This window comes from Streptococcus jiangjianxini, assembly GCF_040225085.1.
In the GTDB taxonomy this organism is placed as follows: Bacteria; Bacillota; Bacilli; order Lactobacillales; family Streptococcaceae; genus Streptococcus; species Streptococcus jiangjianxini.
In genome coordinates this window covers 1-57,671 of sequence record NZ_JBEHGL010000016.1, presented here as the reverse complement: position 1 = coordinate 57,671, position 57,671 = coordinate 1, and the positions used below count along the sequence as shown (strand labels likewise).

Annotated in this window: 51 protein-coding genes, 1 other RNA gene and 2 pseudogenes (1 of these 54 running past the window's edge); 44 read left to right on the top strand and 10 right to left on the bottom strand. The window is 39.1% G+C overall.

The genetic code is table 11. The features are described 5' to 3' along the window. Nucleotides 1–1,219 carry the 3' portion of an ABC transporter ATP-binding protein gene (locus ABP870_RS07830; RefSeq protein WP_350014896.1) on the top strand. It extends 452 nt beyond the left edge of the window, so only the last 1,219 of its 1,671 coding nucleotides appear in the window; its start codon lies off the left edge, out of view; the stop codon is at nucleotides 1,217–1,219. 1 nt (nucleotide 1,220) lies between these two features. After that, nucleotides 1,221–2,048: an energy-coupling factor transporter transmembrane component T family protein gene (locus ABP870_RS07825; protein ID WP_350014895.1), complete on the top strand. Its 828-nt coding sequence runs from the start codon at nucleotides 1,221–1,223 to the stop codon at nucleotides 2,046–2,048. Nucleotides 2,049–2,083: 35 nt separating this feature from the next. Here ABP870_RS07825 and ABP870_RS07820 read toward each other — a convergent pair whose 3' ends face one another. Next, nucleotides 2,084–3,130, bottom strand: coding sequence for an aldose epimerase family protein (locus ABP870_RS07820; protein WP_350014894.1), 1,047 nt, complete (start codon nucleotides 3,128–3,130; stop codon nucleotides 2,084–2,086). Beyond that, nucleotides 3,099–4,058: an ArsR family transcriptional regulator gene (locus ABP870_RS07815; RefSeq protein ID WP_350014893.1), complete on the bottom strand. Its 960-nt coding sequence runs from the start codon at nucleotides 4,056–4,058 to the stop codon at nucleotides 3,099–3,101. Before ABP870_RS07815 ends, ABP870_RS07820 begins: the two co-directional genes overlap by 32 nt. Before the next feature lie 205 nt (nucleotides 4,059–4,263). On the opposite strand from ABP870_RS07815, the gene ABP870_RS07810 reads away from it, so the two are divergent. The 8 genes from ABP870_RS07810 to dexB all read left to right on the top strand — a co-directional run bounded on the left by ABP870_RS07810 (nucleotide 4,264) and on the right by dexB (nucleotide 14,998). Further along, nucleotides 4,264–5,532 (top strand): extracellular solute-binding protein, encoded by a 1,269-nt coding sequence (locus ABP870_RS07810; protein ID WP_350014892.1) that lies wholly within the window; start codon nucleotides 4,264–4,266, stop codon nucleotides 5,530–5,532. Nucleotides 5,533–5,632: 100 nt separating this feature from the next. Continuing rightward, nucleotides 5,633–6,520 (top strand): carbohydrate ABC transporter permease, encoded by an 888-nt coding sequence (locus ABP870_RS07805; RefSeq protein WP_242258666.1) that lies wholly within the window; start codon nucleotides 5,633–5,635, stop codon nucleotides 6,518–6,520. Nucleotides 6,521–6,531: 11 nt separating this feature from the next. After that, nucleotides 6,532–7,365 (top strand): carbohydrate ABC transporter permease, encoded by an 834-nt coding sequence (locus tag ABP870_RS07800; protein ID WP_350014891.1) that lies wholly within the window; start codon nucleotides 6,532–6,534, stop codon nucleotides 7,363–7,365. A gap of 19 nt (nucleotides 7,366–7,384) precedes the next feature. After that, a complete protein-coding gene (locus tag ABP870_RS07795; protein ID WP_350014890.1) occupies nucleotides 7,385–9,187 on the top strand; it encodes a glycoside hydrolase family 2 protein in 1,803 nt (600 codons plus the stop codon). A 14-nt stretch (nucleotides 9,188–9,201) separates the two neighbouring features. Continuing rightward, nucleotides 9,202–10,602 carry a family 43 glycosylhydrolase gene (locus ABP870_RS07790; RefSeq protein WP_350014889.1) on the top strand — a complete coding sequence of 467 codons (1,401 nt, stop codon included), beginning with the start codon at nucleotides 9,202–9,204 and terminating at the stop codon, nucleotides 10,600–10,602. Between the two features lie 79 nt (nucleotides 10,603–10,681). After that, nucleotides 10,682–11,521: a helix-turn-helix domain-containing protein gene (locus ABP870_RS07785; RefSeq protein WP_350014888.1), complete on the top strand. Its 840-nt coding sequence runs from the start codon at nucleotides 10,682–10,684 to the stop codon at nucleotides 11,519–11,521. A gap of 505 nt (nucleotides 11,522–12,026) precedes the next feature. Further along, on the top strand, nucleotides 12,027–13,160 hold the full coding sequence (locus tag ABP870_RS07780) for an ABC transporter ATP-binding protein (RefSeq protein WP_350014887.1): 1,134 nt from the start codon (nucleotides 12,027–12,029) through the stop codon (nucleotides 13,158–13,160). 221 nt (nucleotides 13,161–13,381) lie between these two features. Further along, nucleotides 13,382–14,998: a glucan 1,6-alpha-glucosidase DexB gene (gene dexB / locus ABP870_RS07775; RefSeq protein ID WP_350014886.1), complete on the top strand. Its 1,617-nt coding sequence runs from the start codon at nucleotides 13,382–13,384 to the stop codon at nucleotides 14,996–14,998. A gap of 692 nt (nucleotides 14,999–15,690) precedes the next feature. Here the strand turns inward: dexB and ABP870_RS10665 are convergent. After that, nucleotides 15,691–16,036, bottom strand: a pseudogene (locus ABP870_RS10665) (hypothetical protein); the annotation flags it as partial. Nucleotides 16,037–16,383: 347 nt separating this feature from the next. Here ABP870_RS10665 and ABP870_RS07770 point away from each other — a divergent pair. From ABP870_RS07770 to ABP870_RS07740, 7 genes are all read left to right on the top strand, one after another. Further along, nucleotides 16,384–18,693 (top strand): family 16 glycosylhydrolase, encoded by a 2,310-nt coding sequence (locus tag ABP870_RS07770; RefSeq protein ID WP_350014885.1) that lies wholly within the window; start codon nucleotides 16,384–16,386, stop codon nucleotides 18,691–18,693. A 26-nt stretch (nucleotides 18,694–18,719) separates the two neighbouring features. After that, the gene (locus ABP870_RS07765; protein ID WP_350014884.1) at nucleotides 18,720–20,048 is read left to right on the top strand and encodes a PTS sugar transporter subunit IIC; all 1,329 of its coding nucleotides are present in this window, start codon (nucleotides 18,720–18,722) and stop codon (nucleotides 20,046–20,048) included. Between the two features lie 46 nt (nucleotides 20,049–20,094). Beyond that, complete coding sequence (locus ABP870_RS07760; protein WP_350014883.1) at nucleotides 20,095–21,033, top strand: DUF7916 family protein; 939 nt, start codon at nucleotides 20,095–20,097, stop codon at nucleotides 21,031–21,033. Between the two features lie 12 nt (nucleotides 21,034–21,045). Continuing rightward, nucleotides 21,046–21,357 (top strand): PTS sugar transporter subunit IIB, encoded by a 312-nt coding sequence (locus ABP870_RS07755; RefSeq protein ID WP_242258656.1) that lies wholly within the window; start codon nucleotides 21,046–21,048, stop codon nucleotides 21,355–21,357. 9 nt (nucleotides 21,358–21,366) lie between these two features. Further along, complete coding sequence (locus ABP870_RS07750) at nucleotides 21,367–21,675, top strand: PTS lactose/cellobiose transporter subunit IIA (RefSeq protein ID WP_277952229.1); 309 nt, start codon at nucleotides 21,367–21,369, stop codon at nucleotides 21,673–21,675. A gap of 76 nt (nucleotides 21,676–21,751) precedes the next feature. Beyond that, complete coding sequence (locus tag ABP870_RS07745; RefSeq protein ID WP_350014882.1) at nucleotides 21,752–22,945, top strand: ROK family transcriptional regulator; 1,194 nt, start codon at nucleotides 21,752–21,754, stop codon at nucleotides 22,943–22,945. A 265-nt stretch (nucleotides 22,946–23,210) separates the two neighbouring features. Further along, nucleotides 23,211–23,381, top strand: coding sequence for a CAT RNA binding domain-containing protein (locus ABP870_RS07740; protein ID WP_350014881.1), 171 nt, complete (start codon nucleotides 23,211–23,213; stop codon nucleotides 23,379–23,381). A 92-nt stretch (nucleotides 23,382–23,473) separates the two neighbouring features. On the opposite strand, the gene ABP870_RS07735 is transcribed toward ABP870_RS07740, so the two are convergent. Beyond that, nucleotides 23,474–24,472, bottom strand: coding sequence for a LacI family DNA-binding transcriptional regulator (locus ABP870_RS07735; RefSeq protein WP_350014880.1), 999 nt, complete (start codon nucleotides 24,470–24,472; stop codon nucleotides 23,474–23,476). Nucleotides 24,473–24,610: 138 nt separating this feature from the next. Between ABP870_RS07735 and ABP870_RS07730 the strand changes: the two genes are divergently transcribed. The 15 genes from ABP870_RS07730 (at nucleotide 24,611) to ffs (ending at nucleotide 37,465) form a co-directional block, all read left to right on the top strand. Then, nucleotides 24,611–25,783, top strand: coding sequence for a galactokinase (locus tag ABP870_RS07730; RefSeq protein ID WP_350014879.1), 1,173 nt, complete (start codon nucleotides 24,611–24,613; stop codon nucleotides 25,781–25,783). Nucleotides 25,784–25,786: 3 nt separating this feature from the next. Then, nucleotides 25,787–27,253 (top strand): UDP-glucose--hexose-1-phosphate uridylyltransferase, encoded by a 1,467-nt coding sequence (gene galT / locus ABP870_RS07725; RefSeq protein WP_405054536.1) that lies wholly within the window; start codon nucleotides 25,787–25,789, stop codon nucleotides 27,251–27,253. A 15-nt stretch (nucleotides 27,254–27,268) separates the two neighbouring features. Beyond that, a complete protein-coding gene (gene galE / locus ABP870_RS07720) occupies nucleotides 27,269–28,264 on the top strand; it encodes a UDP-glucose 4-epimerase GalE (RefSeq protein ID WP_350014878.1) in 996 nt (331 codons plus the stop codon). Between the two features lie 57 nt (nucleotides 28,265–28,321). Further along, nucleotides 28,322–28,915 (top strand): hypothetical protein, encoded by a 594-nt coding sequence (locus tag ABP870_RS07715; protein WP_350014877.1) that lies wholly within the window; start codon nucleotides 28,322–28,324, stop codon nucleotides 28,913–28,915. Nucleotides 28,916–28,971: 56 nt separating this feature from the next. Then, the gene (locus tag ABP870_RS07710; protein WP_350014876.1) at nucleotides 28,972–29,307 is read left to right on the top strand and encodes a thioredoxin fold domain-containing protein; all 336 of its coding nucleotides are present in this window, start codon (nucleotides 28,972–28,974) and stop codon (nucleotides 29,305–29,307) included. Between the two features lie 100 nt (nucleotides 29,308–29,407). After that, nucleotides 29,408–29,752 carry a preprotein translocase subunit YajC gene (gene yajC / locus ABP870_RS07705; RefSeq protein ID WP_350014875.1) on the top strand — a complete coding sequence of 115 codons (345 nt, stop codon included), beginning with the start codon at nucleotides 29,408–29,410 and terminating at the stop codon, nucleotides 29,750–29,752. A gap of 463 nt (nucleotides 29,753–30,215) precedes the next feature. After that, the gene (locus tag ABP870_RS07700) at nucleotides 30,216–30,965 is read left to right on the top strand and encodes an isoprenyl transferase (protein ID WP_350014874.1); all 750 of its coding nucleotides are present in this window, start codon (nucleotides 30,216–30,218) and stop codon (nucleotides 30,963–30,965) included. A gap of 18 nt (nucleotides 30,966–30,983) precedes the next feature. Beyond that, the gene (locus ABP870_RS07695) at nucleotides 30,984–31,778 is read left to right on the top strand and encodes a phosphatidate cytidylyltransferase (RefSeq protein ID WP_350014873.1); all 795 of its coding nucleotides are present in this window, start codon (nucleotides 30,984–30,986) and stop codon (nucleotides 31,776–31,778) included. A 20-nt stretch (nucleotides 31,779–31,798) separates the two neighbouring features. Then, nucleotides 31,799–33,061, top strand: a complete 1,263-nt coding sequence (gene rseP / locus ABP870_RS07690) for an RIP metalloprotease RseP (protein ID WP_350014872.1) — start codon at nucleotides 31,799–31,801, stop codon at nucleotides 33,059–33,061. Nucleotides 33,062–33,220: 159 nt separating this feature from the next. Further along, nucleotides 33,221–35,077, top strand: a complete 1,857-nt coding sequence (locus ABP870_RS07685) for a proline--tRNA ligase (protein ID WP_350014871.1) — start codon at nucleotides 33,221–33,223, stop codon at nucleotides 35,075–35,077. A 50-nt stretch (nucleotides 35,078–35,127) separates the two neighbouring features. After that, nucleotides 35,128–35,685, top strand: a complete 558-nt coding sequence (locus ABP870_RS07680; protein ID WP_350014870.1) for a nucleotidyltransferase family protein — start codon at nucleotides 35,128–35,130, stop codon at nucleotides 35,683–35,685. A gap of 16 nt (nucleotides 35,686–35,701) precedes the next feature. Next, complete coding sequence (locus tag ABP870_RS07675) at nucleotides 35,702–35,965, top strand: hypothetical protein (protein ID WP_350014869.1); 264 nt, start codon at nucleotides 35,702–35,704, stop codon at nucleotides 35,963–35,965. A gap of 85 nt (nucleotides 35,966–36,050) precedes the next feature. After that, nucleotides 36,051–36,827 carry an MBL fold metallo-hydrolase gene (locus tag ABP870_RS07670; protein ID WP_350014868.1) on the top strand — a complete coding sequence of 259 codons (777 nt, stop codon included), beginning with the start codon at nucleotides 36,051–36,053 and terminating at the stop codon, nucleotides 36,825–36,827. Beyond that, nucleotides 36,827–37,351, top strand: coding sequence for a tRNA adenosine(34) deaminase TadA (gene tadA, locus ABP870_RS07665; protein ID WP_350014867.1), 525 nt, complete (start codon nucleotides 36,827–36,829; stop codon nucleotides 37,349–37,351). Before ABP870_RS07670 ends, tadA begins: the two co-directional genes overlap by 1 nt. 16 nt (nucleotides 37,352–37,367) lie before the next feature. Then, an RNA gene (ffs, locus tag ABP870_RS07660) (signal recognition particle sRNA small type) lies at nucleotides 37,368–37,465 on the top strand. A gap of 127 nt (nucleotides 37,466–37,592) precedes the next feature. Here ffs and galU read toward each other — a convergent pair. The 4 genes from galU to zapA all read right to left on the bottom strand — a co-directional run bounded on the left by galU (nucleotide 37,593) and on the right by zapA (nucleotide 40,889). After that, nucleotides 37,593–38,498: a UTP--glucose-1-phosphate uridylyltransferase GalU gene (gene galU / locus ABP870_RS07655; RefSeq protein ID WP_350014866.1), complete on the bottom strand. Its 906-nt coding sequence runs from the start codon at nucleotides 38,496–38,498 to the stop codon at nucleotides 37,593–37,595. A gap of 18 nt (nucleotides 38,499–38,516) precedes the next feature. Next, nucleotides 38,517–39,536, bottom strand: a complete 1,020-nt coding sequence (locus tag ABP870_RS07650; RefSeq protein WP_350014865.1) for an NAD(P)H-dependent glycerol-3-phosphate dehydrogenase — start codon at nucleotides 39,534–39,536, stop codon at nucleotides 38,517–38,519. Between the two features lie 499 nt (nucleotides 39,537–40,035). Further along, on the bottom strand, nucleotides 40,036–40,584 hold the full coding sequence (locus ABP870_RS07645; RefSeq protein ID WP_350014864.1) for a CvpA family protein: 549 nt from the start codon (nucleotides 40,582–40,584) through the stop codon (nucleotides 40,036–40,038). After that, complete coding sequence (gene zapA, locus ABP870_RS07640; RefSeq protein ID WP_350014863.1) at nucleotides 40,581–40,889, bottom strand: cell division protein ZapA; 309 nt, start codon at nucleotides 40,887–40,889, stop codon at nucleotides 40,581–40,583. Before zapA ends, ABP870_RS07645 begins: the two co-directional genes overlap by 4 nt. 111 nt (nucleotides 40,890–41,000) lie before the next feature. Between zapA and ABP870_RS07635 the strand changes: the two genes are divergently transcribed. Then, nucleotides 41,001–43,340, top strand: coding sequence for an endonuclease MutS2 (locus ABP870_RS07635; RefSeq protein ID WP_350014862.1), 2,340 nt, complete (start codon nucleotides 41,001–41,003; stop codon nucleotides 43,338–43,340). Between the two features lie 360 nt (nucleotides 43,341–43,700). Here the strand turns inward: ABP870_RS07635 and ABP870_RS07630 are convergent, their stop codons facing one another. Next, on the bottom strand, nucleotides 43,701–45,185 hold the full coding sequence (locus tag ABP870_RS07630; RefSeq protein WP_350014861.1) for a DUF1846 domain-containing protein: 1,485 nt from the start codon (nucleotides 45,183–45,185) through the stop codon (nucleotides 43,701–43,703). 886 nt (nucleotides 45,186–46,071) lie between these two features. Between ABP870_RS07630 and ABP870_RS07625 the strand changes: the two genes are divergently transcribed. The 11 genes from ABP870_RS07625 (at nucleotide 46,072) to sufB (ending at nucleotide 56,301) form a co-directional block, all read left to right on the top strand. After that, nucleotides 46,072–46,428, top strand: a complete 357-nt coding sequence (locus tag ABP870_RS07625) for a DUF2200 domain-containing protein (protein ID WP_350014860.1) — start codon at nucleotides 46,072–46,074, stop codon at nucleotides 46,426–46,428. Nucleotides 46,429–46,437: 9 nt separating this feature from the next. After that, nucleotides 46,438–46,659, top strand: a complete 222-nt coding sequence (locus ABP870_RS07620; RefSeq protein ID WP_350014859.1) for a DUF4649 family protein — start codon at nucleotides 46,438–46,440, stop codon at nucleotides 46,657–46,659. Nucleotides 46,660–47,239: 580 nt separating this feature from the next. Beyond that, entirely contained in the window at nucleotides 47,240–47,737 is a 498-nt protein-coding gene (locus ABP870_RS07615; RefSeq protein WP_350014858.1) for a phosphatase PAP2 family protein, read from the top strand. Between the two features lie 78 nt (nucleotides 47,738–47,815). After that, nucleotides 47,816–48,580, top strand: coding sequence for an adaptor protein MecA (gene mecA, locus ABP870_RS07610; protein WP_350014857.1), 765 nt, complete (start codon nucleotides 47,816–47,818; stop codon nucleotides 48,578–48,580). Beyond that, complete coding sequence (locus ABP870_RS07605) at nucleotides 48,581–49,741, top strand: glycosyltransferase family 4 protein (protein WP_350014856.1); 1,161 nt, start codon at nucleotides 48,581–48,583, stop codon at nucleotides 49,739–49,741. It abuts the gene before it with no gap. Between the two features lie 211 nt (nucleotides 49,742–49,952). Further along, nucleotides 49,953–50,729, top strand: a complete 777-nt coding sequence (gene sufC, locus ABP870_RS07600; RefSeq protein ID WP_350014854.1) for a Fe-S cluster assembly ATPase SufC — start codon at nucleotides 49,953–49,955, stop codon at nucleotides 50,727–50,729. Between the two features lie 25 nt (nucleotides 50,730–50,754). Beyond that, the gene (locus ABP870_RS07595; RefSeq protein ID WP_350014853.1) at nucleotides 50,755–51,255 is read left to right on the top strand and encodes a GNAT family N-acetyltransferase; all 501 of its coding nucleotides are present in this window, start codon (nucleotides 50,755–50,757) and stop codon (nucleotides 51,253–51,255) included. Next, a complete protein-coding gene (gene sufD, locus ABP870_RS07590) occupies nucleotides 51,256–52,518 on the top strand; it encodes a Fe-S cluster assembly protein SufD (RefSeq protein ID WP_350014852.1) in 1,263 nt (420 codons plus the stop codon). Between the two features lie 485 nt (nucleotides 52,519–53,003). After that, nucleotides 53,004–54,224, top strand: a complete 1,221-nt coding sequence (locus ABP870_RS07585; protein WP_350014851.1) for a cysteine desulfurase — start codon at nucleotides 53,004–53,006, stop codon at nucleotides 54,222–54,224. Beyond that, entirely contained in the window at nucleotides 54,211–54,645 is a 435-nt protein-coding gene (sufU, locus tag ABP870_RS07580; RefSeq protein WP_350014850.1) for a Fe-S cluster assembly sulfur transfer protein SufU, read from the top strand. Before ABP870_RS07585 ends, sufU begins: the two co-directional genes overlap by 14 nt. Nucleotides 54,646–54,891: 246 nt before the next feature. Next, entirely contained in the window at nucleotides 54,892–56,301 is a 1,410-nt protein-coding gene (gene sufB, locus ABP870_RS07575) for a Fe-S cluster assembly protein SufB (protein WP_350014849.1), read from the top strand. Nucleotides 56,302–56,398: 97 nt separating this feature from the next. Here the strand turns inward: sufB and ABP870_RS07570 are convergent. Beyond that, a pseudogene (locus tag ABP870_RS07570) lies at nucleotides 56,399–57,549 on the bottom strand (tyrosine-type recombinase/integrase). Nucleotides 57,550–57,671 lie beyond the last annotated feature (122 nt).

The window sequence follows — 57,671 nt, the reverse complement described above, 5'->3', positions numbered from 1 at the left end:
AAGGGTGAGCCTAGCTGGTGTCTTGATAGATGAGAGTCCTATTTTACTGTTTGATGAGCCATTGGCAAACTTAGATCCCAAGGCAGGTCAAGAAACCATGCAGTTAATTGATCGCATGCATCAGGAAGTTGGTGCAACAACCATTATTATTGAGCATCGTTTAGAAGATGTTCTGGAGGTTTCTATTGACCGTGTTGTGTTGATGGCTAATGGGGAAATTCTTTATAATGGGAACCCTACTGACTTGTTGGCTAGTAGATTATTAGTTGAAAATGGAATTAGAGAACCGCTCTATCTGACGGTTTTAAAATCATTAGGACTTGATATGAGTTCTTATGACAATTTAGCAGATTTACAGAAAATGACGTTGCCGGCATTGAAACTGCCGGTAATCCAAACTGAAGTCGCCTCTCAATCAGGAGCAGCTTTATTTGAAGTTAGACAGCTAAGCACTGGGTATGACTCTGAAAATCCTGTTTTAGAGGACCTATCTTTTTCAGTTTTGAAAGGGGAACTTTTGGCTGTGGTTGGCAAGAATGGTACTGGAAAGTCAACGCTGGCCAAGGCGCTATGTGCTTATCTGCCTATAAAAGGTGACTTGATATATGAGGGTCATTCTATCATTGGTGATTCCATTAAAGAAAGAGCTGAGCGGATTGGTTATGTTTTACAAAATCCTAATCAAATGATCAGCCAAACCATGATTTGGGATGAAGTAGCATTGGGACTTCGCTTACGTGGACTCAAAGAAACTGAGATAACCAGGCGTGTCGAGGAAGTCTTGAAAGTTTGTGGACTTTATCCTTACCGCAAGTGGCCGATTGCAGCTTTGTCATTTGGTCAGAAGAAACGCGTGACTATTGCAGCTATTTTAGTTTTAAACCCTCAAATGATCATTTTAGATGAACCCACGGCAGGTCAAGATCAGCGAACTTATCAAGAAATCATGTCATTTCTTAAAGAGTTAGGTGCAGCTGGTCACACTATTGTCATGATTACGCATGATATGCAGTTGATGCTAGACTATGCTGATCGCTGTCTGGTTGTGAGTGATCGTACCATTATTGCTGATGACAAACCGCAGATGATTTTATCTAATCAAGCCCTAATCAAAAAAGCCCATCTCAAGAGGACTTCTCTCTATGATTTAGCTCAAAAAATCGGGCAGGCTCCTGAGACAGTCACTGCTTACTACCAATCCTTAAAAGGAGGTGTCTGACATGGCTAATCGCTTGCTAGGTTATCGACCGGGCCCAGGCTTTTTATACCAGTTGTCTGGAACAAGTAAATTACTTTTTTTCATTTTGGTTTCAGTAGCTGTGATGACTAGCTATGATACTCGATTTCTAGTCATTATAGGTTTGGCATCGCTTGCTTTGTTTAAAAAAGCCGGTATCCAGTGGAAAGAGGTTTCCTTCGTTTTTGCTTTTGTTGGCTTCTTTGCCCTCTTAAACGTCGTTATGATTTATCTTTTTGCGCCACAGTATGGGGTGAGCTTGTATGATTCTAAAACGCTTCTCATAGATGGTCCTGGGTCTTATGATGTGACTTTAGAAGAGCTTTTTTATCTCTTTAACGTGGCTGTCAAGTATGTATCAACACTTCCTTTAGCTGTTATTTTTCTACTCACCACACACCCTAGCCAGTTTGCCTCCAGCCTCAATCAATTAGGACTTCCTTATCGTTTTGCTTATGCCGTTAGCTTGACGATGCGTTACATTCCGGATTTACAAGAAGATTTTGGGACTATCCGAAAAGCTCAAGAGGCTAGGGGCTTAGAGTTGTCTAAGAAAGCATCGTTGTTGACCAGAATTAAAGGTAATATCCAAATGATGACACCACTGATTTTTTCATCTTTAGAACGCATCGAAACTATCTCTACTGCTATGGAATTGCGTCGCTTTGGCCGCTATCGCAAAAGGAGCTGGTATCAAGCTAAAGCGTGGACCAGGAAAGATACGCTCCTAATTATTATCAGTCTCATTATAGTTGCGATAGCTATCTCGTTGTTCTATGCGAATGGAGGGAGATTTTATAATCCGTTTTGAGAAAAGCCCGCTTGTATTGCTACAAGTGGACTTTTTTAGTCTATACTTACTTTATAGATTGTTTGATAGCTGTTAGTCTCGTTAGCTTTCAAAACTGGAGAAGGGAAATTGGGGATGTTAATAGCATTTGGGAAAAATTGTGTTTCGAGGCAGAAGCCATGACGTTTGCCATAGGTTGCTTGATTTTTTCCGGGGTGGTTATTGAGAAAATTACCTGTATAGAACTGGACTCCTGGCAAATCAGTAAAAGCTTCCAGTTTGATGCCAGTTTTATCCCCAACAACTGTCGCAAAAGCCGTTTGTAAATTTGGATTATCTAGGACAAGATTATGATCGTATCCGCCGGCAAATTGTAATTGGTCAAAAGCTTGATTGATATCCTGTCCGATGGTTTTAGGCTTTCTAAAATCAAACGGTGTACCTTCGACATTGACAATCTGTCCCGTAGGAATGGATGTCGAATCTTTAATTGGAGTATAGGCGCTAGCATTTAATTGAAGAAGATGATTCTCGATACTACCAGAAGCGTGGCCATTTAAGTTGAAGTAAGAGTGGTTAGTCGGGCTTAATGGGGTATCTTTATCAGATAATGCTTGATAAGTTATTCTTAGCTGGTTATCATCAGTAAGCTGGTAGGTGATTTTTAAAATCAAATGTCCTGGATAACCTTGATCGCCATCAGGACTATCTAGTTTGAAAGTGACTTGATTATTTGATTCATCTAAGGCTTCGACTTCCCAAATACGTGTTTGATAGCCCTTGGGGCCACTGTGCAGGTTGTTGTTTCCTTCGTTTTTATCAATTTGGAACGTTTCCCCATCGAGTGAAAAACTGGCTGTTTCTGTCCGATTGGCAACACGTCCAACACTGGCTCCAAAGTAGGTGTCGGTATTATCAAAGTATTCTTCGATAGTGTCAAAACCCAAAACAATGTCTCGTTGTTTTCCATTTTTATCTTGAGTATTGAAGTTGAGAAGCGTTGCCCCTAGATTGGAAACAATAACAGAAGTTTCTTTATTATTCGACAAAATAATGTTGGTAATAGTGCCCTTAGTAGTTTCGATGTCTTGTGTTTGTAGCATTTGTGGTTCCTTTCTGTGATACGTAAAAATCAAAATTGATGTCTTGAGGATGGTTGCCCCAATTTTCACCAAAAATAGTTAATCCACCATATCGGTTTTCAATTTGTCCCACTTCGAGTCTAAAAGTGATAAAATCTTCGTTTTCAATTTTAGTTTCTGTCAAATTGTGGTCAGAAACTTTGACACCATCGATGGAAGTGTCGGAATGGTTGATGCGAATATGTTTTAAAAGACCATACTGGCTGAATTCATCTGCCCACCAAGATGGTGTGTAGACACCTCGCACATCTGAAAAATTACCAGGGATGGTCATAGTACCAATTGGGATACTGTTTAAGATAAGTTTTAAACTGGTTGGCCAAGTATTATTGGAAATGGGAAATTCTGAGGCGACTTCTAAACTGATGTCGAGCATTTCTATTTTGTCACCATTTTTTAAAGGTTTGGGAATTTTGTACTCCAAAAATCCTTGACTAAGCCAGATAAGACTGGCATCAACTCTGTTTTGATTGAGAAAAGATTTCGAATCATCAATGCGTCCAATTACTTTTTGGGATGTGGCTAAACCACAAGAGGGAGCAGCTGAAAAGTCTAAGAAATGTCCAATTCGGACACTTTCTCGGATTTTAAAGAGTTCGGGGAAAACGCATTGCGGAAAATGTATGTTAATAGTATCAGTATTCAAACTGACAAATTTTTGCTTCCAGAATTCATTTTTTCCATAAGTCAAGGAAATCAAATCAGCGTTTTCTAAAATTTTGAGATGTTTACTAAGACTCGAAGAGCTGATTTGCAACTTCTTTTTTAAGCGATTGATAGGAATGTTTTGAAATTCAATCAGTTCAATAATTTTTAAGCGATCAACGTGTGATAAAGCTTGGAAGATAGATAATGCTTTTTCATTTTGCTGTTTAATATCTATATCCATATGGATCTCCTTTAAGCAGTATAACATTATTATAAAACGCTTTCTTTCAAAAGTCAATTTCCAAAAAAAGAAATCTAGAAAGGGTGTTTTTACATTGACAGCGCTTACTTTCGGGAATATAATAAGAGTATACAAAAAACGTTTTTTGAATACCAAAAAATACATTACATCATTTTCTTTAAATAGAAAACGAAAGGGAAACAAAATGAAGAAAAAAGCATGGTTAATGACAGGTGTGGCCTTATCAAGCGCATTCTTACTGGCTGCATGTGGTAATGGTGGTGATAAAGGGAGCAATACCAAACAAACCACAGGTGATAAAACGGGGACTATTACAGTTTGGTCTGCTTTTTCAGGACCTGATTTAGAAAATTATCAAAAGACTATTAGTCGTTACAACGATACAAATCCAGCTTACAAAGTAAAAATGGTTCCAATGAAAGCTGATACCTTGAAACAAAAATTAACAACGGCTGGAAAATCAGGAAAGGGCTTGCCAGATATTGCAGAATTAGCTTCGGAACAGTTGCCTTACTATAAAGATTTAGGTGTTTTGGATAGCTGGGATTCTCTTATCAAGGATTCCGATATTAATGCCAAACAATACGTGCCCGCAGCTTGGGAAATTGGGACGTTAGATGGAAAGCAATATGGTGTTCCAGACAAGATGGATACTTGGGTAATGTATTACAACAAGGATCTTGTCGATAAATACGCTTCGGGAGCTTTGGATGATGGCATTGTTACCTATGCAGAGGTTGAAAAGGCTGGAGAAGCTGCTAAAAAAGATGGCATTTATGCAACAAGTAATGACTGGGCATCCCAAAACTTCATGAATATTTACCTTCAAATGGGCGGTAAATGGCGTGATGGTGACGGCAAATTCAACATTGATAACAAAACAGCTAAGAAAGCTTGGGGAGAATGGAAAAACCTTTATTCCAAAGGTTATGTCGTACCGAGTGGAAAAGATGCTGTTAAAGCCTTCATGAACGGAAAAGTTATCTTTAATCCAGAAGGAACTTGGATGTTGAGTCAGTATCAAGAAATTAAAGATTTTGAATGGGGCGAAACGCTAACGTTACAATGGGACGAAAACAAAGTGGTCAATGCTTCGGGAGCTGGACAATTTGCTATTTTCAAAACAAATGATGGTCGTTCTAAAAATCTCGAAAAAGGGATGGTTGACTTCCTCACTTGGTTACAATCCAATCAAGATGAAATTGTAAAATCAGGAGCTAATCCAACCTCACTTGCCATGCAAGATAATGAAGCCTACACCAAACTTCCGCAATCATTCCTTGTAACTGACGAGAAAGCACAAAAAGCTATCACAATCAATACAGATCCAGGGATGTCGCCATTTATGACAGCCTTTGATCCAAAAGGTATGGATATGTTGGATGGCAAGGCAGACATCGATGATACCTTTACCAAAATTCAACAAACCGTTGCATCTCAAATTGCTAAATAATTAATATTAGAAAGTTTTCCTTCTAATAGAAAGACAAGTTGTTGGAAATCTATGATCTGCAATAACTTGTCTTTTAATTTATAAATGAGGAAATAAAGTTATGAAAAAAAATAAACTTCAGAAAAAATGGAGTTGGTGGACCTTGTTGTTTGTCTCACCTTTCCTAGTCTTATTTATTACTTTTTTCTTACTGCCAGCAGTAATGGGGTTATATGTTTCGTTTACTAATTGGGATATCTATTCAACTCCCATCTGGGTAGGGTTAGAAAATTTTAAGACAATCTTGTTTGATAAGACATCGATTTGGCATACTCAGTTTGTAGAAGGCTTTCGACACACCTTCTTATTCGCTTTGATAACCGTGCCATTTTGTATCATTGTACCACTATTTTTAGCAGTGTTATTGATGAATAAACCTAGATTTATGGGATTCTTCCAAGCCGTTTTATATATGCCCAGTCTGTTTGCTATCTCTGCCGTTATGATTATCTGGGCTTTCTTACTCAGCATTTCTTACGGACCGCAAAGTTTATTTGGACTAGATATTTTCTTTACTGGTGAGCAACCTTGGGCTTGGTTTTCTCTAGCTTTGGTGACGGTTTGGTGGACTATGGGGAGCAATCTTATCATTTACGTTGCCTCTCTCAATGGTGTTAACTCAGAAATGATTGAAGCCGCTCAAATTGATGGTGCCAGTCGCAAGCGCATTTTTTTCAGTATCCAGTTACCAAGTATCCGAGATCAATTATTGTTTACTACCGTCATGACATCAATCGCTCAATTGAATGTTTACGGTCAACCGCTGATGTTGACTAATGGTGGCCCTAACGGCTCAACTAGTGTGTTACTCATGTACATTCAACAAGCAGCCTTTAGTTCAGGTATTCCACAAGCTGGTATGGCGTCTGCAATGTCAATTTTGCTAGGTTTGGGAATTATGCTCGTATCTGTATTCCAATTCATAGCTGTACGTAAAATGAATAAATAGGAGAAAGAATAATGAAACAATCAAAATTAGCTAAAAACGTATCCTTCATCATTCTATCTGTTGTTTGCCTATTTTGGATATTACCTCTTATCTGGGCAGTGTTTACTTCTTTCAAATCACAAAATGAAATTGCCTCTTCTGGATTTAGCTTTCTTCCAAAGGCATGGACCTTTGAAAATTACGCTACGCTGATGAATAACAGCGAAGCTTCACCTGTGTTTCAATGGTTTATGAACTCATTGATTATTTCCACCGCCTTTATGGTTTTAACTGTTTTTATAACTGCTTTTGCAGCCTATGGCTTTACTCGGGTTCAATGGCCGGGAAGAGATTTTGTTTTTTCAGTGCTGCTGGGAAGCATGATGTTTCCGACGGTCATTAACCTTATTCCGAATTTCAAAATTATCAGTAGTTTAGGCTGGGCGAATACTTTTTTAGCCATCATTGTACCAGGTCTGGCAAGTGTTTACAATGTGTTTTTAGTAAGGCAATTTATGAGAGCTATTCCGGTGGAATTGGACGAATCAGCCTATATTGATGGAGCAAATGAATTTCAGATTTTCTGGCATATTATTTTACCCTTAATTAAGCCTATCTTGTTAGTTGTTGCTTTGTTTAGCTTTACAGCATCATGGAATGACTTTTTGTGGCCATCAATCGTAATGACAGATGTTAGCCGCATGCCAATCACACCAGGTTTGCAATTGTTGCAAGGACAGTACCAAACCTTCCCAGGTTTATCAACTGCTGGAGCTATTTTAGCGCTAGTTCCTACGTTTTTACTATACTTAGTAGCTCAAAAGTACTTTATGCAATCGATGTCTTTACAAAGCGGAATGAAGTAATGGTAAGGAGTTTTTAGAAATGAAAAGAAAAGAATACCCACGTCCACAATTTCAAAGGGACAATTGGACAAATCTAAACGGACAATGGGATTTTGAATTTGATGATAATGATTTAGGGATTCGCGAAAAATGGTTTGTATCGGAAAATGATTTCTTTACTCGTACAATCGAAGTTCCTTTTGTATATCAATCGCAAGCGAGTGGTATTAATGATCGCAAAGTTCATGATATTGTGTGGTACCGTCGCTGTTTTGACTATGTCAAAAAAGATGATAAGCGGTTGATTGTACATTTTGGGGCAGTTGATTATGAAGCGCAGATTTTCCTAAATGGTCAACTTGTCGCAAGCCATTTAGGTGGGAACACACCATTTGAAGTGGATGTGACAGACGCCTTAGTGGAAGGGGTAAGTCAACTTTTGGTTGTTCGTGCTAAGGATCAACATGATGATGAAGAAATGCCTCGTGGGAAACAATTTTGGGAAAAAGAATCACGTGGGATTTGGTATACCAACTCTACTGGTATTTGGCAGACCGTTTGGTTGGAAGAAGTATCGGAGAACTATATTGACCGAGCTTACTATCATATTGATTACGATGCAGGAAAAGTGGAGATTGAAGCATATTTAATAGGGAAAAAACTTCTAGGAAAAACCTTTCAGTATCGTGTTCAATATGGAGATACCTTGATAAGCGAGGGTCACCAGAAGGTTTTGTCTCATAAAGTTGATGTTGATGTCGATGTTCTTCAAAATCATATTTTTGCTACCAACTTCCATGACGATGGTAGGAGTTGGACACCGGAAAATCCAAATCTTTTTGATGTTAAACTGTCGTTATTTGATGAAAATGATGAGGTATTAGACAAGGTATCGTCCTATTTTGGTTTTAGAAAAATTCATACGCAAAACGGCATGATTTACCTCAATAATAAACCTTTCTATCAGAAATTAGTCTTAGATCAAGGCTACTGGCCAAGTGGTTTGTTGACTGCTCCAGATGATCGTGACTTTGTGAAAGACATTGAGCTATCCAAAAAAATGGGTTTCAATGGTTGCCGGAAACACCAAAAAACAGAAGATCCACGATTTTTGTATTGGGCAGATGTGCTAGGCTTTGTCGTTTGGGGAGAATGTGCTGCGCCACCACTTTACACAAGGACATCGGTCAATCGTTTGATGAGAGAATGGTCAGAGATTGTTGAGAGAGATTACAATCACCCATCGCTCCTCACTTGGGTACCTATCAATGAGAGTTGGGGAGTGCCAAACATTTCTCACGATCGTCAAGAACAACATTTCTCTCAAGCCATTTATCACTATCTTCGCTCTATTGACAAATCACGTCTTGTTATTTCAAACGACGGCTGGGCTGCGACAGAGACAGACATTGTTGCCATTCATAATTACATGCACGGTCAAAAAGGCGAAAAAGCTAAGTATGACTACTATAAAGAAACCCTATCTAGTCGCGAAAACTTGCTTGGTCGTCCCTCAACTGCTTGGCCGATTTTTGCAGATGGCTTCTCATATCAAAATCAGCCGATATTACTAACAGAATTTGGCGGCATTGCCTACGAGGTCTCTAATCAAGAAGGTTGGGGATATACCAAAGTAAATAGTGAGGCTGAATTCTTGGAGGATTACGAGCGAATTATGGAGGCTCTCTACGCTTCTAAAGGTCTTTGGGGGTACTGCTATACTCAAATTACCGATGTTGAACAAGAAATCAATGGATTATTAACCTACGATCGCAAAGCTAAATGCGATTTGTCTAAAATAAAAGAAATTAATGACCGCTTCCATGTGCCAAATGTAGAATAAGGTAGGGCGAGCTTATGAAAAAAGTTATCTGTTTGCTTATTTTTCTCATGGCCGTAGTTGCAGGATGCTCCAAAGAGAAAGAAAGAACTCAAAAAAGTTCAGGACTATCTCCTCTAATTGATAGCAATGGTGCTGATCCTTGGGTATGTAAAAAAGACGACACCTACTACTACACCAAAACAACGGGGAATAATGTGATGCTTTGGAAATCTAATCAACTGAGTACCGTAGCTTTGGGTCAAGAAAAAGTGATTTGGGACATGCCCAGTGAGTTTGAAAGTGCCTGGGCTCCAGAGCTACATTATATTGATGGGCAATGGGTTATTTATGTAGCCCTTAATAAATTGGGTGAAACCCATCGTATGTATGCTATTACCAACCCTTCTAAAGATCCCTATCAAGGAAGTTGGGATTTGAAGCCCATAGCTGGCATGGATGATAAATTTGCTATCGATGGTACAGTCTTGAGCCTAAATAGTGGTCTTTATTTTATCTGGTCTGGCTGGGAAGGCTATGAAAATGTGGCACAGAACCTTTATATTGCAAAAATGTCCAGTCCAACAGCGATTGCAGGCAAGCGTCAACTCATTTCTAAACCAGAATTCGATTGGGAAACCAAGCAGAACCCCCTCATCAACGAAGCCCCCGAAATCTTAGTAATTGGTGATAAGGTCAATCTGACTTATTCTGCCAGTGGAAGTTGGGATGATGATTATAGTATTGGTTTAATGACTTTATCTGCTTCTGATGATCCTATGAAATCAAGCAATTGGTCAAAATCGAAAGCCCCCATTTTTACTAAAACAAACGAGACGTTTGGTCCGGGGCACAACTCTTTTGTAAAAGATGATAAGGGAAGAGATTGGTTAATCTATCATGCTGCCAGGTGGTCCCATTCAGGTTGGTCTAGGTCAATTCGCATGCAACCCCTGGAAGTCAAAAATGGTGTTATCCAGAAAATGATACCACTCAAAGATACAGATAAGATAAGTCTTCCTGCAGGTGATACGAAAAGAAATGTTTACCTTGCTAAAGACGCCCAATTAAGTAAAGGGTTAAAATTAGAAAAAGACGGGTCTTTACCTGAAAAAACAAGTGTGACCGGTTTTTCGGATACCAAAGAAAAAGCTTTTTTTGATATTTCAGTCAAAGAAGCTGGAGAGTACACCGTTTTAGCTTATGTGAAAACTGTGGATATATATACAGACGATAATCCTGTCTCTATAGTTTTCATGGTTAATGGTAACGAAGAACAGATGACATTATTGCCTTCTGATTATTATCAGCCAATTGGACAAACAGTTGCGCTGAAAGAAGGGGAAAATCCTCTTAGTTTTTCTCTTGAGGTCGGGATTGATGATGTGAGGTTGAATCGTGTTGAGGTGATAAAAGTTAAAAATAAGGTAAAATACTAAGGTACCTTATTTTCTTTTTTGATTGACCATTTTCTATGCTATAATCATACTAAACCTCAATAGGAAAGGGAATTTTATAGTGCTTAGTGATTTGTTTCCTGGAGCGATGTTGTCTGATGTTGCCACTGCTGATCAGGATGTTCTTGTCTTACCGCTAGATCAGGGCTTTCTTCATTTGCCTAAAGCCGACCTGACTGAGAGAGAACTGGCCCTCATTCAGCTCTTGTCCTTGGGTGAAGAAGGAGCAAACTCTGATAACAGTTGGCTGTCTTTTTTGCAAGGTGAGACTCCTTTGCCGATTGCTGAAAAGGATTTGCAAATCATTTATTGGCACCATCCTTCGCCTTTGTCTTCTGAATTGCAATGTCTCTTGAAAGATATTTTTCCAAATAGTCTACTTGTAACAGAATTATCGGATCATCAATCTCTTTTGGTTCTGGCTGCCAGTGACTTACAGGATTCTTCAGACATCATCAAGGATTTGCTTCCAACGATTGAAGGTGATTTTGGCCTTTCTTTAAAGGCATCTATTGGGAATGCTTGGACGGGATTTTCAGAGCAGGATTTACAGAGCATTCTGAGCATGGAATATGCCATGTTTCAAGAATCTCGTGAAGAGAACGCCCAGCAGTTGATAACAACATTTGCGCAAGCTCTTCTCTGGTCTTTGGCTAAGAAAAAGGATATTGCCTTGCTTAACCAGAAGTTGCTAGCGCTTATGGATAGGCTAAAAGACGGTCGTGATTTGGTTATTGCTATGTGGCAGGAGCATGGCAATCTAGTGCAAACAGCCCAACGACTTTTTATTCATCGGAATTCTCTTCAATATCGCTTGGACAAATTTTATCAAACGACCGGACTAAATCTTAAGAATTTAGATGATTTAGCCTTAGCCTATTTATTGATTCTGAAAAACTAGGGTTGGTCCAGTTTCAAGTTGAAGAAAAACTCGCAAAAGGCTTATTAATTTTCTTTAACAATCATATTCAGCGCTTGTTGACTTGATTCGCTGAACGTCAGTTCTACCACTATCGGTATCGCCTCGTCTGATGTGATTTCTTGTTGAGTCTGAAACAACTATAGTACAACCAAACATATAAAATTGGGTGGTAGGTTCACTATAATTTTGTGAAATATCTCAGAAAAGTACTGCCCAGTAACGATATTTTTCTTGAGGTATTGATGTCCTATTATTATTTGATTGGATTGTAGTTTTAAGAGTTTATTTTTAGCTCGGATCAATACAGTATTTCGATTGCTTTATCGATTGAGAATTAGATTTTGTCTAGTTCTTTTCTTTTTGGTCATCTTGCACAAATCGTTTTGGAAAGTATGACTATATCTTGAAAGCGCTAACTTTGTTATACTTAAAGCACCAATAAATAGTCTAACTATAAGTTTAGAAGGATATCAAAGGAGAAAACATGGTTGAATTAAATTTAAATCATATTCATAAAAAATACCCAAATACAGATCACTATGCGGTTGAAGACTTCAATTTGGACATTAAGGACAAAGAGTTTATCGTTTTTGTTGGGCCATCAGGATGTGGGAAATCAACGACACTTCGTATGATTGCTGGTCTTGAAGATATTTCTGAAGGAGAATTCAAAATTGATGGTGAGGTTGTCAATGATAAGTCTCCTAAAGATCGTGATATTGCGATGGTTTTCCAAAACTATGCTCTTTACCCACACATGAGTGTTTATGATAATATGGCTTTTGGGCTTAAATTACGTAAATACAAAAAAGCCGACATCGATACACGTGTTAAAGAAGCAGCTCAAATTCTTGGTTTGACAGAATTCCTAGATCGCAAGCCTGCTGATTTGTCTGGTGGTCAGCGTCAACGTGTGGCTATGGGACGTGCTATCGTTCGTGATGCCAAAGTTTTCCTTATGGATGAACCATTGTCAAACTTGGATGCTAAACTTCGCGTGTCAATGCGTGCTGAAATTGCTAAAATCCACCAACGTATCGGATCAACAACGATCTATGTTACCCATGACCAGACGGAAGCGATGACGCTTGCTGACCGTATCGTTATTATGAGCGCTACCAAAAATCCTCAAGGCAATGGTACTATTGGTAGAATTGAGCAAGTTGGTACACCTCAAGAACTTTACAATACACCTGCTAACAAGTTTGTCGCAGGCTTTATCGGTAGCCCAGCTATGAACTTCTTTGAAGTAGTCGTTAAAGATGGCTTTATTGTCAGTGATGACGGGCTTAACATTGCTATACCAGAGGGACAAGAAAAACTGTTAGAAGCTAAAGGCTATAAAGGTAAAAAAGTCGTTTTCGGTATTCGTCCCGAGGATATTTCAGGAGATCTGCTAGTCAAAGATACCTATCCAAATGCACAAGTAAATGCTGAAGTTTTGGTGTCAGAGTTACTAGGTTCCGAAACAATGCTTTATGTGAAGTTAGGTCAAACAGAATTTGCTTCTCGAGTTGATGCGCGTGATTTCCACAATCCAGGCGAACAAGTTAGTCTAACCTTTAACGTTGCCAAAGGGCATTTCTTTGACATTGAAACAGAGAAAGCCATTCGTTAATTTGGTTAATGAATAGAGCAACGCTTAAGAAAACAGAATCTTCAGTGCTGATCACTGAGGATTTTGCTATCTTAGTGATCTAATAATCTGATTTTTTAAATAACACTCTTTGAACATCAAAATAGCACCTTATGGATCTTGCCTTGCTGCACGTCAGCACTGTCGGCAGGTCATAGCCTGGCCTCATTTTGATTGTCTTCGAGCATAAGAAAGGTTTTTTTATGAAAAAACATTGGTGGCATTCGGCTACAATTTATCAAATTTACCCTAAATCTTTCATGGATTCTAATGGAGATGGGATTGGTGATCTTCAAGGGATTATTTCAAAGCTTGATTACCTTGAAAAACTTGGTATCACGGCTATTTGGCTGTCTCCAGTTTATCAGAGTCCTATGGATGACAATGGCTATGATATTTCTGATTATGAAGCCATTGCAGACATTTTTGGCGACATGAGTGATATGGAAGAACTTCTTAATCAAGCTAATCAGCGTGGGATTAAGATTATCATGGATTTGGTGGTCAATCATACGTCTGACGAACATGCTTGGTTTATTGAAGCGCGTGACAACGCAGATAGCCCTGAGAGGGACTATTATATCTGGCGTGATCAGCCTAATGATCTAGTCTCTACTTTCTCCGGTTCTGCTTGGGAATACGATGATAAGTCGGGTCAGTATTATTTACATCTTTTTAGTAAAAAACAACCTGATCTCAACTGGGAAAATGAAGAATTGCGCCATAAAATCTATGATATGATGAATTTTTGGATTGATAAGGGCATTGGTGGTTTTCGGATGGATGTCATTGATCTTCTCGGAAAACTCCCTGATCAGAAGATTCGTGAAAATGGGCCAAAATTGCATGATTACCTAAAAGAAATGAATCAGGCCAGCTTTGGTAAGTATGATTTATTGACAGTCGGAGAGACTTGGGGAGCAACGCCTGAAATTGCCAAACAGTACTCTAATCCGGATAATCAGGAATTATCTATGGTCTTTCAATTTGAGCATATTGGCTTACAGCACAAGCCGGATCGACCAAAATGGGATTATGCAGAAGGCTTAGATGTGCCGGCACTCAAGCGTATCTTCAACAAGTGGCAAACCCAATTAGAATTAGGACAAGGCTGGAATTCCCTCTTTTGGAACAATCATGATTTACCTCGCGTCTTGTCTATCTGGGGTGATACTGGGATTTATCGTGAAAAGTCAGCTAAGGCTTTAGCAATTTTACTACATTTGATGCGCGGAACGCCTTATATCTATCAGGGTGAAGAAATTGGCATGACCAACTATCCTTTTGAAGATTTAGAGCAATTAGAAGATATTGAGTCTTTAAACTATGCCAAAGAAGCCTTGGAAGATGGGAAGGACTTATCACAAATCATGGACAGTATCCGAGTGATCGGTCGTGATAACGCTCGGACACCAATGCAGTGGAGTAACGCAGCACAAGCCGGCTTTTCGGAGACCGAAAAGACTTGGTTACCTGTCAATCCAAACTATCAAACGATTAATGTAGCAGCTGCTTTGGAAGATCCTGACTCAATCTTTTATACTTATCAAGCACTGGTTGCCTTACGCAAGGAAGCAGAATGGCTAGTGGATGCTGATTTCGAATTGCTCGATACAGAAGATAAAGTGTTTGCCTATAAACGCTATACTGAAGCTGAAACCTACTTGGTGGTGGTTAATCTCTCTGACCAAGAGCAAGCTATCAAACTAACCTGCCCTGTTCAGGAGACCATTATCTCAAATACTGATATTAAGCAAGTGGTTAATACTCAAACCTTGAAACCTTGGGATGGCTTTTGTGTGAAGGTTGCTAGACCTTAATAAGGGTTGATGTCCCTTGATACAGATGAGAAATAGGATGCTAGAGAAAAGGTAGAACAGGGTTTCTGTCTCATACTCTTCGAAAATCAAAAGTTGACTTTGTTGACTTGATGTGACGACCTTCAATTCTATCTGCTATCTGTGTCGCCTAGTCTGCTTTTGATTTTTATTGAGTATCAGAACGTAGACAAACCCTCTCGAACATGAAAATATCGAGGAATTGACCTTTATATCATTAAATAATAAACCTCTTAGAAATATTGATATGATAGTGTTTCTAAGAGGTTTTTTGTTTTTTAACATAAAGAAAAAAGAAGAAACTTGTCCGAAATAGGCTTTTTCTTCAAGCAGATGCAAAAGTGAAATTCTAATTTTATTTCAGTGATTTTTGCCTTATCGATAGCTAGTAGTTGTGTTGTTCAATAAAACAAAAACGCATACTCGCCTAATAAGATAATTTATAATATGAATGAAATTTCTCAAATAAAATAAATGCTAGAGAGGTAATCTATGATTCCTTACTTAAGGATTGTTGAATTTCTAAGGGAATTAAAGAATCTATTTATCAGAGATTGCTTATATCAGTGACTGAATCAACAGTTGTAGTTAAGAGATATAACTAAAAATAAAACAGAGTTGCTAATTCTGAACTGCTCCCAGTTAAGTGGACAATGGAATAATAAAAGAAACACAACTGCCTTGTTCCTCATTTCAAGAGGAGTGAGGCAGTTGTGTTTCTTTTTGAAACGCTGGTTATTGTAAAAATAAATACAGGTATCGCTAGATCTCCGAAGGTCTTGTAAGTTTTATAGTCAAAAAATAAATTACCTTTCAGACAAGGAACAGAAAGATGCGGACAGTGCTTGATTTTCTTTGAGTATGAGTAGGGCAAGTCGAAAGTGACGATGTATCAAAGTTAATTTATTTGACTATAAACTCATAGCAGTCCGTTTTAAAACGACCAAAGAAGCTCTCAATCAGCGCATTGTTGATGCACTTCCCATCACGAGAGATTGAGCGTGTTATCTGGTGTAGTGTCACTGATACCATAAGTTTGAATCAGTTACCCCATTGATTTCTTATCTTTTAGATAGAGGTCTATAATCATCTGTTTTCCCTTTACTGATTTCAGACTTTTTGACATATGAAAACTCCCCTCATAGTTTCTAGTGAACTGTTTGTTTGTTCACTGTTCACTCTAAGGGGAGTATATCAAAGTGGATAGACCTTTTGGTATTTTCTCTTAACGATCAGAGTTTTTTCCAACATTTGAAATTGCAATCAAGTGCTTATAAATATTATTTTATAAAAAAAACGTTTACAACTAACAAAAAAAGTTATAAAATATAATTAAAACATCCCCGTTTTTAAAAGGAGATTTAGTTATGAAAGAACAACTAAATTCACAAAACATTTTTTCTATTAGGAAATATACAATTGGTGTTTGTTCGGTTGCAATTGGAATATTCTTTTTGTGTTCAGGAACTATTGCTAGCGCAGAAGCGTATAGTAGTAAATCGGAAGTAACAACAGTTAGAGAAGTTCATGAAAATATGCTGTCAGCCGAAACATCACAGTCGGAGAATGCAGCAAAAAAAGAGGTTCTAGATGCCAATGAATTTTCTGTTTCGGATGGTAATTTTGTTCAAAATGCTGCTATACAGGATTTACATATTCTTAGTAATCCATCAGTTGGAGAAGCTCATGAAAATATGAGGTCAGCTGAAACATCCCCGTCAGAGAATGCAGCAAAAGAAGAGGTTCTAGATGCTAATGAATATTCTGTTTCGGATGGTGATTTTGTTCAAAACGCTGAGATACAAGATTTAAATCTTGTTAATAATCCATCATTTGAATCAGGAGATTTCGTGTCTAATAAACCAACTTCTGTGATATATAGAGATAAAGACTATAAAGATTATAAAATAAACGAAAATGGAAATACCATATATAAAACCAAAATAAATTCGACGAATGATTTTATACTATTCGAAGTAAATACCATACCAGGGAAAACTTATAGAGCAATTGCTGACCTAAAAATTGATGTTTTGGGAAATAGTAAAGCAAACGGAGCATTTTTTGATATAAAATCTATTTCTGCTGATGGAACTCAAAAAACTTTAGAGGGAGGAAAGGGTGTTAATCAAATGCAAGACTCCCTAGAGGACTGGTCATTGCAAGAAATAACATTTACAGCAGAAAGTTATAAAACGCACATAGGATTAGTAAAATGGCATGAAAACAGTAATGATTTAGAGACTATAAATACTACCATTAAAATGAATAGTTTAAAAATTTTTGAAGATACCAAATATGATGAAATATGGAAAGATACATTTTCAGAGAGTAAGTTAAATGATAATATTTGGGGTTATGAATTAGGTAATATTCGTGGCAATGAACAACAACATTATAGTAGTAGTGCGGAAAATGTCACTGTAAAAGATGGGAAGTTGGTTCTCACAGTAACAGATCGTCCAATTGAAGATCAATATTATAATAAAGATAAACATGGAGACAGAGCAAGATTAGTCAAATATAATTCAGGAAGTATTAGAACCTCTGGGAAACAAGAATTTCTGTATGGCAGAATTGAAGCAAGGATGAAATTACCTAAAGGAAAGGGTGTTTTTCCTGCTTTCTGGACACTAGGAGCAGATTTTAATTTAGATGGAAGAATTGAAAGTGGCCAAGGATACAATTGGCCGTCGACTGGTGAAATTGATATTATGGAATTAACGGGAACAGAAAATGGTAGTGGTAATAAAACGGTATACGGAACACCCCACTTCTTTTTCCCAGGGGCAGATGCAGATAATGATGGAAATGTAGGGTCTGGCTATAGTGGTAACTTATCATTAAATGAAGATTTTTCAGAGGACTATCATATTTTTGGAATTAATTGGTCTGAGGATCGTATTGAGTGGTATGTAGATGATGTCATTTATAATACACTCGTGTATGATAAATCTGAGCGTTCTCAAGCTTTAAAGAAAGCTTTTAATCGTCCACAATTTATCCAATTTAATTTAGCCACTGGTGGTAATTGGCCTGGAGATGCTGGAAATAACCTTGCTGGTCAAACTGTTGAAGTTGATTGGGTAAGATGGTTGCAGAATGAAGAACAAAAACAGTCGATGTTAAACTATTACGCTGATAAGCCAATTATTTCTGGTGTTAGGAATGTCACAGTGATTCAAGGCACAATTCCTGATTTATTAGAGGGGATTTCAATTAACAATTCCGATTATAAAGTTGACTATTCTATTGACAATGAATACATGTTTATAAACCAAGGCGCAGAAGCTGGTCGCAATGAAGTAACAAATGTTGTGGAAAACTCAAGTAAAGCAGAAAAAATTGCACAGTTAGAGCCAGGTGTTTATAACATATATTACACTTCCATTCCATTGAAGTCTGATTATGATAGTAAAGGATTTCCAATTTATAAGATGACACGAGAATCAAGTCAGCTTATTGTTTTGCCTCATCAACTAGAAGCAAGAGTAGGACAAGAACTATCAACAATCAAGTTACCCTCAGGATGGAGATGGCAAAATCCTACAGAAATTATTGATAAGAATACAGATTATGGAATTGTATTTGCAAACCCTAACGATACTATAAAATTATCCAATCGAAGAAAAGTCTATACTCAAATCAATAGTGATAGTTTCTTATTTGTTGATTAACTCAATACAAAAAATGGAGAATGAAAATGGATTTTTTTAACACATTTATTGAACAAAAACTTATGCCAATCGCTGCAAAACTAAGTTCTAATAAGGCTTTGGTAGCTATTCGCGATGGAATTACACTTTCTATGCCTTTGTTAATTATCGGTTCAATCTTTATGATTGTGGCTTCTTTTCCGGTACCTGGTTGGGAAAATTGGCTCAACGATATTGGAATCGCCGGTTACCTTTGGAAAGGGGTTGATGGCAGTTTTAGTTTATTAGGCTTGGTTTCAGCCTTTGGAATTGCTTACAGTTATTCTAACCAAGAAAAAGTAGATGGGGTTGCTTCAGGGTTAATTTCTTTAGCCTCCTTCATTACAGTGACACCATATGTGAATGGAGAAACTGTTGCTCAAGCTAATCCAGGTATCACTTTACCTGAGGGTTTGGTTATTCCTGGCGGTATTACAGCATCATATATGGCAGCTAAAGGTGTTTTTATAGCGATTATTTTGGGATTGATAAGTGCTGCTATCTATGATTGGTTTATCAAACGTAATATTCAAATTAAATTGCCACCTGCAGTACCGCCTGCAGTCTCTCGTAGCTTTTCAGCAATCATTCCTGGGGCTGCGATTATTACAATGTGGTTAACAGTCTATGGGATTTTAGATGCGAACAACCTTCCTAACTTACATGAATTGGCTCAATCGCTTGTTGGAGGTCCGTTAAGACTGATTGGCGGTAATGTATTTGGAGTGATGTTATTAGCTGGACTCAATTCATTATTTTGGTTTGTAGGAATTCATGGTGGAAATACTGTCAATGCTATTATGAAACCAACTTGGATTGATAATTTAGCCGCTAATGTTGAAGCTTACCAAGCAGGTGAACCACTAAAAGAAATCTTTACGACACCGTTTATGGATAACTTTGTCTATATTGGCGGTGGTGGTGCGACTATCGGTCTTGTTTTAGCAATTGGATGGTATGCACGAAAGAAAAATGGTAGCAAACAAACCAAAGCTTTGGCACCATTAACGGTAGTTCCAGGACTATTTAATATCAATGAGCCAACGATGTTTGGTTTGCCAGTTGTGATGAATGTTGCTTTATTAGTGCCATTTATCATAGCTCCAATCGTAAATACATTTGTAGCTTGGTTAGCAATGTCTTCAGGACTCGTTCCACTAACTCGGGCAGAAGCATCATGGACAATGCCTCCTATTCTTTCAGGTTTTTTGACAACAGGAAGTATAATGGGTTCGCTTTTACAGATTTTATTAATTATTATTGATATAGCTCTATACTTACCTTTCTTTATAGCGGTTGAGAAACAATTTAAGAAACAAGAAGTAGAAAAGCAGTAACGTTTTTTAGATAGGACATAGATATTGAAAAAGAAGGTGTGATATTGTGGTCAAGAGATTTTTAAGTTGCGACGCGTCAGAGATTCTGACCATGTCTGCGTCTGAATTGAAACAAAGTCTAAAAGCTTCTGAAGGGCGCATTATTCTTTCAGAAAATGTTGCCCCTCGTGAACCTTACATAGCTGAATGTACTAATGCTGAAATGGCAAGAGCCTTTGGAGCAGACTTGATTTTGCTCAATGGTATTGATGTTTTTGAGCCTATTGTATCTGGTTTAGATACCATTAAAGGTGATTTTTTAGAACAAAAGGATAAAGCAAGGAACCGTCGGGACTTTGTTCGACGACTTCATCATTTGGTAGGTCGACCGATTGGCATAAATTTAGAACCAGTCGATTTATCTGCAGAAATGATGGATGAAAAATTAGAAATATCAATCGGTCGTCAGGCTAGACAAGAAACCATTGCAGAACTTGATAAACTTGGTTTTAATTTCGTCTGCTTTACTGGAAATCCAGGAACTGGAGTCACTAATCAGGCTATCATTGAAAGCGTGAGATTAGCTAAGAAGGAATTTTCGGGATTGATTTTCGCAGGGAAAATGCATGCTGCGGGGGTTGATGAGCCTGTTGCTGATCTTGAAGTCGTGAAAGAATTAATTGATGCTGGTGCTGATGTCATCTTAGCTCCATCAGTCGGAAGTGTCCCAGGCTTTCAAGCAAACGAATTGACAGAGATGGTTAAGATTTCTCATAAACATGGAGCCTTAGTGATGACAGCTATTGGAACGAGCCAAGAGAGTTCAGAACCAGAGACTATCCGCTATATGGCATTACAAAATAAAATTTGCGGTGTAGATATTCAACATATTGGGGATGCAGGATATGGTGGTTTAGCACCGGTTGAAAATATTTTCACCATGAGTAAAGCAATCCGCGGCCAAAGACATACATTGGCGATGATTGGTCGCTCTATTAACCGATAGGAAGGAAAAGTTATGAAAACAATTTTATTAGCTTGTGCTGCTGGGATGTCAACTAGCTTACTAGTTACAAAAATGCAAGAGGCTGCTAAAGAACAGGGGATTGAATCTAAGATTTATGCGGTATCAGTTGCTGAAGTGGATAAAGAAATTGCTGAAAATCTTATTGATGTTGTCCTTTTGGGACCTCAGGTTCGCTATGAAGAAAGTAATATGGCTAAAAAACTAGCGCCCTATAACATTCCTTTAGCGGTTATTAATATGCAAGATTATGGTATGATGAACGGTAGCAAAGTCTTGCAGACAGCTTTAGAGCTTTTGGATTAGGAGAAAACTGTGACAGAAATTAATTTAGAGTCCATTATGGGATTGATTATGAATAGTGGTGAGGCTAAAAGTAATGCAATGGAAGCTATTGCTGCTGCTAAAAAGAAAGATTTTAATCTTGCTAGTACTCAATTAGATAGGGCTCAAACATCACTTATTGAGGCACATAAGGCACAGACAAATTTATTAACCCAAGAAGCTCAGGGTGAGAAGTTGGAATTGACTTTATTAACCGTTCACAGTCAAGACCACCTTATGACTGCTATTACTTTTGTTGATTTGGCGAAAGAGATTGTAGAGCTGTATCAATCGAGATAATATTAGCCGACTTCTTTATGGAAGCGGCTTTTTTAGATAATATAAATAAAAAAAAGATTACTTAAGAGGAGAACAGATGAGCTTATCTAAGAAACAAAAGTTACAACGTAATCAAATTTTAGAGAGTCTGTACACGAGAGGTCCTTTATCCAGAGCAGAATTATCACGTCTATTAGGTATTACACCAGCAACGATGACTGAAGTGACAGCTTATTTGATAAAAGAAGGTGTCATAAAAGAGTTAGGAGAAGCTGGGCTTCACACTGGTTCAGGACGTAAGAAAGTTTTGCTTGAGGTGGCACCGAATTATTCTCATTATATAGGAGTAGAGCTAAGTGAACATAAGATGACCATTTGTCTAACTGATAACTTAGGGACAAGCGTACTAGAAGAAGGAGTTTCACTTAGATTTGATCCAACTTTTCCCTTGACGGTTAATAATGTTCGAGAAGCAATATCTACCTTCTTAACGTCTCATGCTCATTTTTCTATTCAAGCTATTGGGATTGCTATCCCGGGTCATTTTGAAAAAGATAGTCAGACAATTGCATCGAATAATCCGCTATGGAGTCAATTTGACATTGCCTTGTTGTTATCCAGTTTTTCAATACCAGTTTTTGTAAAAAATAATGTTAAATGCATGGCATTGACTGAGTTATATTTGAGTTCAAAATTGGAAGGTCATAACTTTTTATTTCTGAATTTGCGTAGAGGAATTTTTGCGGCTTATGTTTATGAAGGAAAGCTCTATGGGGATCGAAACTATCTAGTTGGAGAGGTTGGACACATTACTGTAAACCCAGAAGGTCAACAATGTGAATGTGGAAAAACAGGTTGTTTACAAACTTATGCGAGCATTACTTGGATTTTAAAAAAATCCCGAATTGCTTATGAGTCAGGAAGGGCGTTTTACTTACAATTGTTAGTCGATTCAGCTTCACAATTGACAATTAATCATGTTTTATCAGCATACATGATGGGTGATGAAATAATACATCGGATTATTGAACAGGCTGTTGACTATTTAGCATTGCAGATTAATAATGCGACGATGATGTTAAATCTTGATGCTGTTTATGTTCATGGTAAGTTATTTGAAGAATCCTTGATTGCTACTCAGCTACAAACTAAGCTAGAACAATCCATTCGTATTGTTGAACAAAATCATGACATTCACTACCAAGTTTTAGAATATGATTCCTTTAAGGGAGCCATGGGAGCATGTGCTTTAGCGATAAAGAATCATTTTATAAACAATTATTTAGATTGATATCTCTAATATTTATAAGGAAGTACCTTTATTTGACCATAAGAGTTACTAATAGGTACTCCTTATAAAACAGAAAATAATTATAAAAAATAAAAAAAATAATTTACAATTAGATATTATTTGATAATATAACATTGAAATAAGTGGTTCGTAACTGGTTAGACTAGGCGAGACTATGAATAAATTTGGGTTAATGCTGTTATTAGCTTAGGTTTATTTGTAGTCTCTTTTGTATTGCAGTTGAAAAAAGGAGGTTTTTTAGATTATGTATGAATTGATAAGATCCCTTAACACGAATGTTGCATTAGTAAAAGATACCAATAATCAGCAAGCTGTGGTTATGGGATTAAGAGTGGGCTTCATCTGGTCATTGATGGATGTTTTCTCATGGTCAAATGGGTATAAAGACGTCGCTAACAGTCACAAAATAATCTAGGGGTTAAAATAAGATAAAATCAAAACGAACAAGTCGGTCATCTAATGATGAGAAGGCTTGTCCGTTTTTTTTTGTTTTCCTAGACTGTTTAGTTATAGACTACTTTCTCTCAAAGTTAATTGTGTTCCCAATTTGGTCACCGTAGCAACTGGTCTAGGGTTGATGGCTTGTCGATTAAGAACGTCGACAGCTGTCTGCCCCATCTCGTTTGTAAAGACCGTAACGCTCGATAAGGTTGGGTACACCTGTTTGGTAATGGCTGTATCATTGAAAGAAATCAATTGAACATCACTAGGAACCTTAACGTTATTTTCTTGCAGCGCCCGTAAAGCTCCAACGGCTAGCGTATCATTTGCGATGAAAAAGGCTGTGGGTAAGTCTTCGTCAAGGGTTTGAATGGCCTGTGTCATTAGTTGATAGCCGGATTCAGCTGAGAATTGCCCCACAAAGATACTAGTGGGGTCGTAGATTCCTTGCTCGATAGTGTAATTACGGAAAGTGCGAAAGCGTGGATCTATCAAACTCTCCAGTCCATCGTTGGTTTTTTCTTCGCCGGCAATCATGCCAATCTTAGTCAAGCCCTTGCTCATAAAATGATCAACCACAGCAATAACGGCATTTTCAAAATCAGTAGTGATGCAATGATAGCCTTTTGTGAGTGTGTCACTATCGACAAAGACCAAATTATCATGATAGGTCTCAAATCGTTTGATTTGTTGGCTACTAAATTTGCCAATAGCAATCATTCCAATGGTTTCTTCTGGTAACTTTTCAGGTTCTTGATTGAAAAAACGGATAATATCATACTGTAAGTCTTGTGAGCGCTTCTCAATACCTAGACGGATAGCGTGATAATAGAGGTCATTAAGTTCTTCTTGCTCAGTATACCATTGTATAATAGCAATCTTATGGCGCACTTTTGGTGCATTTAGTGTTTTTAAATGCTTTTGATAGCCTAAGTCGTCTGCTATCGTTAAAATGCGGTGTCTCGTTTTTTCTCCAACAGAAAGTGTCGGATCTTGATTTAAAACACGAGATACTGTTGCTTGAGACACGTTAGCTAGGCCTGCAATATCCTTCAAAGTTGCCATTTTTATTCTCCAAGTTAGTTATTGTATCTCTATTGTATCAAATTAGCGATTAAATTAGTAAAAATTTAGTAAAAATATTGTCAAGCTAGCTTACTCAGCTTACAATAAAACTAAGAAATGATAAAAGGAGATATTCTCATGACATCACAGGCATTAAAACAATCTTTTACTGACATTTTTGGTACGAAAGCAGACGCGACCTTCTTTTCACCTGGGCGCATCAACTTGATAGGTGAGCACACAGACTACAATGGAGGCCATGTTTTCCCTGCCGCCATTACCTTGGGAACCTATGGGGCTGCTCGTAAGCGTAACGATAAGACTTTACGCTTTTATTCAGCTAATTTCGACGAGTTAGGAATTATTGACATTGATTTAGATCACTTGGTTTTTGACAAGGCAGATAATTGGACTAACTATCCTAAAGGTGTCATCAAATTCTTGCAAGAAGCAGGACATACCATTGATACTGGTTTTGAATTGTATGTTAAGGGAAATATTCCTAATGGTTCTGGTCTTTCCTCCTCAGCCTCCTTGGAGCTGTTGACAGGGATTGTCGCAGAAGAACTCTTTGACTTGAATTTAGACCGTCTCGATTTAGTAAAAATTGGTAAACAAACAGAAAACGACTTTATCGGTGTCAATTCTGGTATCATGGATCAGTTTGCGATTGGTATGGGGGCAAATAAACAAGCGATTTATCTTGATACCAATACACTTGAATATGATTTGGTACCTCTTGACTTGGGAGACAATGTCATTGTCATCATGAACACCAACAAACGCCGTGAATTAGCGGATTCTAAGTACAACGAACGACGCTCTGAATGCGAAAAAGCGGTTGAAGAGTTAAATAAAGAATTGGATATTCAAACTCTGGGCGAATTGGATGCTGACACCTTTGATCAGTATGCTTATCTCATCAAAGATGACAATCGTCTTAAACGTGCCCGCCACGCTGTTTTTGAAAACCAACGCACACTTAACGCTAAAGAAGCCCTAGTTTCAGGTGATTTGCAAAGTTTTGGACGTCTCATCAATGCTTCACACGTTTCACTCGAACACGACTACCAAGTGACAGGTCTCGAATTAGATACTTTGGCGCATACAGCTTGGGAACAAGAAGGTGTTTTAGGAGCACGCATGACAGGAGCAGGTTTTGGGGGCTGTGGCATTGCCATTGTTGCCAAAGACAAAGTAGATGAATTTAAAGAAAATGTTGGTAAAGTCTACACCGAGGTCGTTGGTTATGCCCCTGAATTTTACATCGCTGAGATTGCTGGTGGCTCCCATGTTTTAGAAAGAAAGTAAATCATGACAGTTATTGATGCATTTGTCACTAAGGTCATTGAACTTGGTGATTATACTGAACAAGACGCTTTTTATCTTTTTAACCGGGTTTTAGCCCTCGTTGGTGAGGTTAGTGGAAATCCTAACAGCCAGTCAAAGCCCTTGATTGATTTGAAGGAAGACTTGCTTGACGCGGCTGTGGCAAACGGCAAAGTAGGTACCCTGCTTGAAGAAAGAGACTCTCTGGGTGCTGAATTGATGAATTTTATCACACCTATTCCAAGCAAGGTCAACGAAAACTTTTGGGAAACGTATGAACAATCACCAGAAAAAGCTATCGCTGACTTTTACGCCCTTTCTCAAAGAAATGACTACATCAAGTTGGCAGCTATTTCCAAAAATATCGCCTTTAAAACCTCATCTAAATACGGCGATTTAGAAATCACCATCAATTTGTCAAAGCCAGAGAAAGATCCCAAAGCTATTGCTGCGGCAAAACTTATGAAAGCTTCCAGCTATCCCAAGTGTCAACTCTGTATGGAAAATGAAGGCTATCAGGGACGATTGGATCATCCCGCCCGAGCCAATCACCGTGTTATTCGTTTACCCTTAGGCGACGAAGAATGGGGCTTTCAGTATTCACCTTATGCCTACTTTAATGAGCATAGCATCGTTTTAAATACGCAACATGTCCCCATGGTCATTAGTCAAAAAACCTTTGAACAACTTTTGGATATTGTGGATTTGCTACCGGGGTATTTTGTTGGATCAAACGCAGACTTGCCTATTGTTGGTGGTTCTATCTTGACGCACAATCACTATCAAGCAGGCCGTCACGTTTTTCCGATGGAAGTGGCAGAAATCATCAAACCCTTCACCTTTAAAGGATTTGAAAGGGTTGAAGCTGGTATTGTTAATTGGCCTATGTCTGTGTTACGTTTAACTGCAGATAGCAAAGAAGACTTAGTAGCCTTGGCAGAGCAAATCCGGTTAGCTTGGCGTGATTATAGCGATAGTCAGGCAGATATTGTTGCCTACACAGGCGATACCCCGCACCACACGATTACGCCTATTGCTCGTCGTCAAAATGGTCGTTTCCAGTTGGACTTAGTCTTGCGTGATAATCATACGTCACCAGAACATCCAGACGGTGTCTATCATCCTCATGCTGATGTTCAGCATATCAAAAAAGAAAACATTGGATTGATCGAAGTGATGGGCTTGGCTATTTTGCCACCGCGACTCAAAGACGAACTTTTAGAAGTTGAAAAATACCTTCTCAACCAGTACAATGAAATAGCAGACTATCATAAAGACTGGGCGGATCGATTGAAAAAGACTCATCCAGAAGTCAGTCTAGAAAACGTGTCAGAAATTGTCCATCAAGCAGTGGGACAAACCTTTGCACGAGTTTTAGAAGATGCAGGTGTCTATAAAAATCTAGCAGACTTTATGCGTTTTGTAGAAAGTATTGGCATTGTCAATGTTTAGAAAGATAGGAAAACTATGGGAGTATTAGTGTTAGGTGGAGCTGGTTACATTGGCTCTCACATGGTCGATCGATTAGTCGAAACAACAGCTGAAAAAGTTGTTGTGGTCGATAACTTGGTGACAGGGCATCGTGCAGCTGTTCATCCAGAAGCAACGTTTTATGAAGGTGATTTGGCAGACCAAGACTTTATGCGTCAGGTCTTTAAGGAAAATCCTGACATTGATGCTGTTATCCACTTTGCTGCTTTTTCTCTAGTGGCAGAATCCATGACAGACCCTTTGAAATACTTTGATAATAACACAGTTGGCATGGTCAAACTGTTAGAAGTGATGAATGACTGTGATGTAAAATACATCGTCTTTTCTTCAACAGCGGCTACCTACGGTATCCCAGAAGAATTGCCAATCAAAGAAACCACACCACAAAGGCCTATTAACCCATACGGTGAAAGTAAACTCATGATGGAAACTATCATGAAGTGGGCAGATCAGGCTTATGGAATCAAGTTTGTGCCTCTTCGCTACTTCAATGTTGCTGGTGACAAGCCAGACGGTTCTATCGGTGAAGACCATCGTCCAGAAACTCATCTCTTGCCTATTGTGCTTCAAGTCGCTCTTGGTCAACGGGAGAAAATTTCAATCTTCGGATCGGATTATGACACTAAAGATGGGACCAATGTCCGCGATTATGTTCACCCATTTGACTTGGCTGATGCCCACCTTTTGGCGGTGAGGTATCTCCGAGAGGGCAATGAATCTACTGCTTTTAACCTCGGGTCATCAACAGGATTTTCAAATCTAGAAATTGTGGAAGCAGCTCGCCGCGTGACAGGTAAGGAGATTCCACTTGAAATGGCAGAACGTCGTCCAGGTGATCCAGACAGTCTTATTGCAGAATCAAGCAAGGCACGCGAGGTACTCGGTTGGGAACCGCGATTTGATAATATCGACAAAATCATCGAAACAGCGTGGGCATGGCATTCAAGTCACCCTCATGGTTATGATGATTGATTTAAGATTTAACAGTGGGGTAGCTTAGTCACCCCTATTTTGCTAGAAAGAATTGAAATGATTATTTCCTTACAGGGTTCTATGGCTGTTGGAAAAACAAGTGTTTTAAAGGCTATCACAAAGAGACTTCCGGGTGTGACGATCAGCTATGAAGATGTTATAGGAGTCATTACCAAAATAAAACAGGATCAATTGGACAAGGATAATTATGATGATTATCAAATCATACAAGGGTTATGGATTGATCATGAAATTTCTCGTTACGAAAAGGTAGCGGATAAGAAACTTGTTTTGATGGATTTTGGTGCGGAAGAAATTGATTTTTATACGCGATTTTATCCTAAAGCATGTGGGAAAGATTGGCAACTAAGTCCGCAACTGATAAACAAACTAAATGACTTAGAACCTTGTCTGCCTGACCTTGTGATATACCTTGATGCGAGTGATTTAGAGTTACGACAGCGGAAAAAACGGGATAAAACGAGAAGCCGTTCCTTTTTTGAGTTTCAACTTGAAAATCTCTTGCCAATAAAAAGAGCATGGTTCTTATCGAAGGATAATACCACAGTGATAGATACGAATGATAAAACACTCGAAGAAGTTTGCCAAGAAGTTTACATGATCATATCCAACTACGTTTCAGATAATTGAATCTCTTCTTTTTTAGGTGTAAAATATAAGAAAACAACGTAAAGTGAGGATTTAATATGTCAGCATTTGCATCAGCTTTTAACCCTATTTCAGCAGTGGCAGCTGAAGAGGCTATCAAGAATCAAGAAAAAGTCATTCTCTTTGTTGGTCGCCCAACCTGCCCATACTGTCAGCGCTTTGAACCTAAATTGACCAATGTCGTCAAAGCTAATCATCTTAATGTTCATTATCTTCATTCAGAAGATAGCTCACAAATGGAATCCATCCAAGCTCTCCGCGACAAGTATGGCATTAAAACCGTTCCAGGTCTTCTTGTAGCTGAAAAAGGTCAGGTACGTGTGGTTTGCGATTCCTCACTTTCTGAAAAGGACATCCTTGACTTTATCGGCTAAGACTTTAGGCTGATTTTAAAAGAAATAGCAGAGCTAACCTTGTTTGTTGGCTCTTTTTTTACTATAATAGTAGGGAATCTATCTTTGAAGGAGAATAAGAATGTCACCAACATTACTAATTATGGTCGTTGTTATGGCGGGAATGATGTATTTGACTACCCGTCAACAGAAAAAAGCAGCTAAAGAGCGTCAGGATCAAATGAATGCCCTCGCTAAAGGTGACGAAGTGGTTACCATTGGTGGCCTTTACGGAGTCGTTGATGAAGTCAATCAAGCGGAACAAAAAATTGTTCTTGATGTTGATGGAGTGTACCTAACTTTTGAACTTTCAGCTATTAAGCGCGTAGTGACAAAAGGCGGGGATATTCCAGGTGAAATTGGACTCGTCGATGAACCAGCTGTTAAGACTGATATCACAAACGATTCAGCCATTGAACCAAGCTGATTTTTATGGGGAGATGATTAGATGATTAGTCGGTCAAAACGTTAAAGTAAAGCAGCTGATCATTTTACCAATAGACTAAAGATGGTGACAAAAGTAGTTTTTAGGAAACTAAGCTTTTGTCACTCTTTTTATTTTATAGTCAAATGACTTAAGTTCCAGACAAGGAACTGAGACGTAGATAGTATTTGTGAGGGGCAAGTTGAAAGTGACGATGTATATTTAAAGGAAATTCTTAAGACTCTACAAATAAGGATACGTCACACGATTGGCTAGATTGCTATTTAATGAACAGTAAATTAATACATTTTTGACTTGATGGACATCAGCTTTATCTGCATCGGTGCCGCTTCGTCTGATTTTCATTGAAGATAAGCATTTCCTCGAGAAGGATGATACAAAACATGGCTAAATAGCCTTAAAATATGGTAAAATAAAGTGATTATGCTTTGATGAAGGAAGACAGATGTTTGGATTAAAACGAAAAAATACAGAATTGATTCTTGATAAGATTCCAAAACATATTGGGATTATTATGGATGGCAATGGTCGTTGGGCTAAAAAACGTCTCCAACCACGAGTTATGGGTCACAGGGCAGGGATGAACGCCCTGCAAAACGTTACGATTGCTGCCTCTGAGCTAGGTGTCAAAGTTTTGACCGTTTATGCTTTCTCGACAGAAAATTGGTCACGCCCAGAAGATGAAGTGGCTTTTATCATGAACCTTCCTGTCGAATTCTTTGATAAATATGTTCCGGAATTGCACAAGAATAATGTCCGTATTCAAATGATTGGGGAGCGTCGGCGACTTCCTCAAGAAACGCAGGTAGCTCTTGAAAAGGCATTGGAAAAGACGCGACATAACTCTGGCCTAGTGCTTAATTTTGCACTGAATTATGGTGGTAGGGCAGAGATTGTGGAAACTGTTCGTGAAATAGCTCAGGATGTGCTAGATGCTCGTTTGAATCCAGGAGACATTACAGAAGACCTTATTTCTGGTCATTTGATGACTAGTCAACTCCCTTACCTATATCGTGATCCTGATTTGGTGATCCGTACCAGTGGAGAGTTGCGTACTAGTAATTTCCTTCCTTGGCAGATTGCCTACAGTGAACTCTACTTTACCGATAAGCTGTGGCCAGATTTTGATGAATCTGCCCTTAAAGAAGCTATTTCAGATTATAACCGCAGACATCGTCGATTTGGTGGCCTGTAATCCAGAAAGGAATTTTTAATGAAACAACGTGTGATTTGGGGAGCTATTGCCTTGGCAATCTTTGTTCCATTCTTGTTGATTGGAGACTTACCCTTTCAGCTATTTATTGGTGTTTTAGCCATGATTGCTGTTTCGGAACTTCTCCGTATGAGACGACTAGAAGTTTTTTCATTTGAGGGGGTACTGGCAATGCTAGCTGCCTTTTCATTAGTCGTCCCTTTGCAAAATTACTTAACTTTTTTACCTGTGGATGGTAGCTTTACTGTCTTTGGTTTGATGATGTTCTTTGTTTTAGCAGGGACAGTTATTTCAAGTGAAACCTATGCCTTTGATGATGCGGCATTTCCTATGTTGTCTAGTCTGTATGTTGGGATTGGTTTCCAAAACCTTGTCAATGCTCGAATGGCTGGTTTGGATAAAGTTTTCCTAGCCTTGTTTATTGTTTGGGCTACTGATACAGGTGCTTACTTAATTGGACGTCAATTTGGACAACGAAAATTACTTCCCAAAGTATCTCCCAACAAGACCATTGAAGGAAGTTTAGGCGGTATTTTATCTGCAGTGGTAGTTTCCTTGATCTTCATGCTCTTTGATAAAGACGTTTATGCCCCGCATCATTTTTTTGTCATGCTGATTTTAGTGGCTATTTTTAGTATTTTTGCGCAATTTGGTGATTTGGTGGAAAGTGCCATCAAACGTCGCTTTGCAGTTAAAGACTCTGGCAAACTTATTCCTGGACACGGCGGCATTCTTGATCGCTTTGATAGCATGATTTTTGTTTTTCCTATCATGCACTTATTTGGACTATTCTAGACTGAAAAGGAGCAAGTCTTATGCAAGGATTATTAGCTTTTATTATTATTTTTGGTATTTTAGTAGTCGTCCATGAGTTTGGTCACTTCTATTTTGCCAAAAAGTCTGGTATTTTAGTTCGTGAATTCGCAGTTGGTATGGGACCAAAAATTTTTGCACATACTGGTAAAGATGGCACGGCCTATACCATTCGTGCCTTTCCTCTTGGAGGATATGTCAGAATGGCCGGATGGGGAGATGATACAACTGAGATCAAAACGGGTACCCCTGTTACATTAACTTTGAATAAAGATGGTCTGGTAAAACGGATAAACCTATCCCAGAAGCATCTAGAGCAGACAAGTCTTCCTATGAATGTTACGGATTATGATTTGGAAGACAAACTGACGATTACAGGTCTCGTCCTAGATGAAACAAGAACCTATGGCGTTGATCACGATGCGACAATCATCGAAGAAGATGGAACAGAGGTTCGCATTGCTCCACTTGATGTCCAGTACCAAAATGCGACCGTTTTGGGGCGCATGATGACCAACTTTGCTGGTCCGATGAATAATTTCATTTTAGGAGCCTTGGTATTTATTATCATGATGTTTGTCCAAGGCGGTACTCCAAATCCTGATAGCAACCAAGTCAGAGTTTCAGATGGCGGGGCCATGCAGGTGGCTGGTGTGCAAAATGGAGATCGAATTTTGCGAATCGGATCAATGAAAGTCTCTAATTGGGAAGATTTGACAAAGGCAGTCGACAAGAATACACGTAACTTGAAAAAAGGCGACAGTATTGACGTCTTAGTAGCCACAGCAAGTGGTCAAGAACGTGAACTCCAAATTCGTCCGAAAAAGTCAAATGGTACCTACCTAATTGGTGTCATGCCAGGCTTAAAAACAGGATTTATGGATAAAATTGTTGGTGGGCTTCGAGAATCTTGGAATGGCGCAACCCTTATAGTTCGCGCTCTCAAAAACTTGATTACTGACTTTAGCTTAAATAAGCTAGGTGGTCCTGTTGCTATGTATCAAATGTCTAATCAAGCTGCTAAGAGCGGTCTGGTTGACCTTTTATATCTCATGGCTATGTTATCAATCAACTTGGGTATCTTTAATCTCGTTCCCATTCCAGCCCTTGATGGTGGAAAGATTTTCATTAATATCATTGAAGCGATTCGCCGCAAACCGCTTAGCCAAGAAGTGGAAACTTATGTCACGCTAGCTGGTGTCGGTATTATGGTAGTCTTGATGATTGCTGTTACCTGGAACGACATCATAAGAGCCTTTTTCTAAAGTGACAAAACGATTAATGTAAAATAGAAAGGAAATGTGTTCGTTTTTATGACAAAACAGAACACGCCCTAATAGTTGTGCTAAAAAAAGTTGTACAGTGTTTTCCAAAAGATCAACGTTTCTACTTTATCGCACATTTGTGGGCATTATATCTTAAATATGAAACAATCTAATATGCTTATTCCTACACTTCGCGAGATGCCTAGTGATGCTCAAGTTATCAGTCACGCTCTTATGGTACGTGCTGGTTATGTTCGCCAAGTCTCTGCTGGTATTTACGCTTATTTACCATTGGCTAACCGTGTTATTGAAAAATTCAAGACCATCATGCGTCAAGAATTTGACAAAATTGGTGCCGTTGAAATGTTAGCCCCAGCTCTTTTGACAGCTGATCTTTGGCGCGAGTCTGGTCGTTACGACACTTATGGTGAAGACCTCTACAAACTCAAAAACCGCGATCAATCAGATTTTATCTTGGGCCCAACCCATGAAGAAACCCTTACGTATTTAGTTCGCGATTCGGTTAAATCTTATAAACAATTACCACTTAACCTTTACCAAATTCAATCGAAATATCGTGATGAAAAACGTCCGCGTAATGGTCTTCTTCGTACGCGTGAATTTATCATGAAAGATGGTTATAGTTTTCACAAGGACTACGAAGATCTAGATATTGCTTATGAAGCTTACCGTCAAGCTTATGAAGCTATCTTTAAACGTTCAGGTCTTGATTTTAAAGGTATTATTGGAGATGGTGGTGCGATGGGAGGAAAAGACTCCCAAGAATTTATGGCTGTGACACCTGACCGCACAGATTTGGACCGTTGGGTGATCTTGGATAAATCTATTCCATCTATTCAAGATATTCCAGAAGATGTTTTGGAAAAAATCAAAGAAGAGTTGGCATCGTGGTTGGTTTCTGGTGAAGATACGATTGCTTACTCAACAGAGTCAGATTATGCCGCTAACCTTGAAATGGCAACTAGTGAGTTTAGACCAAGTTCTAGAGTACTGTCACAGGACTCTCTTGTTCAAGTCGAAACGCCAAATTGTAAAACGATTAATGATGTGGCAGCATTCCTTGATATCAATGAAGAAGAGACACTTAAAACCCTCGTATTTAATGCTGATGGTGAACTTGTCGTTGCCCTTCTTGTTGGTAACGATCAAGTCAATGATGTTAAATTGAAAAACTATCTGGGAGCTGATTTCCTTGAGGCAGCTACTGAAGATGAGGTTCGTTCAGTATTTGGAGCTGGTTTTGGTTCTCTTGGGCCGGTCAATCTTCCAGAACAGGTACGCATTATTGCTGATTTGAAGGTGCAGAATACTGCTAATGTTGTTGTTGGGGCTAACCAAGATGGTTTCCACTTGACTGGTGTCAATGCTGAGCGTGACTTCAAAGCAGAATATGTTGATATTCGTGAAGTCAAAGAGGGCGAAGTTTCTCCAGATGGTAAAGGCACTCTTCAATTTGCACGTGGTATTGAAATCGGACATATTTTTAAACTCGGAACTCGATACTCCGATAGTATGGGTGCCAATATTCTTGATGAGAATGGTCGCGCAGTACCAATTGTTATGGGCTGTTACGGTATCGGTGTTAGTCGTATCTTGTCAGCTGTTATCGAGCAGCATGCCCGCCTCTTTGTGAATAAAACACCAAAAGGTGATTATCGCTTTGCTTGGGGCATTAATTTCCCTAAGGAATTGGCGCCGTTTGATGTTCACTTGATTACGGTGAATACAAAGGATGAACTGGCTAATGACTTGACACAAAATATCGAAAGTACGTTGATGGCTAAAGGCTACGAGGTCTTGACAGATGACCGCAACGAACGTGTAGGGTCTAAGTTCTCTGATAGTGATTTGATTGGTCTTCCAATCCGAGTAACTGTCGGTAAGAAAGCTACTGACGGCATCGTTGAAGTTAAGATCAAAGCAACTGGTGACAGTATAGAAGTTCACCAAGATAACTTGATTGAAACCTTGGAAATTTTAACAAAAGAAAACTAAGATCAGAAGCCTTGGCAATCCTGCTAAGGCTTTTGTGTTATAATGAAGCCATGATAGAAAATGATTTTTTAGAGCTGCTGAAAGCTGATCAGAAGATGATGCACATTTTAAAGATTATTGAAGATTTACAATTAGAGGATTCTTGGTTAGCAGCAGGGGCAGTCAGAAATTATATATGGAACCTATATTCCGGTTTACCAGGCTTTGATTCTGAGACTGATCTTGATGTGGTTTTCTATGATCCAGATATTTCTTATGATCAAACAATGATTATTCAAGAGACGTTAAAGCAAAGCTATCCCAGCTATCTTTGGGAGCTTAAAAATCAGGTTTATATGCATACGCATAACCCTGAGACGAGTCCTTATAAGTCAACCAGAGATGCTATTAGGAAATATCCGGAAACAGCAACGGCAGTAGCGCTTCGAAAGGTCGGTAATACCTTAGAATTTTTTGCTCCATATGGCCTAGCAGCTATCTATCAGTTTGAGATTCATCCAACACCGCACTATAAGGCTTCAACCAAACGTATGAAGGTTTATCAAGAGCGGGTGACTAAGAAAAATTGGCAGCAAAGATGGCCACGTATTCGAGTGTTTAATGACTAGATAAGGAGGGAAAAGTGTGTTTGATCTTAAAAACTGGACTTTCTGGCAACAATTCAATCGTTTAGCCTTAGTGGTTGCGGTGTTATCGGTTTTCGGTATTGTTGTCCTAAAAAATAATAGTTGGGTGACAGTGGGGCAGCTCATCTGGTCTGCCAGTTTTGCTATTTTTCCTAAAGTCCCTGATACAGTAGCCGTTTATCAGCGGCCAAGATATCTCAAGTTGGTTCGTTATGGTTCTGTTATCATGTTTTTGGTTTGGCTTTATACCTTTTTTAAGTGACCTAACGATTCGTTAAAGCATTTGCATAAACCAATTATGAGATGATTTTTTGATATAATAAGAGTTGAGAAAGGTGGTTTTGCAGATGAAACTTACAACACTTGGATGCTGGGGAGGCTACCCTTATAACAATGAGGGGACGACGTCTTATTTATTAACGGGACATGATGGCTTTCAACTTTTGATGGATGCTGGGTCGCGTTCATTAAATGAATTGGAAAAGGAAATTAGTCCTTTAGACTTGGACGCAGTCTTAATCAGTCATTATCACCCAGATCATGTCGCAGATTTGGGAGTATTACGTCATTACCGTCAGCTGTATCCAAAGCATTTATGGAAACCTAGAGTGCTTCCTATCTATGCACACAATGAAGATGAGTCTGAATTTAACAAGTTAACCCTGTCGGATGTTTCAGAAGGTATTGCCTATGATGTTAATGGTACCCAGAGTATCGGTCCTTTTGACATTACTTTTATCAAGACGGTTCATCCAGTTGTCTGCTATGCGTTTCGCATTGTTGAGCGTGAGACTGGTCAAATCTTGCTATTTACAGCTGATACAGGTTTTTTTGAAGCATTACCAGGATTTGTTGAGGGAGCAGACCTCTTCTTAGCCGATGTTTATCTTTATGAAGGCAATGAAAATCATCCTGCCCATTTAACTACCAAAGAAGCGGGTGAAATTGCAGTACAAGCTGGTGTCAAAAAACTTGTTTTAACCCATATGCCACCAGTAGCTCCAGAAGGTGTTGATTCAGATCATCATTTGGAAATCCTTCGTCAAGAAGCACAGCACTATGCCGGTGATATTCCAGTAGAATTAGCAGAACCTCACAAATGGTGGGAGTTAGGACACCTCTAATGCCAATATTTACAGAAGAAGAAAAAGACTACTTTATGCGAGAGGCTTTAAAAGAAGCGGAAAAATCCTTAGTCAAGGAAGAAATTCCTATTGGCTGTATCATTGTCAAGGATGGTCATATTATTGGGCGTGGCCATAATGCACGAGAAGAGCTCAGTCAAGCTATCATGCATGCAGAAATCATGGCTATTCAAGAAGCAAATCAGACAGTTGGGAATTGGCGATTGCTTGAGACAACCTTATTTGTCACTATTGAACCCTGCGTCATGTGTAGCGGTGCTATTGGACTTGCCAGAATTCCACAAGTCATTTATGGAGCTCCTAATCACAAATTTGGAGCCGCAGGAAGTCTCTATGATATCTTGACAGATGAGAGGCTCAATCATCGTGTTGAGGTAGAAGCTGGGGTGTTACAGGCAGATTGTGCCGCTATTATGCAGGCATTTTTCCGTCAGGGACGAGAAAAAAAGAAAGCGGCTAAGAGATTAGCTGAGGAAGCTAAAGAAAAAAACGATTTGCAATAAATTCAAAATATGATATACTAATTATCGGAGCAACACTTGTGCGTGAAGTGGGTCAGGGGAGGAATCCAGCAGCCCTAAGCGATGTCAGGTGTGTGCTCTTTTTTGATATAGTTTTAAAATCCTTTGAAATCAAGGTTTCAGAGGGTTTTTCTTTTGATTTTCATTGAGTATTAGGTTGGTATTTTTGATCTGAAAGATAAGATAACCCCGCTTATCCACTGCAGATAAACGGGTTTTTAGCTTATTTTTCTTTTTTATGGTCTAGCTTTTTGCCTAAGTCAATGATGTATTGTTTTAGATCATCCTTGACTTGTGAATGTTTAAGAGCGTAATCGATAGATGTTTTCATAAAGCCAAATTTATCACCGACATCGTAGCGGTTTCCAGTGAATTCATGTGCAAACACGCGTTGCGTTTTGTTAAGGGTATCGATAGCGTCGGTTAATTGCACTTCATTTCCAGCACCAGGAGCTTGCTTTTCTAAAATGGCAAAAATCTCTGGTGTCAGCAGGTAACGCCCGATGATGGCTAAGTCACTTGGGGCATCTTCAGGAGCGGGTTTTTCAACAAAGCTGTCCACGCTATAAAGTCCTTTATGAACTTCTTTATGTGGAGCAATCACACCGTAAGATGACACTTCCTCGTGGGGAACAGGCATTACGGCGATAGTAGAAGCATGTGTTTCTTCGAAAACATTAATCAATTGTTTCGTTAAAGGAACAGTTTTATCATTTGTAATGTCCATAAGGTCATCCCCAAGCATAACAACAAAAGGTTCGTTACCAACAAAAGCTTTAGCTTGAAGAACGGCGTCACCGAGACCACGAGGATGACTTTGTCGAATAAAGTGTAAGTTGATAGCGGTGGTATCATTCACTAGCTTCAACAAGTCATTTTTTCCTTTTTGTTCCAGATTGTGCTCGAGTTCAAAATTAGAATCGAAGTGATCTTCAATGGAGCGTTTAGCTTTACCTGTGATAACCAAAATTTCTTCAATACCAGATTTGAGGGCTTCCTCAACGATGAATTGGATAGTTGGCTTGTCAACAATAGGTAACATTTCTTTAGCGAGAGCCTTAGTAGCTGGTAGAAATCGGGTGCCAAGCCCTGCAGCTGGAATGACTGCTTTTCTAACTTTTGTATGCATAATTTTCCTCTACTTTATCTAGTCGGACCATTCGTTTTCTGAACGGAATTCATTTGACATCATACCAAGGATGGATTCTTTGATATCAGCCCCTTCATAAATAGCACGATAGATAGCGCTAGTGATAGGCATGTAAACTTCTAATTCTTGGGCGATTTCATAGGCAACTTTTGTTGTTGAAATCCCTTCGATGACCATCCCCATATTTTTTTCAATATCTTCAAGTTTTTCACCACGACCTAGGGCATCTCCTGCACGCCAGTTACGAGAGTGGCTAGAAGTACCTGTCACAATTAAGTCTCCAACGCCGGACAGCCCACTATAAGTAAGGGGACTTGCCCCCATAGCAACACCCAGTCGCGTAATTTCTGCTAGCCCACGAGTGATAATAGCGGCTTTGGCATTATCGCCATACCCAAGGCCATGAAGAGCACCAGCACCTACAGCGATGATATTTTTAAGGGCTCCTGCTGTTTCAACTCCGATGACATCAGTATTTGTATAGAGGCGGAAGTAGTGGTTGCTAAAGAGCTCTTGTACATACTTAGCGGCCTCTATATCTTTTGAAGCAGCTGTGATGAGAGTGATATCACGAACAATGGTTTCCTCGGCATGACTTGGGCCAGAGACAACAACGACTTCTGAACGTAAATCAGCTGGGATTTCTTCCTCAAGAATGGTCGATAATCGCTCATGTGTGCCTGGTTCAAGGCCTTTTGACGCGTGCATGATAGTAACTGGATGGTCTAAAACTTCAGCCACTTGTTTAGCAACTAGACGAGTTACCTTGGTTGGTACAACGAAGAGAATGGCATCTACCCCATCAAGAGCATCAGAAAGATTGTGGTAACCAACGATTTTTTCATCTAGGGTAATATCTTTAAAATAGCGTGTATTAGTATGTTTTTGGTTTATTTCATCGATTTGATCAGCGATATTTCCCCAAATACGAACGTCATGATTATTGTCGTTTAGAACCTGTGCTAATGCAGTCCCCCACGAACCGGGACCCAAGACAGCAATTGTTTGTTTGGTCATAGTCACTCCTTGATTTGTAGCCATTGAAAAGTTAAGTTCCGTAGAATTAACAAGAATCCTAAAGAGCTTTTCAAATGAGAGTTAGCATATATTCCTAAACATTATACCATAAAAACGCTTTAAAGGAATTTTGGGAGAGTAAGCCATCTTAATTCTAGGATTAGAATTACTGTTATCTTAAATAACCAGACAAGTCTCAGAAGGTAGTCTCCTTTCCAATAAACAGAATAAATCATAGTAATTTAAGCGATTATTTTATGCCATTCCTAAGAGGTAATGCCCATCATCTACTGCCAAATTGTCGATATGTCAGCCAGTTAAAAATCAAATTCCCAATACAAAAAAAGAAAGAACCAATCTGATTCTCTCTCATATATCATTGTCAGTCACTCATGGTACTTGTTAAAGCGCTTAAAAATTAAAATTCTCAGTCTCATTTTAAGGGATAGGTTATGTCCAGTAAATGCTATCTGTAATGCTCACTGGTGTTCTTCCTTGACTATTGGACGATCTGAGTTATCCAAAGATTTTCTAAATAAGAAGAAAAGAATGGAAAATCTTCAATAAAGAAACGGATCAAGCTATTTCCTGATAAGGTTTGCTGAATTTGATCAAAAGGAATAGTGGCTAAAATCGTAAACCCCATGCTAAAGGTAAAGCAAACAACAAGGCAAGATAGCAGACCAGCTATGATATTATTGACTTTAGTATCAAAACGATCGAGTGGTGTTAGGTGAAGAAGTACACCTAAAAATCGAATAGCAGCATAAGCAAGGGTATAAACGGCCAGAAAGGCAACGCCAGCGTAGAAGACTAACTCATGCGAGAAAAGATCGACATCTTTAAAGAAATAGATGTGAGCTCCTTCGGTTGGATTGGCATAAGGGACCCAAATATAGAGCATTTTAGCCAGTGGCTGATAGTAGGCTTTGGCAATAGCTAGGGCAACTAAGCTTCCAATAGTATAAAAAGCCTGCAGAAAGATGCCTCTTGAAAAGCCGATGTAGAAACTCCAAGCCAGAATAATAAAGAGCAAGAGTGTAATCATAGGTCGACCTCGGCTTCGTCAGTGCTTTCAGCCGTCTTGTCATCTATAAAACGTGCCCTCAAATCAGCCAATTCATTCTCCATATCTTCAATAGCAATCTCGCGACTGAGTTGAGTTGATAGGGCGTTAATGGCTAGTAAGATTGCCAAGGTTTCGTTGTCTGCTTGGGGCAGCTTTTCGCGAATAGCCTCGTATTTTTCTTTGGCAACACGTTCTACTTCTTCCATGAAGAGATTATCTTTATCAGTTGTTAATGTTAAGGGGCGATCCCCAAAAACAAATTTATAGCGATTCTTTTTTGTCATGAAAATACCTCTCAAATATTATAGCATAAAGGCCTTATTAGGGACACCTTTAGCTTTTGTTTAGTGGTTTTCCCAGTCATGTGAGGCCAGATTTGTGCTATAATATAGCCTATGAATACTAGAATTTTAGAACAGTTAGAATTTGAAAAAGTGAGGGATTTATTTGTTCCTTACCTTCAAACCGAACAGGGACTAGCTGAATTACAAAACTTGCTTCCACTTTTTAAGGTTGACAAGATTAAAGAACAATTTATGGAAATCGAAGAAATGTCTTCTATTTTTGTGGAAAATCATGGCTTTGCTTTAGGTGGTTTGACGTCTATTTCAGAAAGTATTCGACGTCTGGAATTGGATGCTGACCTCAATATTTCAGAACTGATTGCTATCAAAAAGGTGTTAGCTGTCACAGCAGACATGAGACGTTTTTATCAGGATTTGGAAAATGTAGAGCTCTCTGCTCTTAAGCGTCTTTTTGAGAATTTAGTAGGGTTCCCCCAACTACAAGGCGCTTTGCAGTCGGTAAATGATGGTGGTTTTTTAGAAAATTTTGCTAGTCCAGAATTGGAAAAAATTCGTCGTCAGATTACGGCTAGTGAAACACAGGTGCGTCAAGTGTTGCAAGACGTCTTGAAAAAACAAGCAGATTACCTATCCGAGAGCCTGATTGCTAGTCGTAATGGCCGTAGCGTTCTTCCTGTTAAAAATACCCACCGCAATCGTATTTCAGGAGTTGTTCACGATATTTCAAGTTCAGGAAATACCGTTTACATTGAACCACGCGCAGTGGTTGCGCTAAATGAAGAGATTACCCAACTGCAAGCAGACGAACGCCATGAGATGGCTAAGATTCTTCATGACTTTTCGGAAATGTTACGCCCGCATGCTGAGATCATCAGAAATAACGCTTGGATTTTAGGTCACTTAGACTTTGTTCGTGCCAAATACCTTTTTATGCGTGAGACGAACGCAAATGTTCCTGATATTTCAAGTGATAAGAGTATCCATTTGATTAATGCTTTTCATCCTCTCCTTAAAGATCCAGTCGCCAATGATTTGCGCTTTAGCAGAGATTTGACAGCCATTGTAATTACAGGCCCCAACACAGGGGGTAAGACCATTATGTTAAAAACGCTTGGTCTAGCACAATTGATGGCTCAATCTGGTTTGCCTATCATGGCTGATATGGGCTCAAAAGTAACGGTCTTTAACCAGATTTTCGCTGATATAGGTGATGAGCAGTCTATTGAGCAAAGCTTATCGACTTTCTCAAGTCACATGACTCATATCGTAGAAATTTTGGAAGCAGCAGATCAAGATTCCCTAGTGCTTTTTGATGAATTGGGTGCAGGTACTGACCCTCAAGAGGGGGCTAGCCTTGCCATGGCTATTTTGGAACATCTACGTCTCAGTCAGATTAAGACCATGGCCACGACTCACTATCCAGAGCTTAAAGCTTACGGGATTGAGACGAAGTTTGTAGAAAATGCCAGTATGGAGTTCGATACAGAAACACTGCGTCCGACTTATCGCTTCATGCAGGGGGTTCCTGGGCGATCCAACGCCTTTGAGATTGCCCGCAGGCTTGGTCTATCAGAAGTGATTGTGTCTGATGCCGAAAACATGACAGATACTGATGGTGATGTCAATCGTATCATCGCGAAGTTGGAAGCACAAACTCTTGAAACCAGAAAACGTCTGGATCATATCAAAGAAGTCGAGCAAGAAAACCTTAAGTTTAACCGAGCGGTAAAAAAACTCTACAACGATTTCTCGCACGAGCGTGATCGTGAAGTGGAAAAAGCTCACCAAGAAGCGCGTGAATTAGTTGATTTAGCTCTTCAAGAAAGTGACGAGATTCTAAAAAATCTTCATGCTAAAGCTGAGTTAAAACCGCACGAAATCATTGAAGCTAAGTCTGCATTAAAAAAATTAGCTCCTCAGGTTGATTTATCTAAAAATAAGGTCCTAAAAAAAGCCAAAAAACTCAGGGCTCCACGTGTCGGTGATGACATTGTGGTGACAGCCTACGGTCAACGCGGAACCTTGATACGTCAGATTAAGGATAAGAACTGGGAAGCTCAAGTTGGTTTAATTAAGATGACTCTTAAAGAGGATGAATTTAACTTGGTTAAAGTTCAAGAAGAAGCGCAAAAACCTAAGAAAAAACAAGTGTCAGTGGTCAAAAAAGCCAAGACGTCTGGCGGTGGACCACGCGCTCGCTTGGATCTTCGTGGTAAGCGTTATGAGGAAGCCATGCAAGAATTGGATGACTTTATTGACCAGGCCCTACTTAATAACATGGCGCAGGTTGATATTATTCATGGTATCGGAACAGGAGTTATCCGTGAAGCTGTTACCAAATATCTTCGCCGAAATAAACACGTCAAAAGCTTCGGCTATGCCCCACAAAATGCCGGTGGGTCAGGTTGTACTATTGCTAATTTAGGATAAGTTCTGGAAGAGGAATAAAGGCTTAATACTCCTCCCTCATTACAGAAGTAACCAGTCATTCTATCTTAGGTGGTTTTTCTAGTATTACTCAAGAGCAAAACTAGAATGGTGATATTAAGGTAGCTGAAATACTCCCTAAATTTACAGTTAGTTGAAAAAGAACTGGATAAAAGTATCTAGTTTCTCAATGGGATTCTACTCAGGGGATGGGGAGGCAGAGACAAATTTATCATAAAGATACTGATTGTGCGTCATATCTTTATCAAACGTTAGCCTGCCTTCTAAACCTCATGTCATTGGAGGATTAGCTAACGATTACTAAAAATGCTTCTTGCAGATAAGCTGCGAGAAGCATTTTTATTATTTACGATAAAGTGTTTTTTTGGAGTAAACGGGATCAAAGGTCACATTGGCACCTAATTTACGGAAAACATTTTTATCTTCTTCTGGTAGTATCACTGTTGAATGCACTTCACTACCTTTAAGATTGCCCAGCTGTTCCATCGCTTTCTTAGCATCGTCATTTTCCATTGCTGTGATGGCTAAGGCGATGAGGATTTCACTAGAATGAAGTCGAGGATTTTTACTGCCGAGATGGTCAATCTTGAGATCTTGGATTGGTTTGACATAGTCTGCACTAATGAGGTGGGTCGCTTTGTCGATGCCAGCTAATTTCTTGATGGCATTGATGATAACGGCGGCTGATGGTCCAAAAAGTTCAGAAGTCTTACCGGTCACGATGTCACCAGTTGGCAATGCCAAAGCCAGAGCGGCATCACCTGTCTGTTCTGCCTTTTCTCTAGCAGCTACGGCAACCTTTCGGTCGTCTGGATTGGCATTAATGTCGTTCATGAGCAACTCAATCTTCTGAACAGCTGTTGATGGGACACGTTCAGCCTTAGCTTCAACCACAGTTTGGTAATAACGGCGGATAATCTCCTGTTTAGAGGCTTCGATGGCAGCCTCTTCATCAATGATAGAGAAACCTACCATGTTAACGCCCATATCAGTAGGCGAAGCGTAAGGAGATTCACCTAGGATGCGTTCTAGCATGCGCTTGAGCACGGGGAAAATCTCGATGTCGCGGTTGTAGTTAACCGTTGTTTTACCGTAAGTTTCCAAGTGGAAAGGGTCAATCATATTAACATCATCTAGGTCGGCAGTGGCTGCTTCGTATGCCAAGTTGACGGGATGGTGGAGCGGAAGATTCCATACGGGGAAGGTTTCAAACTTAGCATAGCCAGATGTGACACCGTTGACTTGATCGTGGTATAGGTTTGACATACAGGTTGCTAATTTACCCGAACCAGGACCAGGCGCTGTTACGACCACAAGATTGCGGCTTGTTTTTATGTAATCATTTTTTCCCATTCCTTCTGGTGAGATGATATGGTCCATGTCAGTTGGATAGCCCTTGATTGGGTAATGCAGATAGGAAGCAATATCGTGTTTTTCCAGTTCTTTACGAAAGGCATCTGCAGCCGCCTGACCAGTGTACTGAGTCACGACAACAGAACCCACATAGATGTTAAGGTCTTTGAATTTATCAATTAAACGAAAGACCTCTTGGTCGTAAGAAATGCCTAAATCACCACGCGCTTTTGAATGTTCAATGTTGTTGGCGTTAATGGCGATAACAATCTCAACCTGCTCTTTGAGTTCCTGAAGAAGTTTAATTTTGTTATCAGGCTCGTAACCAGGAAGAACGCGGGCAGCATGGAAGTCTTCCAACATTTTACCACCGAATTCTAAATAAAGTTTGCCATCAAATTGGTTAATGCGCTCAATGATATGATCGCGTTGCAAATTCAAATATTTCTCTGAATCAAAAGCTTGTTTTGTCATGTGTCCCTGACCTTTCTCTTTTTAAAGAAATCATTATAACAAAATTTTAGCAAAATTTGGCGAATTCTATAAGAGAAAAGTAACAATTTCGATTATTTGTCAGTCACTCAGCCTTATTATAAAACCACTAGCAGCCTAAAGTAAGGTGAACTAGTGACAGTATGAGACTGACTTGTTAATGAAATAACGGCGTCAAAATGTTGATTTGGCGATCTTTGGGAACATTTTTTTGCCATATCATTATAAACCTAAAGAGGGTATCCAAGATAAACTTCTTCTTTGACCTGCCTAGCCATCAGATGACAAGTTTTTTCCAAAGTGTTATTCTTAAAGTATTAAAGTATCAAAGTATCAAGTGAACTAAAGGCAGAAAGAAATAGGTTAGCATACGTTTTTACCCTTGTTGGAGTTGTTGGATTGGTAAAAGTTCAAGAGATAAGATAGTGAGTTGCGGTCACAAATCCCGCTTTGATGGCGTAAAATAGTGAAGTTCAAAGAATCCTACATTAACAAGGGCGGTTATATTCCTATCAAAGCGCACATCCATGTCACCGAAGAAGGTTAACAAATCCCTGCCTAGCCAGTATGCGGCTGTCTTAATGGATTTGGCTAAGACGTTATGACGTTATTGATCGAACTAATCTTAGCTCTGGTGACTATGACAACGGCTGACTCTAGAGAAGCTGGTCTTTTATACTAGGCTGAAGGCCTTTCGATAGTAGGTGTATTTTATAGTCACGCTAACACCTTTCTAAAGTAATAGTTGATGTTGTTATAAAGGCAGTCCCTGGATTTTTTTGGGAACTCATATGAAAGAAAGATCAGCTTGATTAAATGAGTGATGGCTGAAAACTTGAATAGCGATTTGTGTTTATGAGGAGGATTTATGCGAAAGAGTGTTTACGAGATGAGTTTTGCTAGTGTCTATGGGGCACTGGTAGCAAAGGTGGAACGCAAAGGTCGGACTAAAGTTGATGTGGCTAAAGTAACCGCTTGGTTAACTGGCTATTCGATTGAGCAACTGGATGACTTGTTGGAAAGTGGCTTGACTTATGGCGAATTTTTCCAAAATGCGCCTTCTTACAATCCTGATCGGACCAATATCACCGGTAATATTTGTGGCGTTCGGATTGAGACAATTGGAGATCCCTTGATGCAAGAAATCCGTCGTTTGGATAAGTTGGTGGACTGGATTGCTAAAGGGAAGACACCACAAGAGGTTTTTGATAAATATGAAAACTAGGAGTTTGTAATGATTGTTATTGATTATATTGACGGCGTTAATCGTCCGCAACAAGTGAGCTTTGATAATTACAACAGTTTTGTTCAGTCGCAACAGTCTTGTTGGCATGATATTCCTGATTTTTTTAAAGTGACAAAGGTTAGCTTTAATGGTCATGAAATTCCCTATCAAGGCCTTTATGGTGATATCTATCATTTCTTATTAAAACAAGATTTGACCCAATACCAATAGCGCGATCACTCAGCCTAGCTGAGTGTTTTTGATGAAACAAAAGGGCTGCCTCATGTGGTAAAATAAAACAGTGGTCACAACGCAGATGCTAGGAGTGTAGGTATCGGAAGGGGTGGAGAAAGCCTCTTTTATGTGGTTGAGAGATCATCTGCTGTTGAAAGAGACGAAATATTTGGCTCTCAAAACATCTAATGTTCTAGCAATTACCGGCAAAAAGTTAATCCTTGATTTATTGTCGAAAAATGCACAAAGGTAAGAGTGGGCTAGAGATGACTTGCCATATCTGCTTAATGGAGGATTGGCTTAGTCTAGAAGAGTCAGTTTCTGAACGGTTTCGTCAATCTTATGATACAAGCTTAATATCATTTTTGCTAGCCGTCTTTGGACAACTAGAGATGCTAGTGAGCGCATGTTGACTAGCAAAACAGAGTTTTAAGAGTTAGCAGTTGTGGATAGCTATTTTTTGGGTTATGTTCTAAGAAGGATTATGAGTTATCAGCCAAAAAATAGGGTGTTTATGCTGTAAGGGCGATGCAAAATGAGAATGTTTTCTTTAGATAGCGAAAGGTTGGGTATTTGAGTGAAAAATTATGATATATTTTATGGAAAAATCCTGAAAGTTTTAACGATTTATCCAATGTTGACACCTATTATTTTAAGGTACAATGGGTTTGTGACCAAACTGATGTATCTACTCTATCCCTTGCTTTTGATTTTTCTTTATATGGAAAACCGTCAAGACCTGTGGAAGACGATTCTTATACCAGGCGTATCTTTTCTGCTGATTTCGGTCTTTCGGCGGATGATTAACCAGCCTAGACCTTATGAAACATGGGCTATTAAACCAATCATGAGACGTGATGGGCAAGGAGAATCCTTTCCTAGTCGTCATGTCTTCTCAGCTAGTATCATCAGCATGTGCTTTCTCTTCCAGTTTGTTTGGGTCGGCCTTTTTTTGTTGATCTTGACTTTGGGATTGGCGGTATGTCGGGTACTTGGTGGTGTGCATTACCCAAAAGATGTTTTAGTTGGTTATCTTTTAGGGATCTTTGGGGGCATGATTTTGACCTTGTTCTAGTGAGCGTGGGTATAAAATTGAAAATGTCTTATTATTCTAGTATAATAGGCAGTAATACGCGTATGAGGTGCCGATGTAATGGAAATGAAACAAATTAGCGAAACAACGCTAAAAATTACGATTAGTATGGAAGATTTAGAAGAAAGAGGAATGGAGTTAAAAGATTTTCTCATTCCTCAAGAGAAAACAGAAGAATTTTTCTATACTGTTATGGATGAACTGGATCTACCAGATAATTTCAAAAATAGTGGTATGTTAAGCTTTCGCGTGACTCCTAAGAAGGATCGCTTGGACGTCTTTGTGACAAAATCAGAAATTGATAAAGATCTTAATTTAGAAGACCTAGCAAATTTTGGTGACGTGTCTCAGATGTCTCCAGATGAATTCTTTAAAACATTAGAAAAATCAATGTTGGAAAAAGGGGACACGGAAGCTCATGAGAAATTAAAACAAATGGAAGAAATGGTAGAGTCAGCGATGTCAGAAGTGTCTTCTGAGTCTGAGGCGACAGTGGTAGAGGCTGAAGATGAGGATGATACTGAAAATCAATCTTACACGCATTATGTTCTCAGTTTTCCAACACTGAAAGAAGCAGTCGTTTTTTCCAAAGCTATCGATTTTGAGATTGAAGCGTCAGAATTGTATAAATTAGCTGGACAATACTATATGACTATCCTAGTTGGTTTAGAAAATAAACCCGCTTATTACGCTAATCTTGTTCATGCTCGACTGTTAGAACATAGCCAAAATGCTCAAAAAACGAGAGCTTATCTTCAAGAACATGGTATCCGTTTGATTGATGGTTATGCTGTAACTGAACTAGAGGGTATAAAGGTGCGCTAAATGTTACCATTTGAGCTCTCCTTTGTCTTGTCGCTAATTGGAGCTTTTCTCTTATCGCTTACCTTGACACCATTGGTCCGCTTTTTGTCGCTTCGAGTAGGGGCGGTTGATCAACCCAATGCTCGTCGTATTAATAAGGTACCCATGCCTAGTGCAGGGGGCTTAGCTGTTTTTTTAGCGTTTTCAACGGTAGCTTTGTTCATTTTCCCTAAGATGACAGCCTATGTTAAATCAGATATTCCTTATTTTGACTATATCCTACCTGTTCTTGTAGGGGCAGCTATTGTAACAGCGACGGGCTATCTTGATGATATTTTTGAAATTTCAGCAAAGAAGAAAATGAGTGGGATTGTACTGGGGGCAGTTATCGTCTGGGCTTATACAGACTTTCGCTTTGACAGTTTTAAGATACCTTTTGGTGGTCCCATGATTGAATTCGGGCCAATTCTGACTTGTTTATTGACCATTATATGGATTGTATCTATTACAAATGCTATTAATTTAATTGATGGTTTAGATGGTTTAGTGGCGGGTGTCTCTATGATTTCATTAGGGACTATGGGGCTTGTTTCCTACTTCTTTCTACCACAAGTTGATTTGTTTTTGACCATCACAATCTTTCTTCTCATGGCATCGATTTTAGGGTTTTTCCCCTATAATTATCACCCCGCCATTATTTACGGAGGAGACACTGGTGCTCTATTTATCGGTTTTATGATGGGCGTTCTATCTTTGCAAGGATTGAAAAACTCGACAGCAGTCGCGGTTGTGACTCCTGTTATTATTTTAGGAGTGCCCATTGTTGATACAGCAGTTGCCATTGTTCGCCGTAAGTTATCTGGACGCAAAATTTCCGAAGCTGATAAGATGCACTTGCATCATCGTCTTTTGGCTATGGGCTTCACCCATCGCGGTGCAGTCCTTGTTGTCTATGGTATTGCCATTATTTTCTCTTTGATCGCACTTTTGTTGAATATCTCAACGAGATTAGGTGGTATTTTACTGATAGCTGGTCTACTTTTTGCTTTAGAAGTTCTTATAGAAAGTTTGGAAATTTGGGGAGAGCATCGAACACCCTTGTTTAAGATGTTTAAATTCATTGGTAATAGTGACTATCGACAAACCAATTTACAAAAATGGCAAGATAAGAAGAAAAAATAAATCTCGAAAAAAGCCCTTTGTTGGCTTTTTTTGTTACAATAAAATGAATTGGAAAAGTTAGCAATGGCTTCATCATGGAAGCCACATACTCAATGAAAATCACAACCGGACTTGATAGCGACGTTGCAGACAAAATGAAAGGTCATCAAATCAAGTCAAGACGGTCTGAATTTGATTTTCGAAGCGTATAAATGCCCAAAAAGGAGTAATTATGTCTGTACTTGAAATTAAAAATCTTCATGTCTCTATCGAAGATAAAGAAATCTTAAAAGGCCTCAACTTAACCTTGAGAACAGGTGAAATTGCAGCCATTATGGGTCCAAATGGAACTGGAAAATCAACACTATCAGCAGCCATCATGGGAAATCCAAGTTATGAAGTGACGGAGGGTGAAATTCTCTTTGATGGTCAAAATATCTTGGAACTTGAAGTGGATGAGCGTGCTCAACTTGGCCTTTTCTTGGCTATGCAGTACCCTTCTGAGATACCAGGTATTACCAATGCTGAATTTATCCGAGCTGCAATGAATGCTGGTAAAGAGGATGCGGATAAAATTTCTGTCCGAGACTTTATCACCAAATTGGACCAAAAGATGGAACTTCTTGGTATGAAAGAAGAGATGGCAGAGCGTTACCTTAACGAAGGTTTCTCAGGCGGTGAGAAAAAACGTAATGAAATCTTGCAACTTCTGATGCTTGAGCCTAAGTTTGCCCTTCTTGATGAAATTGACTCAGGTCTTGATATTGATGCTCTAAAAGTGGTGTCAAAAGGAGTCAATGAAATGCGTGGCGAAGGCTTTGGTGCTATGATTATTACCCATTACCAACGTCTGCTTAACTACATCACACCAGATGTGGTTCATGTGATGATGGAAGGTCGTGTGGTTCTTTCAGGCGGTCCTGACTTAGCAGAGCGTTTGGAAAAAGAAGGTTACGTTAAAGTAGCAGAAGAACTGGGTATCGATTATCACGAAGAGATTGAAGGATAAGCATAGCATGATAGATTTTTAACGTTTGTCAAAAAACTATGAGATTCGTCTCTTGACAGAATCAGATAGTCAAGATGTTTTGCAGTTGTATAATACCAATTCTTGCTTTTTTAAACGTTGCACACCAGTGCCGATGCTGGCACCAGTTCAGAGAGATATGACCAAGCTGCCTCCCACTATCAACCCCAATAATAAGTGTTTTTTTGGGTATTTTGATAATGCAAAGCTGATTGCTGTGTTGGATTTAGTAGACGGTTATCCGGATTTGCATACGGCCTTTATCGGATTGTTCATGCTAGATAGGGCGTATCAAGGTAGGGGAATTGCTAGTCGTTTGATGAAAGAAGCAATATTTCATTTAGTACAAAGCTTTGACAGAGTTCGACTAGGGTATGTGGCAACGACTGACGTTGCTGTTAATTTCTGGAGGAAGCAAGGGTTTGTTCCGACAGGTGAAACATCAAAGACAGACTACTATGACATCATTCTTGCGGATTTTTTAGGAGATAAGAAGGATAAACAATAAATGACAAAAGAAATGATTTTGGCTTTTTCACAAACCAAAGCTGAACCCATCTGGTTGCAAGAACGTCGCCTAGCTGCTTTTGCTAAACTAGAAGAGCTACCCTTGCCGACCATTGAGCGCGTTCGATTTCATCGATGGAATCTTGGAGATGGCACGATTGCTGAAAATGACTTTTCAGTTAATGTCCCTGATTTCACAGCCTTGGGAGACAACCCTAAACTTATTCAGCTAGGCACGCAGACTCTCCTAGAACAATTACCAGCAGAGCTCATTCAAAAAGGGGTCGTTTTTACGGATTTGGCATCTGCTTTGGAAGAAATCCCAGATATTGTTGAGGAGAACTTTGGGGCTGCCCTAGCCTACGATGAAGACAAACTAGCGGCTTACAACTATGCCTACTTTAATAGTGCATCTGTGCTATATGTTCCAGACAATGTGGAAATCGAACTTCCTCTTGAAGGCATTTACCTGCAAGACAGCGATAGCTATGTTCCGTTTAATAAGCACGTACTAATCATTGCTGGTAAGAATAGTAAGTTCAGCTATATTGAACGTTTCGAAAGCATAGGCAATCAAACCGAAAAAACAAGCGCTAATATTTCTGTTGAAATTATCGCAGGTAGTGGCAGTCAGGTTTCTTATTCAGCTATCGATAGACTAGGGGAGCATGTCACGGCTTATATCAGTCGTCGTGCTAGACATGGTGATGATAGCTCTGTTGACTGGGCGATGGGGGTTATGAATGAAGGGCACGTTATAGGTGATTTTGATTCAGACCTCGTTGGCAGTGGCAGTCATGCCAATCTTAAAGTTGTTGCGGCATCGTCAGGTCGCCAAATTCAAGGGATCGATACTCGAGTAACTAACTACGGTCGTAACTCTGTTGGTCATATTCTACAACACGGAGTCATTTTAGAACGTGGAACACTAACTTTCAATGGTATTGGTCATATTGTTAAGGGAGCAAAAGGTGCAGATGCCCAGCAAGAAAGTCGTGTCTTGATGTTATCAGACAAGGCTCGGTCAGATGCCAATCCGATTCTTCTAATTGACGAGAACGAGGTTACAGCTGGACATGCTGCTTCCATTGGTCAAGTTGATCCAGAAGATATGTACTACCTCATGAGCCGAGGTATTGACCAGCAAACAGCAGAACGCTTGGTCATTCGAGGCTTCTTGGGCGCTGTTATCACAGAAATTCCAAGTCCAGAAGTTCGTCAAGAATTGATAAAGGTCCTTGATAATAAGTTAGATAAGCGCTAAAAATAGTCATATGGTAGCTTAACTGTTAGTCTTAAAAAGTTTCGTGATAAGGATCAAGAGTCACCTATCCTAGATAACTAAGCGATTTTTCACAAATTTTTGATACATTATAATGCTGAGAAATAGTGCCAGAAGACGGACAAGTTATTTGACCTAAGACGACAATGGTCGTCATCTCTGAAACAGACTACCGCATGATTCACGAAGCTCGAACAACTGGTGATTAGTAAACTTGTCAAATTGGAAGATATTGGCAGAGATAGAGAAACGGATGTTACTTCGCTACAAGGAAATCGTTTAAGGAGTGGCCTTTATGGTTTGCACAGTTATGGTATCATGATGGCTAGCCTGGACAGACGACGGCACTCTACCGTTTCATAGGTTGAATGTGGCAATGGCTATCATACATCCATAAAAACTTAGAAGAATACTTCCTGACGAGATGTTCTAATTTGCAAAGATAATGAAGTGATTGAGAAAAAATAATGTTTGAAAGTATAAGATCAGATTTTCCCATATTAAATCAAAAGGTCAATGACGAACCGCTTGTTTATTTGGATAATGCTGCAACCAGTCAAAAACCGCAGCAGGTTCTGGACACCCTTATGGCCTACTATCAGGAAGAGAATGCTAATGTCCACCGTGGCGTTCATACTTTGGCTGAGAGAGCGACTCATCAATATGAAGCCAGTCGACAGAAGGTGGCTGATTTTATCCATGCTGATTCATCACGTGAGATTGTGTTTACCAGAGGGACGACTACTGGTCTTAATTGGGTTGCTCGCTTCGCTCGTAGTGTGTTACAACCAGGAGATCAGGTTCTTATTTCTATCATGGAACATCATGCTAATCTGGTTCCTTGGCAAGAAGTTTGTCGTGCAACTGGAGCAGAACTCGTCTATCTTTACCTTAAAGATGGTAGTTTAGATTTAGATGATTATCGGAGGAAACTCTCTTCAAAAACGAAGTTTGTCAGCTTAACTCATGTTTCTAATGTCTTAGGCTGCCTGAATCCCATCAAAGAGTTAACACAAATGGCACATCAAGTTGGAGCCTACATGGTGGTAGACGGAGCCCAAGCGGTTCCCCATTTACCAGTTAATGTTCATGAATTAGATTGTGATTTCTACGCTTTTTCTGGTCATAAGATGATGGGGCCGACTGGTATTGGTGTTCTCTACGGTAAGGAAGATATTCTCAATCTCATGGATCCACTAGAATTTGGTGGTGAAATGATTGATTTTGTGCATGAACAAGAGTCAACATGGAAAGAATTGCCTTGGAAGTTTGAAGCAGGTACGCCTAATATAGCTGGAGCTATCGGTTTGGGAGCCGCTATTGATTATTTGAATGATTTGGGGATGACAGCTGTTCATGCTCACGTTCAAGCTTTAGTTACCTATATCCTACCCAAACTTCAAGCAATCGAAGGGGTTGCTGTCTATGGTTCAAAAGACCCCAATAATCATATTGGCCTTATCTCATTTAATATAGAAGGCCTTCACCCCCATGATGTTGCAACTGCCCTGGATTATGAAGGAGTTGCTGTTCGTGCAGGGCATCACTGCGCTCAACCCCTACTTCATCATTTGGGGATTTCATCTGCTCTTAGGGCTAGCTTTTATGCCTATAACACTTACCAAGACTGCGATCGATTCATTGACGCTATCATAAAGACCAAGGAGTTTTTTAATGGCACTCTCTAGTTTAAATCATCTTTACATGACTTTGGTTACGGAACATTCTAAAAACCCACATCATTTTGGGCAACTAGAAGGGTTGGAAGCTATTCAGCTGAATAATCCGACTTGCGGTGACGTTATTTCCTTAACCCTTGGTATGAAAGATGATAAAATTGATGATATTGCTTTTTCTGGTCATGGATGCGCTATTTCAACCGCCTCAGCCAGTATGATGACAGATGTTGTTATGGGAAAAACAAAGGAAGAAGCCCTAACTTTAGCAGATATTTTCTCAGAAATGGTTCAAGGAAAAGAAGATTCTAAACAAGAAGCTCTAGGAGATGCCGCCTTTATGGCGGGCGTCTCAAAATTCCCACAGAGAATCAAGTGTGCGACCTTGGCTTGGAATGCCCTTAAAAAGGCCATCGAACGCAGTGAAAAGTAATCGCAAAGGGGTGCCAAGCAATCGTTATTGTTGCTTGGAGCAAGTTAGTCAGTCTACTAAGAAGTTTCTACGAAATTTTGCGTTCTTTAACGAGCTATTTTGTAGCCGATAAAGATGTAAGGTAAGTCTGATGAGATCTAACGCAATATAAGATGTGCCATTATATTATTTTATTGATAATGTAGAGCATTATCATTTAGAGTTAGGATTAGAAATCATTTATATTAAGAATAGAAAGGACAGTTCATGTCTGAAAAAGTAGAACCAAAGCCCATTGATTTGGGTGAGTACAAGTTTGGTTTTCATGATGATGTTGAGCCGATTTTATCAACAGGAAAAGGCCTAAGTGAAGAGGTAGTTAGAGAATTATCTGCTGCTAAGGGTGAACCAGAATGGATGTTAGAATTCCGCCTCAAATCACTGGAAACCTTTAATAAAATGCCCATGCAGGAGTGGGGGCCCGATTTATCAGATATTAATTTTGATGATATTATTTATTATCAAAAACCTTCTGATAAGCCAGCGCGTTCGTGGGATGATGTCCCTGAAAAAATCAAAGAGACTTTTGAACGCATCGGGATTCCAGAGGCTGAGCGCGCCTACCTTGCTGGCGCATCAGCCCAGTATGAATCAGAAGTTGTTTATCATAACATGAAGGAAGAATTTGAGAAACTAGGCATTATTTTTACAGATACTGACTCAGCTCTCAAAGATTATCCGGATCTCTTCAAACAGTACTTTGCTAAGTTAGTGCCGCCAACAGATAACAAGTTAGCAGCCCTTAACTCGGCGGTTTGGTCAGGTGGCACCTTTATTTACGTTCCCAAGGGAGTTAAGTGTGATATTCCGCTTCAGACCTATTTCCGCATTAACAATGAGAATACTGGTCAATTTGAACGAACTCTAATCATAGTGGATGAGGGGGCAAGTATACACTATGTAGAAGGGTGTACGGCACCAACCTATTCATCTAACAGTCTTCATGCTGCTATTGTTGAAATCTTCTCACTTGAAGGTGCTTATATGAGATATACGACCATTCAAAATTGGTCTGATAATGTCTATAACTTGGTGACCAAACGTGCCAAGGCTCTTAAAAATGCTACTGTTGAGTGGATTGATGGCAATCTTGGAGCTAAAACAACCATGAAATACCCATCCGTTTACCTAGACGGAGAAGGTGCGCGTGGTACCATGCTCTCTATCGCCTTTGCCAATAAAGGACAACACCAAGACACAGGTGCTAAAATGATTCACAATGCACCTCACACCTCATCATCCATTGTGTCAAAATCAATCGCTAAAGGTGGCGGTAAGGTGGATTACCGTGGCCAAGTTACCTTTAATAAAAAATCTAAAAAATCAGTGAGTCACATTGAGTGTGATACTATTTTGATGGATGATATTTCAAAATCAGATACCATTCCATTCAATGAAATTCATAACTCTCAAGTAGCCTTGGAACATGAAGCAAAAGTTTCAAAAATCTCAGAAGAACAGCTCTACTATCTCATGAGTCGTGGCTTATCTGAATCAGAAGCCACTGAGATGATTGTCATGGGCTTTGTTGAACCTTTCACCAAAGAACTTCCAATGGAGTACGCTGTTGAGCTGAATCGTTTGATTTCCTATGAAATGGAAGGCAGTGTTGGCTAAAGCCAATTTCAGCACTAGAAATGTTGATTTATCAATGTTTCTGGTGCTTCTTTTTTTCGCAAAAACAAACTAACTACAAAACTAACTACAATAACAATTAAAACAAATATTTCTCTTTTTCAATGAATTGTGCGAATTGATCTGCACTGCGTTCTTCACGTTCAGGATAGAAGTAGTTATAGACCTGACGAGTCATTTTAGAATCTTTATGACCAACTCGGTACATAATATCCTCTAAGTTCATATCAGCCATTGCGCAAAGAGAGACATGTGTCTTTCTGAATTCATGAAGAGTAATTCGTTTTAAGTTGTATTTAGTCGCTATGACATCATACCAGTCATTTGGTTGACCGGGGCGCGACAAAAAAGATTATCTTTATTAGGGAAGACTAGCTGATGTTTATTTGTTGCTCTAATTCCCAAAACCTTAAATTCAAACTGCTGTTTAGTTCGCCATTCCTGTAACTTCGCCATTGTTTCTAAATCAATTGAAATAGTCCTTTTACCGGCATTTGTTTTGGCGCTTTGACTGGCTACTTTAGTTTTTTTAGATTTTGGATCATACTCAACTTCTGCCAGTGTTTTACTGATCGTTAATTTGTTACTATCAAAATTAATATCGTTCCATTCTAAGGCAAGTATTTCAGATTTTCTTGCACCAGTATAGACTAAAACACGAAAATAGGTTTCGATTTTCATATTGCCATGTTTTTTACAAGACTCCAAGAAAATAGCTAATTCTTTTGGTGTATAAACAGTCATTGTTTCTGTAGCGACTAAATGTTCATCAATTTCTTGACGTTTAATTGGTTCAGTTTTACGCATGGGGTTTTCAAGAATCAATTCCTGTTGAACACCATATTGTAAAATTTGAGCAACAGCCCTGCGGAAATAATAAGCTTGCTTATAACCATCTCTCATCCAGCGACGATTGACTTGAGTACAAAATCGGACTGAAATGTCTTTAAGCATTTTATTTCCGAAGTATTCAAGTGCATGATCTTCAATCGCTCTTCTTGTTATCATGATAGTAGATGGTTTTACTTTTAAACGATATTGTTCAATAAATTCTTCATAAAGCTCTTTAAACGTAATATTACCATTCATCTTTAACTTATTTTTATCAAAATCAAGTTGTAACTGTCGATAAGTTTGCTGGGCTTCTTTTTTTGTTTGGAAACCACTTCTAGTAGTGCGTACTTCTTCACCAAATTCCGTTTTTCCAAGGTAACATTGGAATTTCTGAATAGGTTACACTAAACTAGACAGAATTTATAAAGTGTTCTACACTAAAGAAAACAGGAGAAACAATATGTCTAGAAAAATACGCCGTCATTTTACGGATGACTTTAAGCAACAAATCGTTGACC

Excerpts from the sequence above, each read along its gene's own strand:
- ABP870_RS07825 (WP_350014895.1), top strand. The coding sequence starts at position 1,221 with ATGGCTAATCGCTTGCTAGGTTATCGACCGGGCCCAGGCTTTTTATAC.
- ABP870_RS07820 (WP_350014894.1), bottom strand. The coding sequence starts at position 3,130 with ATGCTACAAACACAAGACATCGAAACTACTAAGGGCACTATTACCAAC.
- ABP870_RS07815 (WP_350014893.1), bottom strand. The coding sequence starts at position 4,058 with ATGGATATAGATATTAAACAGCAAAATGAAAAAGCATTATCTATCTTC.
- ABP870_RS07810 (WP_350014892.1), top strand. The coding sequence starts at position 4,264 with ATGAAGAAAAAAGCATGGTTAATGACAGGTGTGGCCTTATCAAGCGCA.
- ABP870_RS07805 (WP_242258666.1), top strand. The coding sequence starts at position 5,633 with ATGAAAAAAAATAAACTTCAGAAAAAATGGAGTTGGTGGACCTTGTTG.
- ABP870_RS07800 (WP_350014891.1), top strand. The coding sequence starts at position 6,532 with ATGAAACAATCAAAATTAGCTAAAAACGTATCCTTCATCATTCTATCT.
- ABP870_RS07795 (WP_350014890.1), top strand. The coding sequence starts at position 7,385 with ATGAAAAGAAAAGAATACCCACGTCCACAATTTCAAAGGGACAATTGG.
- ABP870_RS07790 (WP_350014889.1), top strand. The coding sequence starts at position 9,202 with ATGAAAAAAGTTATCTGTTTGCTTATTTTTCTCATGGCCGTAGTTGCA.
- ABP870_RS07780 (WP_350014887.1), top strand. The coding sequence starts at position 12,027 with ATGGTTGAATTAAATTTAAATCATATTCATAAAAAATACCCAAATACA.
- dexB (WP_350014886.1), top strand. The coding sequence starts at position 13,382 with ATGAAAAAACATTGGTGGCATTCGGCTACAATTTATCAAATTTACCCT.
- ABP870_RS07770 (WP_350014885.1), top strand. The coding sequence starts at position 16,384 with ATGAAAGAACAACTAAATTCACAAAACATTTTTTCTATTAGGAAATAT.
- ABP870_RS07765 (WP_350014884.1), top strand. The coding sequence starts at position 18,720 with ATGGATTTTTTTAACACATTTATTGAACAAAAACTTATGCCAATCGCT.
- ABP870_RS07755 (WP_242258656.1), top strand. The coding sequence starts at position 21,046 with ATGAAAACAATTTTATTAGCTTGTGCTGCTGGGATGTCAACTAGCTTA.
- ABP870_RS07745 (WP_350014882.1), top strand. The coding sequence starts at position 21,752 with ATGAGCTTATCTAAGAAACAAAAGTTACAACGTAATCAAATTTTAGAG.
- ABP870_RS07740 (WP_350014881.1), top strand. The coding sequence starts at position 23,211 with ATGTATGAATTGATAAGATCCCTTAACACGAATGTTGCATTAGTAAAA.
- ABP870_RS07735 (WP_350014880.1), bottom strand. The coding sequence starts at position 24,472 with ATGGCAACTTTGAAGGATATTGCAGGCCTAGCTAACGTGTCTCAAGCA.
- ABP870_RS07730 (WP_350014879.1), top strand. The coding sequence starts at position 24,611 with ATGACATCACAGGCATTAAAACAATCTTTTACTGACATTTTTGGTACG.
- galT (WP_405054536.1), top strand. The coding sequence starts at position 25,787 with ATGACAGTTATTGATGCATTTGTCACTAAGGTCATTGAACTTGGTGAT.
- galE (WP_350014878.1), top strand. The coding sequence starts at position 27,269 with ATGGGAGTATTAGTGTTAGGTGGAGCTGGTTACATTGGCTCTCACATG.
- ABP870_RS07715 (WP_350014877.1), top strand. The coding sequence starts at position 28,322 with ATGATTATTTCCTTACAGGGTTCTATGGCTGTTGGAAAAACAAGTGTT.
- ABP870_RS07710 (WP_350014876.1), top strand. The coding sequence starts at position 28,972 with ATGTCAGCATTTGCATCAGCTTTTAACCCTATTTCAGCAGTGGCAGCT.
- yajC (WP_350014875.1), top strand. The coding sequence starts at position 29,408 with ATGTCACCAACATTACTAATTATGGTCGTTGTTATGGCGGGAATGATG.
- ABP870_RS07700 (WP_350014874.1), top strand. The coding sequence starts at position 30,216 with ATGTTTGGATTAAAACGAAAAAATACAGAATTGATTCTTGATAAGATT.
- ABP870_RS07695 (WP_350014873.1), top strand. The coding sequence starts at position 30,984 with ATGAAACAACGTGTGATTTGGGGAGCTATTGCCTTGGCAATCTTTGTT.
- rseP (WP_350014872.1), top strand. The coding sequence starts at position 31,799 with ATGCAAGGATTATTAGCTTTTATTATTATTTTTGGTATTTTAGTAGTC.
- ABP870_RS07685 (WP_350014871.1), top strand. The coding sequence starts at position 33,221 with ATGAAACAATCTAATATGCTTATTCCTACACTTCGCGAGATGCCTAGT.
- ABP870_RS07680 (WP_350014870.1), top strand. The coding sequence starts at position 35,128 with ATGATAGAAAATGATTTTTTAGAGCTGCTGAAAGCTGATCAGAAGATG.
- ABP870_RS07670 (WP_350014868.1), top strand. The coding sequence starts at position 36,051 with ATGAAACTTACAACACTTGGATGCTGGGGAGGCTACCCTTATAACAAT.
- tadA (WP_350014867.1), top strand. The coding sequence starts at position 36,827 with ATGCCAATATTTACAGAAGAAGAAAAAGACTACTTTATGCGAGAGGCT.
- galU (WP_350014866.1), bottom strand. The coding sequence starts at position 38,498 with ATGCATACAAAAGTTAGAAAAGCAGTCATTCCAGCTGCAGGGCTTGGC.
- ABP870_RS07650 (WP_350014865.1), bottom strand. The coding sequence starts at position 39,536 with ATGACCAAACAAACAATTGCTGTCTTGGGTCCCGGTTCGTGGGGGACT.
- ABP870_RS07645 (WP_350014864.1), bottom strand. The coding sequence starts at position 40,584 with ATGATTACACTCTTGCTCTTTATTATTCTGGCTTGGAGTTTCTACATC.
- zapA (WP_350014863.1), bottom strand. The coding sequence starts at position 40,889 with ATGACAAAAAAGAATCGCTATAAATTTGTTTTTGGGGATCGCCCCTTA.
- ABP870_RS07635 (WP_350014862.1), top strand. The coding sequence starts at position 41,001 with ATGAATACTAGAATTTTAGAACAGTTAGAATTTGAAAAAGTGAGGGAT.
- ABP870_RS07630 (WP_350014861.1), bottom strand. The coding sequence starts at position 45,185 with ATGACAAAACAAGCTTTTGATTCAGAGAAATATTTGAATTTGCAACGC.
- ABP870_RS07625 (WP_350014860.1), top strand. The coding sequence starts at position 46,072 with ATGCGAAAGAGTGTTTACGAGATGAGTTTTGCTAGTGTCTATGGGGCA.
- ABP870_RS07620 (WP_350014859.1), top strand. The coding sequence starts at position 46,438 with ATGATTGTTATTGATTATATTGACGGCGTTAATCGTCCGCAACAAGTG.
- mecA (WP_350014857.1), top strand. The coding sequence starts at position 47,816 with ATGGAAATGAAACAAATTAGCGAAACAACGCTAAAAATTACGATTAGT.
- ABP870_RS07605 (WP_350014856.1), top strand. The coding sequence starts at position 48,581 with ATGTTACCATTTGAGCTCTCCTTTGTCTTGTCGCTAATTGGAGCTTTT.
- sufC (WP_350014854.1), top strand. The coding sequence starts at position 49,953 with ATGTCTGTACTTGAAATTAAAAATCTTCATGTCTCTATCGAAGATAAA.
- sufD (WP_350014852.1), top strand. The coding sequence starts at position 51,256 with ATGACAAAAGAAATGATTTTGGCTTTTTCACAAACCAAAGCTGAACCC.
- ABP870_RS07585 (WP_350014851.1), top strand. The coding sequence starts at position 53,004 with ATGTTTGAAAGTATAAGATCAGATTTTCCCATATTAAATCAAAAGGTC.
- sufU (WP_350014850.1), top strand. The coding sequence starts at position 54,211 with ATGGCACTCTCTAGTTTAAATCATCTTTACATGACTTTGGTTACGGAA.
- sufB (WP_350014849.1), top strand. The coding sequence starts at position 54,892 with ATGTCTGAAAAAGTAGAACCAAAGCCCATTGATTTGGGTGAGTACAAG.